General features: G+C 56.5%; 52 protein-coding genes (1 of these 52 only partly in view). 25 read left to right on the plus strand and 27 right to left on the minus strand.

Going from position 1 to position 56,169, the window contains the following annotated elements:
* Positions 1–837 precede the first annotated feature (837 nt).
* Positions 838–1,830, minus strand: a complete 993-nt coding sequence (locus JAO77_RS23250; RefSeq protein WP_198992943.1) for a tryptophan 2,3-dioxygenase family protein — start codon at positions 1,828–1,830, stop codon at positions 838–840.
* 213 nt (positions 1,831–2,043) lie between these two features.
* On the opposite strand from JAO77_RS23250, the gene sdaAB reads away from it, so the two are divergent.
* The 4 genes from sdaAB (at position 2,044) to JAO77_RS23270 (ending at position 6,873) form a co-directional block, all read left to right on the plus strand.
* A complete protein-coding gene (sdaAB, locus tag JAO77_RS23255; protein WP_198992944.1) occupies positions 2,044–2,721 on the plus strand; it encodes an L-serine ammonia-lyase, iron-sulfur-dependent subunit beta in 678 nt (225 codons plus the stop codon).
* Positions 2,722–2,857: 136 nt separating this feature from the next.
* Positions 2,858–4,408, plus strand: a complete 1,551-nt coding sequence (locus tag JAO77_RS23260; protein WP_198992945.1) for a TolC family protein — start codon at positions 2,858–2,860, stop codon at positions 4,406–4,408.
* An 87-nt stretch (positions 4,409–4,495) separates the two neighbouring features.
* The gene (locus JAO77_RS23265; protein ID WP_198992946.1) at positions 4,496–5,890 is read left to right on the plus strand and encodes an efflux RND transporter periplasmic adaptor subunit; all 1,395 of its coding nucleotides are present in this window, start codon (positions 4,496–4,498) and stop codon (positions 5,888–5,890) included.
* An 80-nt stretch (positions 5,891–5,970) separates the two neighbouring features.
* Positions 5,971–6,873: a phosphatase PAP2 family protein gene (locus tag JAO77_RS23270; RefSeq protein WP_198992947.1), complete on the plus strand. Its 903-nt coding sequence runs from the start codon at positions 5,971–5,973 to the stop codon at positions 6,871–6,873.
* Between the two features lie 157 nt (positions 6,874–7,030).
* Here the strand turns inward: JAO77_RS23270 and JAO77_RS24650 are convergent, their stop codons facing one another.
* The 3 genes from JAO77_RS24650 to JAO77_RS23285 form a co-directional block, all read right to left on the minus strand.
* The gene (locus tag JAO77_RS24650; protein WP_370550333.1) at positions 7,031–8,560 is read right to left on the minus strand and encodes a family 43 glycosylhydrolase; all 1,530 of its coding nucleotides are present in this window, start codon (positions 8,558–8,560) and stop codon (positions 7,031–7,033) included.
* Between the two features lie 613 nt (positions 8,561–9,173).
* Positions 9,174–9,872 carry a S24 family peptidase gene (locus JAO77_RS23280; RefSeq protein ID WP_235998579.1) on the minus strand — a complete coding sequence of 233 codons (699 nt, stop codon included), beginning with the start codon at positions 9,870–9,872 and terminating at the stop codon, positions 9,174–9,176.
* 639 nt (positions 9,873–10,511) lie between these two features.
* Entirely contained in the window at positions 10,512–10,790 is a 279-nt protein-coding gene (locus JAO77_RS23285) for a hypothetical protein (RefSeq protein ID WP_198992949.1), read from the minus strand.
* 396 nt (positions 10,791–11,186) lie between these two features.
* Here JAO77_RS23285 and chrA point away from each other — a divergent pair, with 396 nt between their 5' ends.
* Complete coding sequence (gene chrA, locus JAO77_RS23290) at positions 11,187–12,398, plus strand: chromate efflux transporter (RefSeq protein ID WP_198992950.1); 1,212 nt, start codon at positions 11,187–11,189, stop codon at positions 12,396–12,398.
* Between the two features lie 313 nt (positions 12,399–12,711).
* A complete protein-coding gene (locus JAO77_RS23295; protein ID WP_198992951.1) occupies positions 12,712–13,164 on the plus strand; it encodes a thioredoxin family protein in 453 nt (150 codons plus the stop codon).
* A gap of 338 nt (positions 13,165–13,502) precedes the next feature.
* Here JAO77_RS23295 and JAO77_RS23300 read toward each other — a convergent pair whose 3' ends face one another.
* Positions 13,503–14,375: an SDR family oxidoreductase gene (locus tag JAO77_RS23300; protein WP_198992952.1), complete on the minus strand. Its 873-nt coding sequence runs from the start codon at positions 14,373–14,375 to the stop codon at positions 13,503–13,505.
* Between the two features lie 203 nt (positions 14,376–14,578).
* Between JAO77_RS23300 and JAO77_RS23305 the strand changes: the two genes are divergently transcribed.
* The gene (locus JAO77_RS23305; protein ID WP_198992953.1) at positions 14,579–14,995 is read left to right on the plus strand and encodes a winged helix-turn-helix transcriptional regulator; all 417 of its coding nucleotides are present in this window, start codon (positions 14,579–14,581) and stop codon (positions 14,993–14,995) included.
* A 24-nt stretch (positions 14,996–15,019) separates the two neighbouring features.
* On the opposite strand, the gene JAO77_RS23310 is transcribed toward JAO77_RS23305, so the two are convergent.
* From JAO77_RS23310 to JAO77_RS23320, 3 genes are all read right to left on the minus strand, one after another.
* Entirely contained in the window at positions 15,020–15,550 is a 531-nt protein-coding gene (locus JAO77_RS23310) for a TlpA family protein disulfide reductase (RefSeq protein WP_198992954.1), read from the minus strand.
* Positions 15,551–15,626: 76 nt separating this feature from the next.
* Positions 15,627–16,307: a response regulator transcription factor gene (locus JAO77_RS23315; RefSeq protein WP_198992955.1), complete on the minus strand. Its 681-nt coding sequence runs from the start codon at positions 16,305–16,307 to the stop codon at positions 15,627–15,629.
* Positions 16,308–16,372: 65 nt separating this feature from the next.
* Complete coding sequence (locus JAO77_RS23320; protein ID WP_198992956.1) at positions 16,373–17,755, minus strand: sensor histidine kinase; 1,383 nt, start codon at positions 17,753–17,755, stop codon at positions 16,373–16,375.
* Between the two features lie 134 nt (positions 17,756–17,889).
* On the opposite strand from JAO77_RS23320, the gene JAO77_RS23325 reads away from it, so the two are divergent.
* Both JAO77_RS23325 and JAO77_RS23330 read left to right on the plus strand, forming a co-directional pair.
* Entirely contained in the window at positions 17,890–19,014 is a 1,125-nt protein-coding gene (locus JAO77_RS23325) for a TlpA disulfide reductase family protein (RefSeq protein WP_198992957.1), read from the plus strand.
* A gap of 116 nt (positions 19,015–19,130) precedes the next feature.
* Positions 19,131–19,664 carry a cupin domain-containing protein gene (locus JAO77_RS23330; RefSeq protein WP_198992958.1) on the plus strand — a complete coding sequence of 178 codons (534 nt, stop codon included), beginning with the start codon at positions 19,131–19,133 and terminating at the stop codon, positions 19,662–19,664.
* A 143-nt stretch (positions 19,665–19,807) separates the two neighbouring features.
* Here JAO77_RS23330 and JAO77_RS23335 read toward each other — a convergent pair whose 3' ends face one another.
* The 14 genes from JAO77_RS23335 to JAO77_RS23400 form a co-directional block, all read right to left on the minus strand.
* Positions 19,808–20,287 carry a hypothetical protein gene (locus JAO77_RS23335; RefSeq protein WP_198992959.1) on the minus strand — a complete coding sequence of 160 codons (480 nt, stop codon included), beginning with the start codon at positions 20,285–20,287 and terminating at the stop codon, positions 19,808–19,810.
* A gap of 4 nt (positions 20,288–20,291) precedes the next feature.
* Positions 20,292–21,248, minus strand: coding sequence for a heme-binding domain-containing protein (locus tag JAO77_RS23340; RefSeq protein WP_198992960.1), 957 nt, complete (start codon positions 21,246–21,248; stop codon positions 20,292–20,294).
* A gap of 172 nt (positions 21,249–21,420) precedes the next feature.
* Complete coding sequence (locus tag JAO77_RS23345) at positions 21,421–22,227, minus strand: LytR/AlgR family response regulator transcription factor (RefSeq protein WP_198992961.1); 807 nt, start codon at positions 22,225–22,227, stop codon at positions 21,421–21,423.
* A complete protein-coding gene (locus tag JAO77_RS23350; RefSeq protein WP_198992962.1) occupies positions 22,224–23,330 on the minus strand; it encodes a sensor histidine kinase in 1,107 nt (368 codons plus the stop codon). Before JAO77_RS23350 ends, JAO77_RS23345 begins: the two co-directional genes overlap by 4 nt.
* A 280-nt stretch (positions 23,331–23,610) precedes the next feature.
* On the minus strand, positions 23,611–23,742 hold the full coding sequence (locus JAO77_RS23355; RefSeq protein ID WP_235998580.1) for a PDDEXK nuclease domain-containing protein: 132 nt from the start codon (positions 23,740–23,742) through the stop codon (positions 23,611–23,613).
* Positions 23,743–23,755: 13 nt separating this feature from the next.
* A complete protein-coding gene (locus JAO77_RS23360; protein ID WP_198992964.1) occupies positions 23,756–24,064 on the minus strand; it encodes a hypothetical protein in 309 nt (102 codons plus the stop codon).
* 189 nt (positions 24,065–24,253) lie between these two features.
* Positions 24,254–24,757: a hypothetical protein gene (locus tag JAO77_RS23365; RefSeq protein WP_198992965.1), complete on the minus strand. Its 504-nt coding sequence runs from the start codon at positions 24,755–24,757 to the stop codon at positions 24,254–24,256.
* A gap of 377 nt (positions 24,758–25,134) precedes the next feature.
* On the minus strand, positions 25,135–25,332 hold the full coding sequence (locus JAO77_RS23370; protein ID WP_198993017.1) for an ATP-binding protein: 198 nt from the start codon (positions 25,330–25,332) through the stop codon (positions 25,135–25,137).
* A gap of 119 nt (positions 25,333–25,451) precedes the next feature.
* The gene (locus tag JAO77_RS23375) at positions 25,452–25,607 is read right to left on the minus strand and encodes a PAS domain-containing protein (RefSeq protein WP_198992966.1); all 156 of its coding nucleotides are present in this window, start codon (positions 25,605–25,607) and stop codon (positions 25,452–25,454) included.
* Between the two features lie 15 nt (positions 25,608–25,622).
* Complete coding sequence (locus JAO77_RS23380; RefSeq protein ID WP_198992967.1) at positions 25,623–25,871, minus strand: hypothetical protein; 249 nt, start codon at positions 25,869–25,871, stop codon at positions 25,623–25,625.
* A 207-nt stretch (positions 25,872–26,078) separates the two neighbouring features.
* Positions 26,079–26,492 carry a response regulator gene (locus JAO77_RS23385; RefSeq protein ID WP_198992968.1) on the minus strand — a complete coding sequence of 138 codons (414 nt, stop codon included), beginning with the start codon at positions 26,490–26,492 and terminating at the stop codon, positions 26,079–26,081.
* A 20-nt stretch (positions 26,493–26,512) separates the two neighbouring features.
* Positions 26,513–27,265 carry a sensor histidine kinase gene (locus JAO77_RS24655; RefSeq protein WP_198992969.1) on the minus strand — a complete coding sequence of 251 codons (753 nt, stop codon included), beginning with the start codon at positions 27,263–27,265 and terminating at the stop codon, positions 26,513–26,515.
* Between the two features lie 13 nt (positions 27,266–27,278).
* Positions 27,279–28,988, minus strand: a complete 1,710-nt coding sequence (locus JAO77_RS23395; RefSeq protein ID WP_198992970.1) for a PAS domain-containing protein — start codon at positions 28,986–28,988, stop codon at positions 27,279–27,281.
* A gap of 2,028 nt (positions 28,989–31,016) precedes the next feature.
* Positions 31,017–31,883 (minus strand): S24 family peptidase, encoded by an 867-nt coding sequence (locus JAO77_RS23400; RefSeq protein ID WP_198992971.1) that lies wholly within the window; start codon positions 31,881–31,883, stop codon positions 31,017–31,019.
* Positions 31,884–31,986: 103 nt separating this feature from the next.
* Between JAO77_RS23400 and JAO77_RS23405 the strand changes: the two genes are divergently transcribed.
* Genes JAO77_RS23405 through JAO77_RS23430 form a run of 6 tightly spaced genes read left to right on the plus strand, consistent with a single transcriptional unit; the run spans position 31,987 to position 35,239 of the window.
* Positions 31,987–32,253 (plus strand): hypothetical protein, encoded by a 267-nt coding sequence (locus tag JAO77_RS23405; RefSeq protein ID WP_198992972.1) that lies wholly within the window; start codon positions 31,987–31,989, stop codon positions 32,251–32,253.
* A gap of 2 nt (positions 32,254–32,255) precedes the next feature.
* Entirely contained in the window at positions 32,256–32,546 is a 291-nt protein-coding gene (locus JAO77_RS23410; RefSeq protein WP_198992973.1) for a helix-turn-helix domain-containing protein, read from the plus strand.
* Between the two features lie 11 nt (positions 32,547–32,557).
* A complete protein-coding gene (locus JAO77_RS23415) occupies positions 32,558–33,214 on the plus strand; it encodes a hypothetical protein (RefSeq protein WP_198992974.1) in 657 nt (218 codons plus the stop codon).
* Positions 33,215–33,226: 12 nt separating this feature from the next.
* Positions 33,227–34,207, plus strand: coding sequence for a hypothetical protein (locus JAO77_RS23420; RefSeq protein ID WP_198992975.1), 981 nt, complete (start codon positions 33,227–33,229; stop codon positions 34,205–34,207).
* Between the two features lie 49 nt (positions 34,208–34,256).
* Positions 34,257–34,886: a hypothetical protein gene (locus JAO77_RS23425; RefSeq protein ID WP_198992976.1), complete on the plus strand. Its 630-nt coding sequence runs from the start codon at positions 34,257–34,259 to the stop codon at positions 34,884–34,886.
* Complete coding sequence (locus JAO77_RS23430; RefSeq protein ID WP_198992977.1) at positions 34,883–35,239, plus strand: hypothetical protein; 357 nt, start codon at positions 34,883–34,885, stop codon at positions 35,237–35,239. Before JAO77_RS23425 ends, JAO77_RS23430 begins: the two co-directional genes overlap by 4 nt.
* A gap of 4 nt (positions 35,240–35,243) precedes the next feature.
* On the opposite strand, the gene JAO77_RS23435 is transcribed toward JAO77_RS23430, so the two are convergent.
* A complete protein-coding gene (locus JAO77_RS23435; protein ID WP_198992978.1) occupies positions 35,244–36,404 on the minus strand; it encodes a PD-(D/E)XK nuclease family protein in 1,161 nt (386 codons plus the stop codon).
* Positions 36,405–36,518: 114 nt separating this feature from the next.
* On the opposite strand from JAO77_RS23435, the gene JAO77_RS23440 reads away from it, so the two are divergent.
* The 7 genes from JAO77_RS23440 (at position 36,519) to JAO77_RS23470 (ending at position 44,016) form a co-directional block, all read left to right on the plus strand.
* Positions 36,519–36,833: a hypothetical protein gene (locus JAO77_RS23440; protein WP_198992979.1), complete on the plus strand. Its 315-nt coding sequence runs from the start codon at positions 36,519–36,521 to the stop codon at positions 36,831–36,833.
* Between the two features lie 134 nt (positions 36,834–36,967).
* Complete coding sequence (locus JAO77_RS23445) at positions 36,968–38,212, plus strand: AAA family ATPase (RefSeq protein ID WP_198992980.1); 1,245 nt, start codon at positions 36,968–36,970, stop codon at positions 38,210–38,212.
* Positions 38,213–38,221: 9 nt separating this feature from the next.
* A complete protein-coding gene (locus JAO77_RS23450) occupies positions 38,222–38,962 on the plus strand; it encodes an HNH endonuclease family protein (protein WP_198992981.1) in 741 nt (246 codons plus the stop codon).
* Positions 38,963–39,123: 161 nt separating this feature from the next.
* On the plus strand, positions 39,124–40,098 hold the full coding sequence (locus JAO77_RS23455) for a DUF4062 domain-containing protein (protein ID WP_198992982.1): 975 nt from the start codon (positions 39,124–39,126) through the stop codon (positions 40,096–40,098).
* 12 nt (positions 40,099–40,110) lie between these two features.
* Complete coding sequence (locus tag JAO77_RS23460; RefSeq protein ID WP_198992983.1) at positions 40,111–43,314, plus strand: Eco57I restriction-modification methylase domain-containing protein; 3,204 nt, start codon at positions 40,111–40,113, stop codon at positions 43,312–43,314.
* A 37-nt stretch (positions 43,315–43,351) separates the two neighbouring features.
* Positions 43,352–43,699 (plus strand): hypothetical protein, encoded by a 348-nt coding sequence (locus tag JAO77_RS23465; RefSeq protein WP_198992984.1) that lies wholly within the window; start codon positions 43,352–43,354, stop codon positions 43,697–43,699.
* Positions 43,696–44,016: a hypothetical protein gene (locus tag JAO77_RS23470; RefSeq protein WP_198992985.1), complete on the plus strand. Its 321-nt coding sequence runs from the start codon at positions 43,696–43,698 to the stop codon at positions 44,014–44,016. The genes JAO77_RS23465 and JAO77_RS23470 overlap by 4 nt, the downstream gene beginning before the upstream one ends.
* 54 nt (positions 44,017–44,070) lie before the next feature.
* On the opposite strand, the gene JAO77_RS23475 is transcribed toward JAO77_RS23470, so the two are convergent.
* Positions 44,071–45,747, minus strand: a complete 1,677-nt coding sequence (locus tag JAO77_RS23475) for a hypothetical protein (RefSeq protein ID WP_198992986.1) — start codon at positions 45,745–45,747, stop codon at positions 44,071–44,073.
* A 989-nt stretch (positions 45,748–46,736) separates the two neighbouring features.
* Here JAO77_RS23475 and JAO77_RS23480 point away from each other — a divergent pair.
* The 3 genes from JAO77_RS23480 to JAO77_RS23490 are packed head-to-tail and all read left to right on the plus strand — an operon-like array spanning position 46,737 to position 54,251.
* Positions 46,737–47,306 (plus strand): hypothetical protein, encoded by a 570-nt coding sequence (locus tag JAO77_RS23480; protein ID WP_198992987.1) that lies wholly within the window; start codon positions 46,737–46,739, stop codon positions 47,304–47,306.
* A gap of 7 nt (positions 47,307–47,313) precedes the next feature.
* The gene (locus tag JAO77_RS23485) at positions 47,314–49,515 is read left to right on the plus strand and encodes an AAA family ATPase (protein WP_286192494.1); all 2,202 of its coding nucleotides are present in this window, start codon (positions 47,314–47,316) and stop codon (positions 49,513–49,515) included.
* A gap of 59 nt (positions 49,516–49,574) precedes the next feature.
* Entirely contained in the window at positions 49,575–54,251 is a 4,677-nt protein-coding gene (locus JAO77_RS23490) for an NACHT domain-containing protein (protein ID WP_198992989.1), read from the plus strand.
* 73 nt (positions 54,252–54,324) lie between these two features.
* Here the strand turns inward: JAO77_RS23490 and JAO77_RS23495 are convergent, their stop codons facing one another.
* The 3 genes from JAO77_RS23495 to JAO77_RS23505 all read right to left on the minus strand — a co-directional run.
* Positions 54,325–54,864 (minus strand): M15 family metallopeptidase, encoded by a 540-nt coding sequence (locus JAO77_RS23495; protein WP_198992990.1) that lies wholly within the window; start codon positions 54,862–54,864, stop codon positions 54,325–54,327.
* Positions 54,821–55,129, minus strand: a complete 309-nt coding sequence (locus JAO77_RS23500; RefSeq protein ID WP_198992991.1) for a hypothetical protein — start codon at positions 55,127–55,129, stop codon at positions 54,821–54,823. Before JAO77_RS23500 ends, JAO77_RS23495 begins: the two co-directional genes overlap by 44 nt.
* Positions 55,130–55,788: 659 nt before the next feature.
* Positions 55,789–56,169 carry the 3' portion of an SLOG family protein gene (locus JAO77_RS23505; protein ID WP_198992992.1) on the minus strand. It continues 24 nt past the right edge of the window, so only the last 381 of its 405 coding nucleotides appear in the window; the start codon falls outside the window, past its right edge; it ends in the stop codon at positions 55,789–55,791.

A 56,169-nucleotide genomic window follows, 5' to 3' on the forward strand; every position in this document is an offset into this window, starting at 1 on the left:
GTCGGTCGCCGCCAACTTTACAACGAGAGAGCCCCCTGCCCTTGCGCTTTGACCAGCGCCCGGCAGGGGGCTCTCCGTATTTTAGCTCAAGTAGAGTTTATATTAAGACTAGCAATTGGCTTATTCTGAATTCAAAGACATCCTTTAATAGTGATATTTTAAGTTCTGCAATAGTAATTACGCTTTATTAAGGTATACCATTATCTAGCTAGCAGGTATACATTGGGTAATCTTTGCAGCAGGTAGCTGACATCTACTTTAGTATAAGTTTTATGCTAATATAAACTGTCTATTATATTGTCGATTTACCAGTTCAGATTGATAGACAAGTAACAGTAAGTCTGTCAGTTGGAGGTTACTCATTACTTGACATGCCAAGGTGGGCAGCAAATCGGCCTCAATCAACAGGCTTTAGAAAGCGGCTAGTAATCTACATCCGCAAAACGACTATTCGTTTTCTTAAATTGCGCCTTATACCATCCCAATAGCGTACCGACGCTAGACTAGAAGGCTGCTCAGTATCTGCTAGTAGCTTTCGTCTTTTTGATTCTTATCATAGCTTAAATAGCTATTGCTAAAAAGGACGAAGCTCCAGGAAGATGGCTAGATGAGCGCGCTATTGTTAGGCAAGATGGCTACTGATGTTTTTTAGATTTAGGTTATAGTAGTTTCGTAATCAATAATTTAGTCTAAAAAATGCTAATCCTTATTGCATGCGTGGGCCTACCACATAGATAAAATTCGAGTTCGGCGCGCAGATGTTTAATCGCTTCTTCCGCACTACTCGGCACAGCTTCGGCCAACGCCAGGCGTGGCCAGCGGCCAAGTTCAACACTTCTATTCTGCCTCGCCCAGCACTTTCTCCACCCAGCCTTTGCCCCAGTCCTCTAACTCTTGCGCACTCCAAAGCTGGGGGTAGAAGATGCGCCGCTGAAACTTGGGCGGCAGGTAGCTGCGCCAGTTGGTGCCGCCAGTCGCGGGCACATCGCTGGGGTCGCGCTGTAGGTAGCGCACGGCCGACTTGTAGTGCATGAGCGGCCAGTTCACGTTCACGTTCACATCGAGCTGCTTAAGGGCACGCAGCAGGCGCGGGTGCTGGCGCTCGGCCTCGGGCAGGCGCTGCACCACGGCCCAGGCATTGCGGTGCTGAAAGTGGCGGGCGTGGGCCAGTAGGTCGCCCGCGTATTTACGCTCAAATTCGGTAAGGGTCAGGGCCTTGGCGCCGGTTTCCTCCACCGTAGCACCTGCCTGCCAGTAGATGCAGCCCATAAACTGCTCATGGGTGGGGGCATCGCCGAGTAGGCGGCGCTTTTCTTCGGGCACTAGGTTGGCGAGGTCGGTGCTGGCAATTTCAATATAGCGATACTGCACACTCTGGAAGCCCGAGGCCGGCATGAGACTCAGCCGGAACTGCAAAAACTGCTGCTTGTCCATACCATCCACCATCACGTCGAACGAGTCAATTAGATTCTCGAAGTAGCGGTTTACACGACCTAGGCGCAGCACCACCTCACCCAGAGTGGGTGCTTGCAGCTCGCCGAGCTGCTCGTACTCACGCAGGCAGAGCTTAAAATACAACTCGGTGATTTGGTGGTAGATGATGAATATTTCTTCGTCGGGAAACTTCGTGAGCGGGCGCTGCAGGCTCAGTAGCGTGTCCAGCTCGATGTAGTCCCAGTAGTTGATGTAATCGGCGTGGTAGAGGCCTTCGAGGTAGGCCCCTAGGTCCTGGCCGTCGGCGGCGTAGCGCTGCTGCAAGCGGCGCAATTGGGCCAGCACGGCGGGCGAAAATTCGTCGGCAAACGGGGGCGAAGTGGGCTGGTCAGACATAAGCAAACGGGCAAGAGCCGCCGCAAATATCGGCCTGCTCGCGCGCGCAGTGTCCAAGGTTGGGCCGCGCGCCCTAATTTTAGCCCCGCATGAAGAGGGTATGAGGTAAAGAGGGTAGGAGGCGAGAAGAGCAGGAAATGGCCCAATATCCTTTACGCTTAGCTTCTTACCTGCGCTGCACTCCACCTTATTATTTCCGCATTCCTTTCCCACGTGGCCGAGAAATCCAGCATTTTCGATATGATAGGGCCTGTGATGATAGGGCCCAGCTCGTCGCACACGGCGGGGGTTGTGCGCATTGCGCGGGCTGCCATTCGCATCTTGGGCGCGCTGCCCACCGAGGCCATTATCACGTTCTACAACTCGTTTGCCCGTACCTACGAGGGCCACGGCTCGGACCGCGCCATTGTGGCTGGCCTCCTAGGGTATGCTACTGACGATGAGCGCATCCGCACGGCCTTCGACCACGCCGCTGCGGCGGGCTTACGCTACACCTTTCAGAGCGTAGGCAACGCCTCCACGCTGCACCCCAATACCATCAAGCTCAACCTCACCGGGCCCGATGGCCACCAGGTAGAGGTGGTAGGCCAGAGCCGGGGCGGCGGCGTCATTCGCATTGTGGAGGTCGATGGCTTTGGCTGCGACTTCTCGGGGGCACTGCACACGCTCATCGTCGATGCCAACGACGTGCCGGGTTCCATTGCCTTCATTGCCTCGGTTATCGCGCACGACGACTGCAACATCGCCACCATGTTTGTGTCGCGCAAAGGCAAAAACGAGGCCGCCCGGCAGTTTATCGAAATGGACAGCCCCATCAACGACATTACGCTGGCTTACCTGCGGCAGCTGCGCTGGGTGCACCGCATCACCTACATTCCCACCCTCGAATGACGCCTCCCTGTAATGCCCACGCCTGGGGCGGCGATGCAGCTGGCAGTGCCACCTAGGTGCCCTGCCGCTACCGCCCTGCTTGCCACGTCTGTGCCGCGGGCTGACTCTTTAGTATACACCCGTTTCTTTTCCGCTTATGACTGCAAAAACTACCTGCCCACCCGCTGCCCGTGCGGCGCTGGCCCTGGCGGGCCTGCTGGCCGCCGGGCCGGTAGCGGCCCAGGCTCAAACGCAGCCTGCCCGCCCAGCCACGGCCCCCGCAGCAGCACTGGCTACGCCGGCCGTGGCGGCTACTGGCCCTTGGGGCCTGCAGCGCACTATAGACTACGCGCTCGAGCACAACATTGGGTTGCGCATCAACCAGCTGACGGTGCAGAGCAATGCCCAGGTGCTGCGCCAAAGCAAAGCAGCGCTGCTGCCCACGGCCAACCTCAGCGCCAGCCAGGCCTGGCAGTACGGCACCAGCGTTAACCCGCTTACGTATGAGTTTCAGAGCCAGACAGTGCGCTCGAACAACGTGTCGGGCAACTCACAGCTGGTGCTGTTTCAGGGGTTTCAGCTGCGCAATACCATCCGGCGCAATTCCCTCGACCTGCAAGCCAGTCAGGCCGATGTGCAAAAGGCGCGCAACGACTTGAGCCTGAACGTGGCCTCGTACTTCTTACAGCTGGTGCTGGCGCAAGAGCTGGTGCGCGCCAATCAGTTTTACGTGACGCGCGACCAGGAGCAGATTGCCCGAACCAAGCTGCTGCTGCAAGCCGGCAGCATTCCGGAAAGCACCCTGCTTGACAGCCAAAGCCAACTGGCCACCGACGAGCTGAACGTAACCACCGCCCAGAACCAGGCCAACGTGGCGCGCCTCAACCTGCTGCAGTTGCTCAACCTAGACCCGGCTGCCAACCCCGACTTTCAGATTGAAGTGCCCGAGTTGCCTGACCCCGACGCCGAGGCGCCCCTGGCCCTGAATACCAACGAGCTATTTCAGGGGGCGGCTACCCGGCAGCCCGAAATCAAGGCTGCCGACCTGCGCGTGCTCAGTGCCGGCCGCAGCGTCGAGCTGGCGCGGGGTGCCTACTACCCGCGACTGATTTTGGCCGGTAGCGTATTCAGCGGCTTCTCGTCGGCCCGCACGGTGACGCAGATTGGCGGCGACTCGACGGCGCGGCGCACCACCTTCTTCGTGCAAAACCCCACGACGCCCGGCGGGCCGCTCACGCCGCTGAGCGTCGTCACTTACCAGCGCAACCTCAGTGTGCTGCCCCAGAACTATTGGGACCAGTTGAGCCAGAACCTAGGCCAGCAGGTTCAGTTCGCACTCAGTATTCCGATTCTCAATGGCTTACAGGTGCGCACCAACGTGCAGCGCACGCTCATCAACGCCCAGCAGGTGCAGCTGCAAGCCGAGCAAGCGCGCCTCACGCTGCGCCAAACCATTGAGCAGGCCTACGCCGATGCCCGCGCCGCTCAGCTGCAGTATGCCGCCGCCCGCCGCCAGGTAGAGGCCCTGACCGTGACGCAGCGCAACGCCGAGATTCGCTTCAACAACGGCCTGCTCAGCGGCACCGAGTTCAACGTCACCAAGAACAACCTCAACTTCGCCATTTCCAACCAGCTGCAGGCCAAGTATACCTTCATCTTCCGGCGCAAGGTGCTGGACTTTTACCAGGGCAAGCCACTGGCACTTTAATTCAGTTAAAAGGTAGGAGCTAGGGGTTAGGAGTGGCTGAATCAGCGTCTCAATAACTCTTAGCTCTTGGCTCTCAACTCTTAACTTATGAAGAACAACCGACTCCTTTTTATTCTCCTAGGTCTCATTGTGGTGCTGATTGGCGGCTATGCGGTGGCCAAGAAACAAGGCTGGATAGGCACGCCCACTGGCACCGAAGTCACCGCCGCCAAGGCTGGTCCGACCACCATTGTGGAGAAAGTCAGTGCCTCAGGCAAGGTGCAGCCCGAAACCGAAGTAAAAATCTCGCCCGACGTATCGGGCGAAATCACCGAACTCTACGTGCAGGAGGGCGACTCAGTGAAGAAGGGCCAGCTGCTGCTGCGCATTCGGCCGGACAACTACGAGGCTATGGTGAGCCAGCAAACCGCCGTGGTGGGCACCCAGCGCGCCAACGTGAGCCAGGCCCAGGCCCAGCTAGAGCAGCAAACCGCCAATGCCCGCCAAACCGAGCTGACTTATCGCCGCCAGGCTTCGCTGTTTAAGCAAAAAGTAATTTCGCAGGCCGACTACGAGGCCGCCCAAGCGGCCTACAACGCCTCGCAAGAACAGTTGCGGGCCATTCGGGCGCAGATTGCGGCGGCCCAGAGCAGCGTGCGCAGCGCCCAGGCCGGCCTGAGCGAAGCCCAGAAAAACCTGAACAAGACCACTATTTACGCGCCCGTAAGCGGTACGGTCAGTAAGCTCAACGTGAAAAAAGGCGAGCGCGTAGTGGGCACCACCCAAATGGCGGGTACCGAAATCATGCGCATTGCCAACCTCAACAACATGGAGGTGCGGGTAAGCGTGAACGAGAACGACATCATTCGGGTGCAACTCGGCGATTCGGCCGACGTGGAAGTGGATTCTTATACCACCCAAAACGAGAAGTTTAAGGGCGTTGTCACGGCCATTGCCAACACGGCCAAGGACGCCCTCACCGCCGAAGCCGTGACCGAGTTTGAGGTGCGCGTGCGCCTGCTGCCCGAGAGCTACCGCCACCTCGTAAAAACGGGTCCCGCGGGCCGCACTACGGTGCCCTTTCGGCCGGGCATGACGGCCTCGGTTGACATCATTGCCGAGCGCAAGGCCGGCGTGCTGAGCGTGCCGCTGGCCGCCGTAACTACCCGCTCCGACTCGGCTAAAGTGCAGGCCGAGAAGGGGGGCATCCGCGTCGGCCCCAATCGCGGTACGGCTACCAAAGCCGAAGGCCCCGCTGCCCCCAAGCCCAAGATTGAGGAAGTCGTATTCGTGATTAAAAATGGCAAAGCCGTGATGACACCGGTAAAAACCGGCATCAGCGACTTCCAAAACATAGAGATTATCAGCGGCCTCAGTGCTGGCACCGAAGTAGCCAGCGGGCCCTTCCGGGCCGTGGCCAAAACGCTGAAAGACGGGGCGCGCGTGCTCGTAAAAGACGCCGCCAGCCTGAGCAAAGCCAGTACCGAAGACGCGGGCAAATAACTTTGCACCGCGCCCGCCACTTTGGGTTGGGCCGCCCCGCGCCGTTTGGCACGGGGCGGCTCTTTTTTTGCCTACTACTTATGACCCACTTCTTCTCTGCTACGGCCCGGTCGGCGAGTGCCGCCCTACGCCGCTTGGCCCTAGGTATTGGCCTGGGAGCCAGCTTGCTCACTACCGCTGTGCTGCCCAGCCAGGCGCAGGTGCTGCCCGCGCCCGCCACTGCTGCGCCCACCGACACTACGCTGCGCAAGTACCAAACGCTGCCCGGCACCCCCCCTAGGCCCTGGTACCAGAGCAAGGTTTTTAAGGCGGCCGTAGTGCCGGCGGTGCTCATTGGCTACGGCATTAGCGTGGTCGACGACCGGGGCTTTTACTCGTCTTACGATGCCCGGCGCGACATTCAGCGCAACTTTCCCAATTTCAACAGCCGCCTCGACGACTACATGCAGTGGGCACCCTACCTGGAGCTGGGCGCCGTGCTGGCTTTTGGAGTAGAGAGCCGCAACGACCGCGTGAACTTGGCACTCATCCTGGCTAAGTCGGAGGCTATTATGATGGGCTCGGTCTTTATCGTGAAAACTTTGACTCGGCACGAGCGTCCCGATGGCTCCGACTTCCGCTCGTTTCCGTCGGGCCACACGGCGCAGGCTTTCCTGGCGGCCAGCATCGTGCACACCGAGCTGCGCGAGAAAAGCCAGTGGTACGGCATCGGGGCCTACACCATTGCCACTACGGTAGGGGCCTTTCGGATGCTCAACAACAAGCACTGGGAAGCTGACGTGTTTGCCGGGGCCGGCTTCGGCATCTTGTCGGCGCACTTGGCCTACCTCACGCACCGTCACCGCTGGGGTCGCCACCCCGCCGACCGCCAGGGCGTGGGCCTAGGAGCGCCCGTGGTGCCGCCACGCGGTTTCTGGCAGGCTACCCCCACCATGCTGCCGGGCGGCACGCCGGGCGTCACGTTTACCTGGGCAGCCAAGTAGCACCTAGGGTCATTAGCTTCTCAGACCTAAGTCAGTTATCCTTGAAAAACTGAAAGTGGTTGCACCCCAGCAACGGGAGATATAAGCACCTACATAAAAGGTCCGGCAGCCACTAGGGCTACTGGACCTTTTGTGTAGGTGCTACAGGTAAAAGCGTCTATCGCTGGTTGCGCAGGATGAAGTTGTGGAAGGTCGCTGTAGCTTCAGCTTCTCCCTGGGCCACCAGCGCCAGCCGCACGCCGCGGTCCCAGGGCGGCAGGTAGGTGCCGTTCACGGCAAAGCTCTCAGTGGGCAGGGGCTGCCAGGTGGCGCCGTCGGTGCTGTAGGCGAAGCGGTAGCGCTGGCCGCCCCATACCTCTAGGCGCAGCGTGAGCGTGGTGCAGGGCTCCACGAAGATGGAGGTAAGGCACTGCTGCTTGCCGCTCTTGAGGTGCCACACTTGTAGCTGGCCATTGCCAGCCATTAGGGCCAGGGCATTGTAGGGGTCGCCCACGGCGGCCAGGCCCGCAAAGGTGTCGGCAGGCAGGGCCGCAAAGTCGATAGTTGTGGCGGCCTTGTACGTGGCCGTGTGGGTACGCCGGGCCACTACGGCACCTAGGCGCGAAGGCTCTGCCGTGAGGCGCAGCTGGCCATCGGCCACGGCCACAGCAGGCTGCTGCCCAATGGGCCACTGCCACTCGAGCCCCAACTGGCTGCCCGCAAACTCGTCGGCTACGTGCAGGCGCCCTAGGTCGGTGAGGGGCGGCGCCTGGGGGCTGCGCCGCACAAACTCGGGCCAGCCTTCAGCATTCCAGGTAAACTCGCTGAGCAGGCCCTGGCGGCCCACAAACTCGTGGCTTTGCTTGAAATAAGCGTGGTGCAGCAAAAACCAGCGCCCGTCGAGCTCCGTCACGGTGCCGTGGCCGGGGCATTTCCACGTATCGTTGCTGTCCAAGATGGGGTTTTGGGCGTACTTCTCCCAGGGCCCCAGCAGCGCCCGCGAGCGGGCCACGCCAGTGGCGTACTGGCAGCCTTTGCCGCAGCAGCTGTTGCCGGCATAAAACATATAAAACCAGCCGTTGTGCCGCACCAGAGCCGAGCCTTCCACGAGCGGGCCTTCCCAGCGCACATCGTTGCTGAAGAGCTCAGTAGCCTCCCCAATGAGAGCCGTGCGCTCGTCGTTGAGGCGCTGGGCCCAGATGGGCGTGTCTTGGTAGCACGAGTTGCCGTCTTCTTTCCACACCAAATACAAGTCGCCGTGCTCATCGGGGATGGCAAAGCCGTCGATAGAGCCCGCCTCCTGGCCCACCAGCGGGCCGTGGTCGTGGTAGGGGCCGGCGGGGTGGTCGGCGCTGGCTACCGCTACGCACAGCATACCGCCCTTTTTGCGGGCAGTGTAATATACGTAGGTGCGGCCGTTCTCTTGGTAAAACTCAGGCGCCCAGAAATTGGAGCCCGCCCAGTCGGGCAGCTTGTCCGGGAACACGTGCCCCACGAGCTCCCAGTCGAGCAGGTTCTTAGAGGAAAACAGTGGAAACACCGCGCCCCACTCGGCTGAGGTAGCGCTGGCCCAATAGGTATCGCCAATCTTAATAACCGTCGGGTCCGGGTGGTCGCCCGGCAGTACTACCTGATCGTAGGAAGGGCGGGGGAGGGTCGGAGCCCCCTGGGGCGCCTGGGCGGGAGTTAAGAGTAGTTCGACTGACACGGGAATAAGTTTGCGTAAAGAGTAAGGAATAGCAAAAAAGAAAGATTAATAATATTCGCTCTTTGGGTGGTAAAGGTACATTAAGCAATCGAATAACAAGCGGGCAATATAATTTTTTAGCGAAAACAGCTGGCTGTATTATTGAGCGTTATTATTGAGTTACCCACTTGATAAGATTCTATTAGCAAGAATACAGCCATTTTTATGCTTTTGAGCGCCCTTACACCGGTGTGTCTTGCGCTAGTGCAAATTGCTATGGGTGATGTTCTATTTTGTGTAAAAATTTAATTATTATAAGAGTAATCACTGTTTAGATAATCTCGACTATTGCCTGGGCTTTCGCCTGATGGTGCTATAGATTTAGGGCTTATCCTAGGTAGGTGTTTCATCGATGCCGCCCTTTAAGTCTCGATTTTAGAAACTATTTTTTTCTAGGCTGAAGCATCATATACCCTAGGCTTAGCCACGCGCAGGCTACGTTTACTTTATGGCTTATCTAGAAGCATACCGTTCTTAAACAACAAGGGCACCTTCCGCTCGTAGCCGAAGGTGCCCTTATACTAGATAGGCATTGCCAAGCCCCAGGCAGGCACAGCAACTAGCTACTAATTAATCACCGAATGGTTTCGGTCGATGCGTTTTCTTCTAAGTGTCGCCGCACTTCTCCTTTGTCAAAGCCCAGTACCTCTATCACTTCCCACAGCCGCTCCACCGTGACGTCAGGGGCGCTGGGTAGGTAGGTTGAGATATAGCCGCGTACGCGCCACAGCTGCGCAATATCGGCGCAGTCCATGGGGTAGGGTTTGCGGTGGTGGTTGTCGGAGTACAGCATCACCGTTATGTCGTGAGCCGTAATGCGCTCCCGAATGCGCTTGAGCATGACGCTCTCCGCCGTCACTACCACGTACACGTCGCCGGGCTCCAGCAGGCGCCAGTTGTCTACGTAGGAGGCCACCACCACATCGCGGTGGTTGAGGGTAGGCTCCATACTGTCGCCAGCCACCTCAAAGGCCCGGTAAGTGCCATGCTCGAAGCCCGGAATGCGGTAGCGGGGCAGGTCTTGCAGGTACACTGCTTCATTGTGCTGCACCGAGTAGCCCGCCTGAGCTTGCACCGGCACGAGCTCCGTGTTCTCGTTGCCCGCGCTATCCACTGTGATAGTTAGCACCTGTCCGCTGTTTATCACCGGTGGCCGGCGCCCCCCGGCTAGTGCTGTCTGGTTCGTGGCCGCATCGTTAGTCGGCGCCCGTAGCATGCTACCCTCACCTAGTACCAACCAGTTTGGTGATACTTCCGGAAAGGAGCGTAGCATATCCACAAGTGTAGGAAAGCTCGGTTCCGTTCCCGAAAGAATTTTATACATTTTACTATTGGTACTGTAGCCTAGCCTTACGGTTAAACTATTGGCATTTAAGCCGTAATGAGCTATCATTTCGGCAATGCGTGTAGTTACGTTATTTGTCTTACTCATAGTTATAAGTTAGATAGTAGCCCTGTTAGGTGCAGCTTATACGTAAGGATTACAGCAAATATAAGTTGCTTACCTATAACTATAGATAGCTCGCTGTGGTTTTGCCTACTTAGCTACTAGGCGTCTGATATACCGAACATTAGCTGTGAGGCTTGGCATTGCAAGAGGCTTGGTTAATTAGCTTAGGTACACTTTAACCATAAGAATAGCGTCAGAAGGGCAAGTCTTCGGGTTGGACATCTTACGCCTCATTCGTATTGGCGGTGATAGCGCTTAACCTAAGCAGCTGCCAAAGCGCAGGCCCCTAAAAAGAGCTTTCCCGTTTGATAGAGAAAGCTCCTTTCAGGGGCCTGCGCTTTGTGCTACCCCCATCAGCCTTGCCTAGATAATTACTGTACAGACTGATTACCTAAGTGCGTAACCACGCCGTCTTTCTATACTTGCTATAGAAAAACAGTTAGCTAGGAGCCGAGCCTTGCTTTACTTGGGTAGTGCCTCGGGGGCTGCGGATGCTACTGTTGCTCCCGCGGCAGTTGGAATCTGTAGTACTGCATCTGGCTTTTGTAAGGCCTTCCGAATAGTGGCCCAGATGGTCACGGCTGCCACTAGAAACTGAATAATCATCGACCCCCACTGCTGAATGACGGCTGGGTCAGGCGGGGTAAGCTGATTGACCATTACATCGCCAACTAGGCCACTGGCTAGAATTTGGGCAAAATGCCCATTTTTACTGCTGCACAACATTTCAGTGATTTGCATAAAATTATGGGAAAAGGAAAGTGAGTTGGGTACTTGCAAAAGTGTGTAGCTAGGCTGATTCCTGTTAAGGGCGCTACTAAGCTTAAGTAAGCCTAATGAGTTGCTTACGATACGCTTCTTAACCTAAGAGGTGTGGTGTGTTGCCATGCTGCTCGTGCGATTTGCATATGCAAGTTATATAGTTTTTGCATATAAATGTACGATTAATACATATTTTTTTAAGTAAAAGGTGTATAGTTCTGCGTCTTCGCAGAGTGGGGTTGCTCTCATGCAGGGTAGTGCTCTTGTGTAGGGTACAGGCTGTTGAGCGTGGCTTTCATGCCCCCTGCTTTGCTTAGAGGTGTCAGTCCGTCGGCGGGGGTCACTATGCGCAGGCCTGCCGACCTTGTTCGTTATTTGCCTTTCGCATTCAAGAATGAACACCCCGCCGACTACCTCACTGGCCGAACTGGCCTTGCTGTTTCTACGTCTAGGCACCACATCTTTCGGCGGGCCGCCCACATTGCTCTCATGGAGGAGGAAGTGGTGCGCCGCCGCGGCTGGCTTACGCAGCAGCAATTGCTGGATTTGCTGAGCGCAGCTAACCTCATTCCGGGTCCCAACTCGACAGAGCTGGCCATTCACATCGGCTATGAGCGCCGGGGCTGGGCCGGGCTGCTGGTGGCCGGTACCTGCTTTATCCTGCCGGCTATGCCCATCGTGATGGTTCTTGCCTGGGTCTACGTGCGCTTTGGTACGCTGCCGGCGCTATCGGGCGTGCTCTACGGCGTAAAGCCAGTGATAGTGGCCGTGGTAGCGCAGGCCCTCTGGAGCCTAGGAAAGTCGGCCCTAAAGACTTGGGCCTTGCGTTTGGTGGCAGGGGCGGCCCTGGTGCTGGGGCTGCTAGGTGCTAATGAGCTACTACTGCTCTTAGCAGCGGGCTTGACCACCAGCGCCCTCCGCTGGCCAGCACTGCCCCACAAAACCGTGCAGCCGGCCCTGCTCAAGCTGGTGGGGGCTGTGGCCGCGCTGGCGCTGCTACCCACGTTAGTGGGCCGGGGGCCGGGCGGTTCCCCCGCCGGGGGCACTACGCCGCTAGGACTGCTACCGCTAGGGTTAGCCTTTATCAAAATTGGCTCGGTGCTCTACGGCAGTGGCTACGTGCTACTCGCCTTCCTAGATGCCGACCTAGTGCAGCGCTTCCATTGGCTCACCCAGGGGCAGTTGCTTGACGCCGTTGTGATAGGGCAGGTAACGCCGGGGCCAGTATTTACGACTGCCACATTCGTAGGCTATGTGCTACTGGGCTGGCGCGGAGCGTTAGTAGCCACGGTAGGCATTTTTCTGCCGGCCTTCATTTTTGTGGGGCTTAGTACCCGGCTAGTAACGCAACTGCGGCAGTCGCCGCTGTCCGAAGGCTTCCTAGATGGGCTAAATGCAGCTTCTTGGGCATTAATGGCGGCCGTTTCGCTCGCGCTGGCCCGCACGGCGCTACTGGATGGGCCGACCGTGCTACTGGCAGCAGTCAGCGCCTGGCTGCTCCTACGCTACCGCCTCAATTCTGCCTGGCTGGTGCTGGGCGGGGCCGCCCTGGGCTATGGTCTGCAAGCCCTAGGCTGGACTGCCTGAGTGCGCCCGCTGGCCCAGGGCTTGCAGGCGCCACTCAGGGGGGCCTAGGTCTGGGCCCTTTGCGTGTACACGCCAATCAGCAGCACGCCTCTCTAGTATGAATTGCGGGCAGTGATTCTTCAAACTGCTAGCTTAATTCATAAAGTCATAAAGACGTAAGCTGTTGGTAATCTCTGGTTTCTCGATTTAGTCAGTCATACACTAAACTTCACAGCCGCCTAGGTTAAGTGCTAGCCCTCATCTGTCTATTCGTCACCGCCAAAGTCCGTTGCCTAGGTATTATAAATAGCAGCACCACTATACCTTCGCAGACATGAAACACTATCTATTTGCGACGTTACTGCTGACTTCTTGCGGCGTGGCAACACACCCGACGAAAGCAGTTGTTGCCGAATATACGCAAGCAGACGACCCACAAGCTTTTGCGCAATTCCTGCGCCAAGTAACACCAGCTAACCGGGTGCCGATAATTTACTTCTATGCTGACTGGTGTGGGCCATGTAAACGCTTTCGGGCTGCACTGCCTAGTGAGCAAGTCGACGAAGCGCTACGGCAAGCGGCACTCATCAAGGTCAACGTTGATAGCTGCCAAGAGCTAGCAGCCTACTATGGTATTTCGGCGGTGCCTACTTTTATAAAAGTGGATGCTCAAGGCAAGCCTGTAGCTACGATTACTGGGGGAGAGTGGGGCGAAGATGTACCAGATGAAATTGCGCCAGTGATGGTGAAGCTGGCGAACAGTGCTACCTATGATTTAAAGCAATAGCCCCCGCAAGCTCTCCTTCACCGGCACTGAGTGTGCCAGGCTAGCTCCACTCACCAAGACGGCTCACCTCGGCCGTTCTGCTTAGAGCATCGACTACCTGGAGCTGGAAAATCGATGTTACACCAGTATGGGCTGCTTAGATGCTACCGTTCTCTTCTCTGCCACACCGGCCACAACACTTACGCTCCTGGTTGCCCTACGCGACTATGTATGTGAGCCTGTCACTTGTGATGAGCAGATAGGGCAGGCGTCCTGCGAACCAACTGGCTAAACACAACACCAAGCAAGAGACCTACTACGGTAGGTCCCTTGCTTGGTGTGATAACTGGTGGCCGCCGCTACGAGCGGTCAGTAGTAGAGAAATACGTTGCTTTCAGGTACTCGCGTAGCGACGTGGGCTTGTGGCCCAGTAGGCGCTCAACGGTGTCGTGCGTGCCAGCTAGCATCCCATGCCGGGCGGCGTCGGCCCACTGGGCGAAGAAGGTGGCGACGAAATCGGGGAAGCCGGCGGCTACTTTCTGCGCGATGTAGGGCGCGGGCTCGCTGCTTTGGTAGGTGATGGGGTGGCCCGCCAACTCCGATAATTCGCGGGCGACATCGTGAAAGGAGTAGGCTTCGCTGCCGGTCAAGGTATATTCTTGGTTGTCGTGGCCTGCGCTGGTGAGCAGAGCGGCCGTAGCGACGGCCAGGTCAGTTCGCTTCACGAACGCAATTTTGCCTTCGCCCGCCGGAACGCGTATTTCTGATTCCGGCACCTCACTGCCAATCAGGTACCCTAGGCCCTCGAAGTAGTAGCCGTTGCGCAGAATAGTGTACATCAGCCCTGAGGCCTTGAGGTAGGCTTCGGTGGCCAGGTCGCTTTCCGTGACCTGGGGCATTACAAAATCGGAACTGCGCTGGATGCTGGTGTAAAAGAGGTGCTTGACCCCGGCTTCCTTGGCAGCGTCGATGACGTTACGGTGCTGGCTCAGCCGGTCAGTAAAGGCTACGGCCGAAACCAGCAGCACCTTCTCGATGCCCTGAAAGGCTTGCACCAGGGCGGGGTAGTCGAAGTAGTCGGCTTGGCGCACCTCCACGCCCCGCTGCGCGAGGTCAGCGGCTTTGCCGGCGTCGCGCACGAGGGCGGCGATTTCCGTGGCCGGGGTGGTTTTGAGTAAGGCGTCGATGGTTTCGTGGCCTAGGCCGCCGGTAGCTCCAGTTACTAAAATCATGGTAGTAAAGAAAGTAAGACCACTGCTGCGTGGTCGGCAAATGGCTGCTAGTGTTGACGTTGGTTAGGTCCTGCAAGGGCTTCGCAAGCAAATTGGCCACCTCTATCGGCTGCCGCCAGGCCGTGCGTATATTTGCTTGCAATTTGCAAGTGCAAAGATGAAGCATAATACTTGCAAATTGCAAGTAAAAACAAAATCTTTTTATGAAAGAGCTGAAACATCGCTCCACTTGCCCCGTGAGCACGTCGCTCGATGTGCTGGGGGACAGGTGGACCCTGCTTATTCTGCGGGATATGGTCTTCGCGGGCAAGTCGACCTATGGGCAATTCCTGCAGTCGGCGGAAAAAATGGCGACCAACATTCTGGCCGACCGCCTGGCGGTCCTCGAGGCGCAGGGCCTGCTAACCAAGGCAGTGGCCGCCGACAAGAAATCGAAGTTCACCTACCGCCTGACAGAAAAAGGAGTGGACACCGTGCCCATCCTCGTCGAGTTTATCTTGTGGGGTGCCAAGCATTGCCCTACCATCATTGACCCCGGCTTACTGGCCGAACTCCAGACGGAGAAAGACGCGACTGTGGCCAAATACCAGCAGCGCGCCCGCGAGCAGGCCCTGGCGTAACCAGGCCAAGTCCAGTGCTTGGCGCTAGCTGCCAAGCAGTTGTGCGAGGCGTTGCTCCAAAGCCGCGCCACGTAGGTTTTGACCCACTACGTGGCCGGTTGGGTCTAGTAGGTAGTTCTGGGGGAGGGCTTCGATATGGTAGCGCACGGCAGCGGCATTGTCCCAGCCTTTGAGGTCCGATACCTGGGGCCAGGTAAGGCCGTCGGCTTGCACGGCTTTCAGCCAGGCGGCGCGGTTGTGGTCGAGCGACACGCTTAGGATGGTGAACTTCTTGCCCTTGTAGCGCTGGTAGGCTTGGACGAGGACTGGGTTTTCGGCCCGGCAAGGCGGGCACCAGGAGGCCCAAAAATCTAGCAGCACGTACTGCCCTCGCAAGGCCGAAAGCTGCACGAGTTTGCCCTGCGGGTTGGCCTGGCGGAAGTCGGGCGCGAGGGATTGCCCGGCCCGGCTAGGTGTCGGCGCGCTGGGCAAGCGGCTGGCGCTGGGGGCTGGCTGGGTAGGTGCGCTCACTGCCAGTAGTAAAGAAGTGGCGCAAGCTAGGACAGAAGTCGTCATACGCTGTTGAGATAAGTTTAATGAACTGACTATTAAAATAATAGATAGCAAAAACGTGCGCCTGTCCCTAGGACCCTCAAAGCATCAACTTGTAGCCGAGGCCCCGGATGTTCACGATTTGCACGTCGGCGTCGGCGCGTAGGTAGCGGCGCAGGCGCGTAATGTACACGTCGAGGCTGCGGCCGTTGAAGAAGGTGTCATCGCCCCACAGGGCCTGGAGCACCTCGGCGCGCCCGAGTACCTGGTTGCGCTGCCGGTAGAGGTGCTGGAGCACCTCGGCCTCGCGGTTAGTGAGGGCCTGCGTGTGGCCTTGGCGGTGCAGGCGCTGGTGGGGGTAGTCGAACTCGTACTGGCCGATGGCTACAATGGCCGGTGGGGTGGGGGTGGGGGCGCTGGCCCGTGGCAAAAGCCGGGCGTTAATGCGCGCCACTAACTCCTCGATGCTGAAGGGCTTTTTCACGTAGTCGCTGCCACCCAGCTCGAAGCCGTGCACTACGTCGGCGGGCTGGCTGCGGGCGGTGAGGAAGATGAGGGGCACCGTGGCATCCTCGCGGCGCACCTGCCGGGCCAGCGAAAAGCCGTCGAGCACGGGCATCATGACATCCACTACCAGCAGGTCGGGGCGGTGCCGGCGAAATAGGTCCAGGCCGGCCTGGCCGTCGGCCGCGTGCAGTACCGTGAACCCGCGCGAGACGAGATTATCTTGCACGATAAGGGCGAGCGAAAGCTCATCTTCCACTAACAGGATAGTCGGCATAGGTGATTCGGGATTTGGCTAGGGTATAGGCTTGGCCAGCTGGGTAATAGCGACCGCGCTACTCCCTAGGGTAGTGGCAGCCACACCGTGAAGATGCTACCCCGGCCCGGCTCGCTGCGCACCGCGATGCGCCCGCCGTGGCGCTCCACCACTTGGCGCACATAGTAGAGCCCCAGCCCGAACCCCTTGACGGGGTGCAGGTTGCCGGTCGGCACCCGAAAAAAACGGTCGAATACCGCCGCCTGATAACCGCTGGCAATGCCCACGCCGTCGTCTTGCACCGTGAGCTGCCAGCCGCCGGCTGTGCGGCGGCTGCGCACGCCGATGGTTACGCGCTCCTTTGAGTATTTTATGGCATTGTCAATCAAATTATTGATGACGCCAGCCAGGTGCAGGCGGTCGGCCTGCACCACGTCGGTCGGGGCCATTTCTACCTCGAAGTGCACGGGTTTGCTGGCGTGCACCTGGTGGCGGTGCACGGCCGCCTGCACCAGTTCGGCGGGGTGCACAGGCTCGGGGTGTAGCACCAAGGCCTGCTGCTCCTTGGCGGCGATGGTCAGCACTTTATCCACGAGGTCGGAGAGACGGCGCAGCTCGGTGTGCGCGATGTGGAAGTAGATCTGCACCTTCGCGGGGTCGGCCTGCAAGCCAAAGCGCTCCAGCGTTTCCACCGCCGCCGACACCGTGGTAAGGGGCGTTTTCAGCTCGTGCGTCATGTTATTGATGAAGTCATTTTTGGCTTCGGCCAGCTTGCGCTGGGCCGCCAGGGTGTGCCACACCAGTACAAAGCAGCCGCTTGTAAGCACCAGCAGCAACACCGAGCCCGCCAGCAGCCCGCCTAGATGCTGCCACAGGTAGGGCCCGGGCGGCGGCAGGTGTGCCCGCACGTACAGCTCTTTTTTGGGGCTAAGCAACACGGGCAGTGTAGACTGCGAGAAATGCGCTAGCTGATGCCCGAGCGCTGGCAGCTGCCTAGGTAGCGCCCCCGCCCGGCGAATGGAAAAGGTATCGAGCACGGCCACCGAGTCGAGCCCGTACTGGTGCAGCTGCCGGCGGTAGGCGTGGGTGAGTACGCTCAACTTGAGGCGCTCGCCCCGACTCCAGTCGTCGATGACGATATGAATCGGCTGGCGGCCTACCGGTGCGGCCCCTTCTGGCGAAGCCCGGTTGGGAACCACCGTTACTTTGGAAGCCGTCATTTGGCGCCGCACGCCTACGCGGGAGCTGTGGCTGTCCGAAAAGACCAGCTTCACGCCCTGCTGCTTCAACGCTTCCACCCCGACAATCAGCTGCTGCTGCACCGTCGCCACGAGCGCCTGGTGCACGGTGCGGCCCCATTGCGTGCGGGTGAGCTGGTAGGTGCTGTAGAGCCAATACGCCTGAAAGCCATTTATGCCCAGCACGCAAGCGGCCAGCAGCCAGGTAATAATGCGGGTACGGTGTTGCATACGGGGTAGCCCAAAGCCAGGGCAAAAATACAAGCTAGGCCGAGTGCACTAGGGCTTTTAACACTATTTAACGTTAGTTAACAGGGGTTTACAAAGCGCGCTAGTTGCTTTGTGCTTCGTAATCGACCCCTCGTATGGTAAAGCTGCTGAACGCCTGTGCGGCGCTACTATCTCTGTCTGCCACCGTTGCGCCGGCGCCTATCCCTTTTGTGGTGAAGGGTTATTTGCCGGCCACTAATGCCCACAAGGCCTACCTGTTGTATCGCCGCGGCGGGGCTTTGGTGGTCGATTCAGTAGTTGTCATCAAGGGGCGCTTCCAGCTGAAAGGGCTGGTTGACACTCCCCAACAAGCCAGCCTTCGGCTTCCCCGGCCCGGCACTTCCTATACTCACATGCTGGGCGAGGACATAGCCACCATCTACCTTGAAAAGGGTACTATCACCCTCACGGGCACCGGCCAGCCCCTAGGTGCCGTCGCCACCGGCACGCCCCTCAACCACGAAAACGCTACCCTGGCCGCCCAAACCGCGCCCATCCGGGCGCAACTAACCGCATTATCCGGGGCGCGGCGGCAAGCCGCAGACACCGCCCGCGCGCACCAGGTCGATGCTCAGGCCGCCCAGTTTACTAAGCAGCTGGGGGCACTGTACGAGGCATACCTAAGGGCGCATCCTACCAATCCATTCAGCCTCTACGCCCTAGCCGACTACGAAGCTTACCAGCCCGATGCCAGCGTCTGCGCTACCTTCTTCCAGACACTGGCCCCTAGCCTGCGTGCCTCGCCTTACGGGCAAGAGGTGCAGCAGCACTTGGCGCGTTTGCAGCGCACCGCCATCGGGGCTATAGCGCCCGGCTTTAGCCTGCCTGACCCTAGCGGTAAGCCGATGAAGCTCGCCGACCTGCGCGGCCAGTACGTGCTGGTCGATTTCTGGGCCTCGTGGTGCCGGCCGTGCCGGGCCGAAAACCCCAACGTAGCCAAGGCCTACGCCGCGTACCGCGGCCAGCACTTCACGGTCGTTGGCATCTCGCTCGATAGCCAGTCGGGGCGGGCCGCGTGGCTAAAAGCCATCCAGGACGACCACCTTATCTGGCCCCAGGTATCGGACCTGCGCGGCTTTAACACGGCCGTGGCGCAGCAGTACGCCATTAGTTCCATTCCCCAGAATTTCCTGCTCGACCCGCAGGGCCGCATCGTGGCCAAAAACCTGCGCGGTGACGCCCTATTGCAAAAGCTGGCGCAAGTGCTCGCGGCTGAATAGGGCGTTGATAATTACGCTTCCAGCTGCGGCCCTAGGGTAGGTGCGCGGCCCTGTAAAAGCTCAAGCCGTGCACGGTAAGAGTGAATTTCCATCTTTTCATTTTTATTAGTTTATTCATGCATCCACTTGCATTGCAAATTCCGCCTACCGAAGGCGTTCGGAAAGTAGGCCCCGGCGAAGGCGAGCACTTCGACATCGCCGATTCGCGCTTCACCTGGAAGGCCAAGGCCGCCGACACTGGCTACGCTTTCGCCATCTACGAGCTGCCGCTTGACCCCGGCAAGGGGGTGCCTCTGCACGCCCATCCCTACGCCGAAGTCTTCTACATCCTCGAGGGCCACGTCGATTTCATGCGCCTCACCGCCGGCCAGCAAGAATGGGTGAGCTGCGGGCGAGGCGACACGCTCATCGTGCCGCCCAACGCGTTCCACGGCTTTGCCAACCGCAGCGCCCAGCCTGCCCGGCTACTCAGCACTGCCAACCAACTGCACCAAGCCTTCTTCGACGAAGCTGCGCGCCCGGCAGAGGCCACCGACCCGCTGCCCGCTAGCCCGCCTGATATGGCCGAGCTGCAGCGCGCCCTAGGTCTGGCGCCCAAGTACAATATGTTTTTTGCCCCGCCGCCAACTGGCGAGAGCTCTGTTGAATAGACCTTGAGAAAGTGGGTTTGAGGCCCACTTTCATACGTCAACAAAGCGGCTCCTATTCATCGAATAGGAGCCGCTTTTGTGTATCTGCCTTAGTTGAAGGTGTAAAGCTGCCTTCATAAAAGTTTAGCCGCGAGGCGCACGGCTCACGGCAATACCGCTGGCTTCTGCGCCAGCAGGTAGGCAATGCGTGCGTGCTGGTGCAGGGTGTCGGCCTTGAGCACCAAATTCTTGCCTACGAAGCACTGGTAGCTCACCACGGGTTGGCCAGCGCTCGCCGGGCGGGTGCGAAGCAACTCCAGCGACTGCAGCGCACCAGGAATGCGGGCCCCGAACCAGTTGGGGTCGGGCTGCTGCTGCCAGGTGAGTAGGGCCAGCACTTCGCCTGGCTGAGTGGCGCCGGGGCTACCTAGGGCCGCCTGGCGGGCCAGGTCGTTGCCATACAGCGTGGCCGTGGTAGCCTGCCGGCGGTTGACAAAGGTGGATAGTACCCGCAAACCCAACTTGCTGAAATTAAAGGAAGGCGGTAGCGAAGCGGCCTCGTTGAGTTGGCCGGCGGGTACCTGGTTTTGGGTACAGGCACTCAGGGCCAGTAGGGCGCCTAGGGCGATGGTCGGGGCTTTCATCGGGCTAGTGGCTCAGGGGCTGGGTGAAAACGAAGTCGTTGTTTTTCTGAGGCTGGTGGCAGCGGATGCACTCGGTGGTGAAGAGCGCGTCTTTGCCGTAGGGCACTAGCTTGGGCGTTTTGAAGCGGGCCCAGCCCCAGCCCTTGGTGGCGGCGTACTGGTGGTCGTCCTTCAGCATGTACTCCACCTGCTTGAAGGCGCCGGGGCGCACGTTGCCCTCGGCATCGGCGAGCTGGTCCCAGGCCACTTTGGCGAAGGCCGTGCCGTTGGGCCAGGGGTTGATGTGCTTCTCGCGGATGGCCTTGATGGCTACATCATTGCCAAAAATCACGCGCATCGTGCCATTGTCGAAGCGCTCGGTGGTGCTGATGGCCTGCCAGTTTTTGTAGTCGGGCAGGTAGGCGATGCCGTTGGGTGCCACGGGCACGGCGGCGGGCTTGGCCGCGCCTGGCTGCCAGTGCCGGTACTGCCGGTCGGCGTCATTGAGCTTAGCTGTGTCGGCGGCTGGGTTTTTGGCCAGGCTTGCCACGTACTGCTTGAGCACGGCCACCTCCTGGGCTGATATCTTGGCTTCGGGGTGCGCGAGGGTATACTCACTGAGCGGCATGGCGCCCGCCAGTATTTGGTTGACTGATTCCCACAGCTTCGCCTTTTGGTCGGCGGGGGGGAGGCTCTGCCAGGTAGAGAAGTTTAGCCCCACCCGGCCCTGCTTCACGTGGTCAGTTACCTGCCAGTACACGGGCGCAACTTGGTCGAACCAGCGCAACTTGGTTTGGTTGGAGTGGCAATCGTAGCAGGCGCGCTGCACGATGCTTTTTACGGCTACCGGTGCCTGAAAATCGCCGGTTACGGGCGGGTTTTCCAGCGGTGGATGAATGAACTGAATGCCCACCAACGCGGCCCCGAGCAGGGCCCCGGTAGGCAGCAGAAGGCGGCGGATAGGCTTGGCGTTTGGGCTCATAAACACGGCGTTTGTCAGCTGCTTCGGCCGGTTGCCCGCCTCTGTGTAGAGCGGGTATGGCTTTGCAAATCATTGATAGCCAAACTTACGGGTCGCGTATAGCCGCTGCTAGCCTCCTGCGGCCAGCTGGCCTAATCCAAGCTTGAGTTGGCTTTTTTGGCCGGTAGTGGGCCTAAGCAAAGCGCTTCAAAAACTGCTGAATGGCCGCGTTGTAGCTGCGCGACGAGCTAACGTGCTGCCCATTAGCCATCCGAAACAGGTACTCGCCGTGCGCCCACGACTTAAATTCCACAATGTGCGCGGTATTGATGACAAACGAGCGGTGGATGCGCAGGAAGTACGCCGGGTCGAGGCGCTCGGCCAGCTGCCCTAGGGAGACCCGCACTGCGTGGGCCGCGCGTGCGGTATGCAGCAGCACGCCACTGCCCGTGGCTTCGAGGTAGCAGACCTCGGCGGCGGGCACAAAAAACTGCCGCTCGGGCTGCTTCACTACAAACCGGTCCTGGTACTCCTTAGTCGGAGGGCTGATGGCGGTGCTAGGCGGCGCAGGCCAGGCGCGCAGCAAGGCCGCCAAATCGGCACCTAGGGTAAGAGTTTGGTGCTGAGTGGCCTGCTGCTGCACGCGGCGCACGCACTCGGCAAACCGGTCGGGGTCGAGCGGTTTCAGTAGATAATCGACCGCGTGCAGCGCGAAGGCGGCCACGGCGTATTGGTCGTAGGCCGTTACAAACACCACCAGTGGCAACGGCTGGCCCGCGGCTTGGAGGCGTTGGAGCACCTGCACCCCGTCGAGGTCGGGCATTTGCACATCCAGAAATACTACGTCGTAGGCGCCCGTTTGCAGGGCGGCGAGGGCCTCGGTGCCGTTCGGGCATTCACCTGTAATGGTCAGGTCAGGAAAGTCGGCGAGCAGCTCGCGCACTAGGCTGCGGGCCAGGGGCTCGTCATCTACGAGTAGAGTGCATAGGCGCGGGCTCATGCGGCAAGGGGAGCTGGGCTAGCGGCTTGAAAGGGCAGCGACAAATGCAGGCAGTAACCCTGGCCGGGCGCGGTTTCGACGCGCACGGCGTAGTCGCTGCCGTAGCGGGTGGCCAGACGGCTTTCGAGGTTGCGGAGGCCGATGCCCCGCACAGCCGTGTCGGCGGTGCCGCGGCCATTGTCCTGCACCTGCACAAGCAGGCGGTCGGCCTGCCGCCGGGCACTGATGGCCAGCTCGCCCACCCCCGCCTGCGGGGCCAGGCCGTGGCGCACCGCATTCTCCACCACTGGCTGCAAGAGCAGGGCGGGCAAGATGGCGGCCTCCGTGCCGGGCGCGATGTGGTAGGCCACGGCCAAGCGGTCGGGAAAGCGCGTTTGCTCGATTTCGAGGTAAAGGCGCGTGAGGTGCAGTTCCTGGGCCAGGGTCACTTCTTGGGTATCGCTGCCGTCGAGTACCAGGCGCAAAAACTGGCTGAGCTGGGCCAGCATGCGCCGGGCGGCCTTCACGTCGGTGCCCATGAGGGCCGATACGGCGTTGAGGGAATTGAACAGAAAGTGCGGCTGAAGCTGCATTTTCAGGGCTTGCAACTGTGCCTGTACCAGTTGCGTTTCCAGCCGCGCAGCCTGCACTTGGCCCTGCCGGAACCGCTCGCGGTACTGCACGGCGTAGGCCATGCACAGTAGCATCCAGTAAATGGGCACCCAACTATTAGCGTTTTCCACTACCGCGGTCAGCGAGAAGCCGCCGGGTAGTACTCCCCAAGCACTCATCAGCCCAGCGTAGGCCAGGCGGTACACCAGCGTAAGACTGTAGCTGGCGGCGGCGTGCACCAGCAGGTTGGTGAGCCGGCGCCGCGGCTCTGTGAGGTCGAAGCGTGTAGCTAGGGCAAAGACCACCGGTGTGAGCAGCCCCCACAGCAGGCCGTGAAGCAGCCGCCCCCCTAGGGTTTCGCCCCAATGGGTAGGCGTACCCGCCGAGAGGTTTTGTGCAAACATCAGCAGCACCATAAACCCGCTGAACAGCAGCCAGGCCAGCGCAATAACCGGCCCCGGCACCAGCGGCCGCGGCGGCGCCGAAGCGGCAAAAGGTTGCTCGTTGTGCATAGTGCCAAAGGTAGCGTGTGGGCCCCCGCTGCCGGGCGGTCGCCTGCTGGGTTGGCCTATAAGGGTGTCCAAACGGCCTTTTGGGCTAGCCACGCGCCCCAGCCGGATTGCTGAGTATGCCCTAGCGAGCAGCAAAGAATTGATAGGTTTGAGGTCTTCTACAGATTAGTCTGCTACGCCACAAACTTCTGCGGAGATACCCCTGAATTAGTTGCCGCTCTAACTCAGCCAAATTGGATAGGGCCTCTGGTGGCGCCGCAGGAAGCGATTCTCTGAGCTGCTACTCGGCCACCCCGATAGTCTTGTGGACATCACGCACCGCGTGTTCGGCAACTACGCGGTTCTTGTTTTTACAAAGTAGCAAGCCAATGCTGGGCTGGTCTTCGAGATGGCGCAACTCGTCAACGGCCATAACGGCTAGTATACTAGGAGCGGCGTCGCAATAAATAGCCAATATGGCCCGTCTGGTCATTGGGCAGGGTCGCAGCTTGTACGAGTTCCCAGCCTTGGCTGTCTAGGTAGCTTAGCGCCGCTGGTACAGACGTAAACTCCTCGATAGTAGTGGCCAGGGTGGCCAGTGAGCTATCCTCCACGACCCGCTTCTTGCGCTGGTTCTGCCCGTAGTCAAGCCGCATGCTGGAAGCGTAGAAGTTGGAGCCCAATGTGTAAAGCAGACAATACTTGACCGGCGGTGCGGTGGGCACCACGGGTGACCTTTGCGCGTGAACGGTCAAACTCAGTAGACTAAAAGCGACGAGCAAATATTTCATCCGGCCGAAGGTAACCTGATAGGTGTATTGGCGAAGCGGCGGCCACTACCACATAGTAGGCGGCGGAGCGGCCCCTGAGAGGGTGGAACAGTACTGGGCTTCGTATATGCAAGCCTTCTCGCTATTGTTGCCTGCAACTGACAAGCTAGCGGGCTAGAAAGTAGAGTTGAACTGCCCACCAATAATCTGCTTGGTGTGCGACGTATTAAACAGCTCGGCCCCAGTGAAGGCGAACGTGCCCGCCACAGAGTTGCTCGTCAGGGACGAGATAGTGATGGACCCACCAGTAGCCGCGTACAGGTTACTCCCCGAACCAGGGCTCAGGTAGTCGGCGTAGCTGGCACTCGCTTTCGTGGTTGTGCCCGTGCCCCCTAGGCTATAGGTGCCTACTCTGTTGGGAACAAATAAGGTAAGGACCACCGCTGAGCTGTTGGCGCTAGCGGTGCTGCTATTTTGCCAAATGCTGACCGTCAGCATATTGGGATTGAGTGCCGGGGTGCCCATCTCTACGACCACTTTATCGGACTGCTGCGCTTGCCCCTCTACTTGCCAGCTACTGGCGGGAGCCGGCGTTGCCTTGTCTTTCGAACAAGCAGTTGCTAGTAGCAAAGTACCGAGCGTGGCGGCTGCACGGCCCCAGGGAAGTATACGAAGCATCAGAAAGCGGGGAGTGGGGAAAAGGAGGGGCTTGGCAACGATTGAGGAAGCGCGGCGCTTGAACAGCAGATGCTAGGTAAGAGCAGAGACGAAACTGTAAAGCTTCCGCAGAACGCGATTCGTCCGCACGCTTTCTAAACGCTGTAATAGTAAAAGTAGGAGGCAGGACCTGACTAAGTGGCTTTCAGAGCAGCTGCTATAGCTTGGTTACAAGCTGCGTTTCCCAATGTGCTGGCGTTAATCTGAGTAGCATAAGTACGGATAGGAGACCCTAGGTACGTACCTAGCAGCAACTGTGCTGGCAGCGCTAGTTGGGCGGTGCCTTATAAACCAAGGTAGGTGGGCTTGCCGTGGTTGCTAGCCGGCCAGTGCCTGCACTACCCGCGCTCGTGGCTGGGCACGTAGACCCAGAAGGTGGAGCCCACACCGGGCATGCTCTGCACCTCAACCCGGCCGCCTAGGTTCTCGGCAATCTTCTTGACCGTGTACAGCCCCAAATCTGTGCCCTCGACGTGGTCGTGAAAGCGGCGGAACATGGCAAATAGTGCGGCCTGTTGGGCGTTTGTCAGACCCAGGCCGTTGTCTTGTTGAAGTAGCTTTCTGCCAGTTCACCTGCCTCCGTGCGTTTCCATCTCACGGGCACTTCCTGGTCGTGGTAAGGCTGGCCGGTGTGGTATACCTGTTGCAAGTGGTCCTAGAGGGTGCTGCCCTCAAACTCGGGCACCGCTGCCAACAGCGGCCGGCCCAGCAGCTGGCGGCCCGCAAACAGCCGCTGGTAGCTAGGATTTACCAGTTCATACACAAAATCAGGGCCCTGGAGCAGGCAAATGGCTGCCGGCGCCTGCAACACGAGCTGGCTGAGCCGCTAGCGCTCCTGCTCGACTTCGACCAGCGCCCGGCACTCCCGTTCCTGGGCCTGCGTCATGGCTTGGCGCGTCTGTACCTCCGCAGTCACGTTGATGGAGCTGTGGATGATGTAGCACAACTTTCCCTCTGCATCGAATACGGGCGTGGTGCGCGGCAGCCAGTGGCGCTCCACAAAGTGCCCCGGCCGCTCAAGATCGAGCACGTCGTAGGGCTGCAGGGCCATCACGGCGATATAGGAATCGGGCACCGTTTCGAGGGCTCGCAGCTGCTCGGTAAGCAGCGGGGTAGGGACAGTGGCAGGTATTAGGGTGGGTAGCTACAAGGTGTATACCGCGGAAAAGAAGCGGAATATAGAACCAAGTAGTTGCTGCTGCGAAAGGAGCCAAGTTAGTAACCTAGGGCGCTGCTGAGACGGGCGCGCGCAAATCGCATATTGTGAATGAGCCAGTTACAGTTATTGTGGAGCGAAATGCTGCTGCCACAAGTCGGTCACTTTTTGCTGCGTCAGGGGTTTATTGAGAAAGCCGTCAATGGGTAGCTGCTGGGCGCGGGCCAGGTCTACGGGATGCATGGAGGTAGTGAGCATCACGATGACAATAGGCTGCTGCTGGGCCAGGGGCAGCTGTAGGTAGGCTTCCAGAAAGCCCAGGCCATTGAGCACGGGCATGTTCATGTCGAGTAGGATGAGCCGCGGGCAGGCCGGGTCGGCAGCGGCGCGGCAAGACTGGTCGAGGGTGCGCAGGGCCTGCTCGCCGTTTTCGGCTACCAGCACCTGTTGGGCTACGCCCATGCGCGTAAGGAGTAGCTTGTTGAGGTAATTAGTAGTGGGGTCGTCATCAACCAGCAGCACATTGGGTAAGGGGAGCATAATAACTGTAAAACGGATACCTAGGTTGGAAACGTAACGGTAAAGGTGGTACCCTCGTTCAGTTGGCTCTGCACCCTGATGGTGCCCCCGGCATTCTCGATAAGGCGCTTGCTGATGTATAGCCCCACGCCTGTGCCCTCAACGTGGGTGTGCAGGCGCTGAAACAAGCCAAAGAGCTGACGTTGCTGAAGCTCGCTCATGCCTAGGCCATTGTCCTGCACTGCGAGCATCACGCCTGCCTCCGTAAGCGTGGCGCTCACGTGCACCCGCGCGGGCCGGTCGAGGGCGCGGTACTTGATGGCGTTGCTGAGCAGGTTGTAAACGATGCTGCGTAGGTTGGAAGGCGAGAAGGATACCACCAGCTCGTCCGGCACCGCGACGGTGAGCTGCGCGCCGGCCGCCGCGATGGCGGGCATCAGGTCGAGGTGCACGGCTTGCACCACCGGGGCCAGTACGACGGGCTCGGTCGGGCCGTCGTGGGCCAGCTGCAGCCGCGCAATGTCGGTAAGTTGGCCAATGGTCACCTGGAAGCGAGCCACGGTGTTGTCGAGCAGATTGAGTAGGTGACTTACCAGCCCCTCCTGCTGCATGTCGGAAGGCAGCGTTTCGCGCAGGGCCAGCACGATGCTTTCAATGTTAGTAATTGGGGCTTTGAGGTCGTGTGAGGCCGTGTACACAAACGTATCTAGGTCCACGTTGGTGCGCGTGAGCTGGGCGTTGCTCGCATTCAGGTCCTCGTTGGTGGCGGTCAGTTTCTGATTGAGGCGCTCCACCTGCTGGCGCGCCTCAATCAGAAACTGTTACCTCGAAGCCGAAGACGAGCACGCCTACTACGCGGCCCTGCTCATCGTAGCGCGGCTGCTGGATATAATTGAAGTAGCGGTCCTCCAAGACCCCGTCCTCAGTGCGCGCCACGGGCACGTGTAGGGCCTGTTGCCAGACGGTTTCGCCCGAGTCGAGTACGTGCCGCATCGTGTAGTAGGCGGCATGGTCAGCCAGTTCCGGTAGGGCCTCGCGTAAGGGTTTACCTAATAACTGGCGTTCGGGGAAAAATTGTTGGTAGTTGGGGTTGACGAACTCGTAGACCAGCTCCGGGCCGCTGAGCATGCAAATAGCGGCTGGGGCTTCCAGGAAGAGCCGTTGCAGTTGCTGCCGGTGGTTTTCGCGCTCGCGCCGGGCCAGCACCTGCGCTGTCACGTCATACGCGTAGGTAACAAAGCCGTCAATCTGCCCGACCTCGTTATAGCGAGCCTGGTAGGTGAGGTCAAAGTAGATGTCCTCCACGGGGCCGCCGTCGGTGCGAGCCAGCGGTACTAGCACCTCGCTGGCCTCGAAGGGCTCGCCCGTGTCGTAGACGCGGTGCAGAATTTCCATCAGCGGCTGGTCAGCCACCTCGGGCAGGGCGTCGACCAGACGTTTGCCCAGCAGCGCCCGGCCCGGAAACATCGCCTGGTAGCCGGGATTCACAAACTCATATACCCACTCGGGCCCATCGAAGACGCAGATGCTAGCCGGGGCCCGCCGAAATAGCTCGTACCACTGCCGCCGCTGGCGCTCGGTGGCCGCCCGCGCGGCCTCGAGCTGGCGGGTGCGCTCCTGCACGCGGACTTCTAGGTCCTGATTGAGCTGCTCGACCTGCTGGCGGGCGCGTACCTGCGCCGTTACGTCCGTGCCGACGGTAAAAATGCCGCTTACGTGGCCCGCCGCATCGCGCTGAGGCTCAAACACCGTGTTCCAGTACACTACCTCCTGCCGGCCGTGGCGGTAGATGGTAGTGGGCTGTTCATAAGACATCTGAGCGACACCAGTGTTGAACACGCGTTCAAATAGCGCTATAATTTCGGGCGAGGCCGCTTCGGGCAGCACCTCGAACACGGACCGCTGAAGCACATCCTCCAGCGGGCGGCCCCAGATAGCGAGCGTAGCCGCATTGGCCATGGTGATGCGAAACTCGGGCCCGTGGTACACGGCCACGGCTACCGGCGCCTGCTCTAGGAAGTACTGAAAGTCGTTACGCTGCTGCGCGGCATCGGCGCGGGCCACCTGCTCGCTGGCACGGCTTTCGTGTAGCTGCCGCTGAGCCGCGCGGCTAGCCGTAATATCCTGAACGGATTGGATGATGAACTGCACCTGCCCCTGCGCGTCGAGCACGGGCAAATGGCGCGGCAGCCAGTGGCGCTCTACAAACCGGCCGGGCTGGGTACGGTCGGGCACATCGTAGTGCTGTGGGGCCATCTCGTGCGGCTGGCGGGTGGCCAGCACTTGCAGTAGGGAAGCGCGCACGTTGGGCACAGCCTGGGCTTGCGGGGCCTTCGGGTTGTCAGGAAACGCGTCGAAGATGTGCTGCCCCACGATGATGGCCCGCTCAGTAAGCGTGGCGGCTAGGTAATCGTCGCTGGCGGCCACGATACGCAGGTCTGGTGCTAGTAAGAGGTTAGCGCCGGGCAAGGCGTTAAAAACGAGCAATAAGTCAGGAAGAGGAGGGGCCTCGGGCATTATGCTAGCAGTGGGATAGAAGATAGCCGTATGAAGGACAGTAGATAGTAGTAGGACAGCGCAAACTAACGAGCCAGCGAACCCACTTGTTTCTTGCCATGGCCGCGGCACAATAGAAGGGACTAGGAGGTATAAACAACTTCAGCCCTCTTAGCTGCTTCTTAAATATGCTGTTGGACCAAAGACTGCTGACCTATGGCCTACAGGACCAGTTCCTGCTGCAGCTGCACTGTAAAACATAATCTACTTCCAGCTCGGGCCCGCTGTGCATTGAGGTAGTACTGCTGGTATTCTCCACTAGCTTATGAATGGCATAAAATCCCTATGCCGGCGCCTTCCACCTGGTTATGCAGACGAACGAATGTTACCATTATAAACACATGATAGACAAATATTTGCACGGGTTAAGGTGCGAACGTTTTCGTGATATGCAGAGCCAAATGCTGGCTGCGAGGAGTTTGATTGGCTCGTAGTCGTGCGGTAGCTGGCGCAGAGTGGCGCCTAAGCCAATTAGCAAGTTGAAAACTGCCGCGCTGCAGTTTTCAACTTGCCCACAGACGAAGCGCACAATATTGTGCGCTTCGCCATCTACGGGTAACAGTAAGAGGACCCCAGTAAGCAGCGAATTTTGATGGTGGCTAACGTCGCTTTTGTGGCGCGTCATACGGTTTCATACGCCGTGCTACTTTTATCGGTCGCATGCGAGGAGCAGTTCTATCTGCTATAGCCTCACCTGTAAAAAATACTGTCAAGTAGCAGAATTTCTTTACTATATCTGCGTCAATTCCATGGCTATTGGAGGCTTAGGGACCTAGCTCCTCTAGTAGAAGAAGCAAGCTATCCTATAGGGATTTATACAAAAGCCATCCATAACTATAAGCTTAGTGGGTATTTCTTTCACCCTACTGTGTAAAGGCACTAGACCTTATGAACACCATGCAGTGTTTCATAAGGTTAGTTCTCGACATGACCCTCAAGCCACGTTCGGCAGGGCTTTGCTGCTTAAAGCAAACGTCGACAAGCTAAATAATGCTCGCGTAAAAAAGCTTGACCCTGCTCGTCTTGCGCATAGTAATACGACGCTTCATCAATCACCGAGCTAGGGCAGTTATCTGCCTTACGTGCCATTTTGACTAATGTCCAGCAACCTGCGTAAACCACGGCTATTACGAGTAAGGAAGTCATAGGGTCTGCTCACGTATGAAATAATCAAGGGCTAATATAACTGTTATAATTATTGTTGCTAGCAAATCAAATTATTATTCCCTCCTAAAACTCAGTTACGATTTTGGTATTTTGTATCTGCCAACGCTTAAGCTGAGCAGGAAATTTGAGTGTGCATTTAAGAAACGCCTTATTTTTCTATTATAATCCGTTCAAGACGGCGCCTTCATGCGCTGGTTCAGCTCGCGTGGCACCTGGGCCGTGTGCCGCCCAATTCTCGCTCATCGTGCATGTTGGCGACTTAAGCGAGGCCCAGGCCCTGAGCACCATCCCTGGCAGCCCCTAGGTGCTTGGTAGCCTGCACCCATGAAGACGAACAGCCTGCCTCGCTCAGTGCTGGCTACTGGTCTACAACCTACGCCCGTGCTGTATGAAAAGCCATCTATTGGTTTGGGCGTTGTGTTAGTCTAGGCTGTCGAGTGCCAGCGCAGCCCAGTCAAATACATTTTGAATATCGGCAGAGCTTTTGTGCCGGCTACGAAGCAGGGAGCCAGTATGGCACATAGGGTATAGTAGTCGATGGACGGGGCGCCAGCCTATACCATACCACCTGTGTGCACCTAGGACAGGGACGTAGCTGATAAACTGACCTCTAATTTGGGAAGAGATAAGCGTGCACCAGAGGGTAGGCGAGAGCTAAAAGCATACTGAGAGGCACACCAGCAAAAAGGCCACTGCAAATACATAATTTACAGTGGCCTTTACCAATTAAGAGCCCCCAGTCGGGGCCCAACCTGCAAAGCGCAAGGCTCGGTATATTATATATTATCAGCTGCTTACGTTATGCGTAGCGGCTTTTTTATTTCAACGGGGGGCGTCAGCGGGAGCGTTTTCCTCCAAGTGCCGCCGTACTTCTCCTTTATCAAAACCTAGGGCCTCGATTACTTCCCATAGCCGCTCCACCGTCACATCTGGGGCGCTCGGAATGTAGCTCGATACATACCCTCGCACCCGCCATAGCTCCAGAATGTCGCGGGTTTCCAAGCCATAGGGCACCCGGTGCGGGTTATCCGAATGGAGCATGACCTCCGTATCAGCTGCGCGCACCCGCGACTTGATGCGCTTCAGCATCACCGATTCGGACGTAACCACTACGTAGACTTCCCCCGGCTCCAGCAGCCGCAGCTCCTCCACGCGCGAGGTCACCACTATATCTCGGTGATTGATAGTAGGCGCCATACTGTCGCCAGCCACCTCAAACGCCCGATACTCGCCCCGCTCAAAGCCGGGCACCCGGTAGTTATTGAGCTGCTGTAGATATACTGCCTCGTTGTGCTGCACCGAGTAGCCGGCCTGTGCCGGGATGGGTACCAGCACCGTGTTTTCGGTGCCCTTATCATCCACAGTTACTACTACCACCTTATCGCCGCGTACCTCCTGCCGCAGCGTATGCGCCGGCGATGGGGCATCGTCTACATTACCTCGCAGCATTGCACCCCGGCCCATCATCAGCCACTCGGCCGATACATCTGGCCACTTCGCTAGCATATCGGTCAGAGTCGCATAGTTGGGCGCGGCAGTGCCTTGCAGAATGCCATATAGCTTGCTCGGTACCGAGTACCCCAGCTCTTTCGCGGCACTACTAGCATTGAGCTGCTTAGCATCGAATAGTTGCTTAATTCTGTAAGCTATGCCTGGCGCTTTCCCCCCCTCACTTTCAGTGATTTTCATAATTTATTACTCTTTTTAGTAATTTTTACAGAAAAATGTATGTAGGTTTACTAAAGAAAGCAGCGCCCTTTAGCGTAAACCTACAACATAAATTATAAAAACCGTGGAAAATACGGAAAAAGAGAAGGGAAAGCTAGCGCCCCTGCAGCAGCTTAGCCGCAAGCTCGGCCGCAATACACTGGTAGCTGATACGCTAGTCCGCCTGCGTGACAATGGCGTGAAGGCCAGTCCGTCAATGGTATACAAGGTGGTTGCCGGCTATGTATACCGCGAAGACATTGCCACCACTTTTATGCAGGTAGCCCAGGAGGAGATTGCCCGCCGCAAGCTGCTAGACGACCGCGCCCGCCAACTCATTGCCGAAGCCTAGTTATGCAGCCCGCTTTCATCGTGCCGGCGGCCGAGTGGGAAAGTCTCACTGCCCGCCTTGCCCGCCTCGAAGCCGCCGAACTGGCCCGCCAGGCCCCGCCACCCCCGCTCGACGAGGTGCTGAGCACCAAGGACGCCGCCATTCACCTCGGCCTTTCCGTCGACGCCCTACTACGCGCCCGCCGGGCTGGCCGCCTCCAGGGCGTGCGCCTCAATGAGAAGGACTGGGGCTTCCGCCGCTCCGTGCTCGACAAATACCCCCGCCGCTACTACCGCGCCGCCCAGGCGGCCTAATTCCCCACGCTATGAGCATCCAACTCGCCCCCATTGTCGGCCCCGAAGCCACGTCCATTCTCATTGTCCTCAAAGCCAAACTAAAAAATCAGCTTCTTTACGCCGAGTTCACCGAGCAGCACGACGAGGAAGCCAGCCCCCGCGCCTTCACCATGCAGGGCACCGAGCTAGTTCACTCCGACCTGCACCACCGTTTTTCTTACCTCGTCCCGCACCTGTGCCTGCTTACCGAGCAGTTGCCCGAGACTGACGACTTCTGGCCCGAGGATGAAGCAACTGAGCTGCCCGAGCACTTCGCCTGCTTCAGCGTAACCGGCTTTTCAATGGGGCGCGGCCAAGCCGGCGTAACGCTCATCGGCCAGCGCCAGCTAGCCGGCGGCAAGGTGCTTAATCTCACCAGCCCCTACCTGGCTTTGGAGGATGAGAATACCACCTACCCCTACGCCGGTCGCCTCGAAACGGCGGTGCTCGATGCCATCAGCGAGGTAGAGCAGGCGCTGCGCGGCAAGTGTAGCGAAGCCGGCCGCCAGCTCGATTTATTCGACGCCGCTGACCCCGACCAAGAACCGCGGCTACTCCAGCAAGACGAGGCCCGCGAGTATGTGCCTGAGGTGCTGGCCGAGCCGCAGCCCGTCAAGAAGCGCAAGGCCAACCGGATAGCGAAGTAGTGAGCCGTCACCTTGAACTACATCAAGCATACCGTAGCCGCTCACGAGCGCCTACGCGCCCAACCCGAGGCCAGCCCGCACCACGTGGCCCTATACTGGGCCCTGTTTTTCGCGTGGAACGCCGAGTACTTCGGCAACGGATTCGACCTCGACCATACCGCCATTAGGCAGGCTGCCCACATCGGTAACGAGCGCACCTACCGCGCCACTCTGCGCGACCTCGATGCCTGGGGCCTGCTCACCTACCAGCCTAGCCAGTCGCGCCACCAGCCTAGCCGCTGCTACCTCACCAATTTATCGGGGGCAAAAGTGCCCCCGGTAAAGTCATCTACCCAGGGCAAAAGTGCTCCCGATGAACATAGCTTATCGGGGGCAGAAGTGCCCCCGGTAGAAGGTTTATCGGGGGCAAAAGTGCCCGAAGACTCCTTAGTAGTACAAACTTCTTTTCAAACAGTAGTACCAAACGTCAGCGACGACCCGCCAAAAAAAATAGGGGAGAGGTTCGCAGGCGAAGGGCTGTCAGAAGCGCAGGTGCTCGACAACACCGCCGATTACGCCGAGCCAGTGGCAGCCCTAGGCGTAGCCACAAAAAAGAAAGTTGCGCCAAAGCAAAAAGGGGTAGGGCAGGGGGCGCAGGCTGAAATCAGTCCCGCCGAGCCCCGCCCACCGCGCCGCATCCCGCTCCCCGAGCTGCCCTTCAGCCAGTCGGCCATCGCCAGTCCCGAAGCCTTCGCGGCTGCCTTCCAGGGTAGCGATTACGAACTGGCCGACCTGCGTCACTACCACCAGTTGGTTGCCACGTGGCGCGACAAGAAAACCGGCCAGGAGCCCTTGCGCCGCGACTGGGTAGCCACCGCCAAACGATTCATGCTCAACGATGCCGCCGACAACCGCCTCAAACTCGCCCCAAACGTCCAGCACCACCCAGCTAACCCAGCCCCGGCCACTACCGGAATCCCAGCTTCTGGCTACCGTTCAAGTCGCTGGGACTAGGGACCTGGCCCGCGCCACCACCGACGAGTTGCGCGAGGTGCTGGCCGATATGAGCGTGGGTCTCACCCGCCACGCTGCCAGCGCTGCCCCCAAAATCTTCCGCCTAAACCACACCCTCGGTCCCGGCGTGGTCGTCAAGCTGCTGGTAGTGGTGCTGCGCGCCTTCGTCGACTCGGTGCGCGTGCCCGACAAAATGGGCACCGCCGACATCATCGAGTGCGCCGAGGCCCTGGCCCAAACCTATACCCACGACAGCATCAAAGACATCATCCTGGCCCTCAAAGAAGCCCGTCTCGGCGGCTACAAGTTCTACCAGGCCCTCGACCCTGCCCAGGTATTCGAGATAGTGGCGGCCTACTTCGACCGCAAAGCCACCTGGCTAGAACACCAGCACCGCGACCAGAAAGCCCAGGGCAGCAGCGCTGAGGCCCTCACCGTTGCCCAGCTAGGTACTGCTGCCCCCATCATGCTGGCCAGCGTAGCGCTGCGCATTCCCGAGCAGCACCCCGCCCGCGATACCCTCCGCCGCAAGCTCTCCCTTACCAGCGCCCGCGAAAAGCGCCGCCTCATTACCCCCGCGCAGGCCGAGCAGCAGCGCGCCGAAGTGCGCCGGGTGCTCGCCAACGGCCGCCGCAAGTACCGTCCCACCACCCCCAACGAGTCACCCCCGCAGCTATGAGCACCCTCAGCTCCACCGACAAAGACCACCTCAGCAGCATCTCCCAAACGATGAATTGGGCGATGATTGCCCGCGTCATGCAAGCGCTGGGTTGGCGCTGGTATCATATCCACGGCCGCAGCCCCAACCCCGGCGAAATACGCGACGAGGCCATGAACCACCTCACCCAGTGCATCCACGAGGCCCGCGAAAGCGATTGTCTCACCGCTACCATGCACACCGGCGGCCTAGAATACACCGCCGACGTGTGCCCCATCTCTGGTAACGTTGAACACCTATACTGCGCCTTCATCCTCGAAAGTCAGGCAAGCACTGACCCCGATACGTACGGCCATCGCCAGCACTGTGCATAAGCTACTACGCGCCTTCAGCTGCTTGGCTCTCCCCAGCTGGCGGCCCATCTACCCTTATCCACGCATCTTCCAGTGGCTTCCAATGCTTCAGTATTGCCTCTTCAATCTGGGCCTGTAGTTCCGTAAGTTTGGTGCCAGTGAAGGGATAGCTACGGCCGATAAGCAGTGAGCTGCGCCCAAACCACGGCAACGGAGCTAACCTGGCCGCATCAGCCGCTGATTGGGCTTGCAGATAAGTCTGCCACCTTACTACCTGTTCTTTGGTTGCATCCGGTGCGTAGAGTGTGATAGCAAACCCTGGGTCTTTTGATAGATTAAGAATGTTGCCATAATATACCACGTACCGTAGTGGTGCCGACTGCGTCAGGCGCACGTCCACGCGGTCAGGAAAGCATACTTGCTCTGCGTAGCCCTCTCCAAACGCTGCCACTACTACCTTGCCCAGCGCTTGGCCAGTCAGCTCTCCTATCACGCGCTGTGCCTGGGCCAGCTGTGCCCGGTGCCGCTGCGCAAAATCAAAGGCCTTCATGAAATCTTCCTGCTGCTCGCTCATGCTAGTTAAGTAGTCCAAAAAGTGTAGTAATACCGGTAGGTAGCGGGCATTTATCCGGCTTAGCTGGGGCCCCAGCCGCTGCTGCACTGCCCGCACCAGCTCCGCGTGCGATACAAAAACCCATGGTGCGGCCGGCCATTCCCGCCGCACCCCCAGCACCACGCCTAGCTTTCGCGCCGGCTCCGGTATGCTGTCCCAGTAATTGGTCAGGTCATTAGCCAGCCAATGATTTACCTTGTTCTCAACCAATACTGCGTAGCTGCCTCCCTTCGGTATAGTCGCGCTTGGCCCGTCGTGCACCAGCAGGTCTATCCGTTGCTGATTCTTTACCCCGTACTCCCGCGCTACCCGCACCGGCCCATCCAGTGCCGGCCACTCCGCCACCCGCCCCGGCGCTTTAGTCGCCACCACATTCAGCAGCGCCTGCAAAAACAGGGGGCCGAGCCCATGTACTTCTTCCGAATCAAAAAAGAAGGCATACACGTTGCTCAACGGCACTTCCTTCTCCTCAATCCCCGCGATACTGAAAAAGGTTGGCTGCCATTCATGCAAAGTCGGCCAGCGAGCCGTTTGCAGAAACTGTTCCAACGTAGGGGTAACCAATTCGTCCATAAATGTATAGAGCAAAAATATCAGAGAGTGTGCGTCGTGTCGGCGTAAAGCGACAGCTCACTATGGCCACCAAGATAGATTGCCTAAGCTAGCTTAGCCGCCTCTTTTAGCCTCATGCGTAAGCTGTCCTTACATCCTTCCCCCGATGCCACCAGCCAACTGCAGGTAGGTTTCGCGTATTGGGCCACCCTCACTGCCGCCCCGCTCCCCAATCCTGCCCATCAGCAGGTAGCCCTGCTCAACGCCCGTTTCGTGGTGGCCCTGGCTCAGCAGTACCAGCAGCAGGGCTGTAGCCAGCAGGAGCTGCTCGATGCTGCCTACCGTGCATTGGTTCACCAAATGCAAACAGCCTCGCCTGCCCAAGTAGAGCGCTTCTTAGCTCACGACGTGCGCCAGGCTATGCTGCTAGCGTTGGAGGCCAAGCCCTAGTGCCCAGCCCCGCCACCAAGGCGCTCGAGCTGGCAGTTGCCCGAAAGACCCCGCCACCAGCCTCGGCTACTCTAGGTAGTGGTGCGTAGTTTCGCAGTCAACCCGCCTGCCCTCGTTTTTTGCCTTGCTGCCGCATGATAAGCCGCCACGAATTTCCCTACCTGCAATCCCTCGTCATCAACGATGCCTACGCCGTCAAGAACCTGACCGTGCCGGTGTTTCAGGAAGGCGAGGAGTTCAAGCATTTGATTCTGACGGGACGAAATGGTTCGGGGAAAACGACGGTATTACAAAGTTTATTTAAACACTTGCAGCATGATACTAAAAACGCTCAAACGACAAGTGAGTTTATTATTCATCGGCAACAATGGATATCAAATCCGAATCACACAAAAGACCAAATTGATTATTGGCAACGTGAGATAGAACAAGTTGGCAACAGAATTAGACCTATTTTCAGGACTACTAAAGGATTATCAAACTTGGGTTTATTTAAGGTAGCTTCTGAAACTATTTTAGCCTATTTCAAAGCTAACCGCCATGTTCAAGTCAGAAATGTAGCGACCGTTACTCGAGAAGATGAGCTAGAGAAACAACTTTTAGAACCCCAATCCAACCAAACCCCCGCCGAATTCTTTAAGCAATACCTCGTCAATAAAAAGGTTTTCCAAGTCTTCGATGCTATGGACGGCAAAGCCGAAGGCGCGAAACAGCAGGAGTTATTCTTTAACAAGCTGGAAGAAACCCTTGCCAAAATCTTCGAAGACCCCGACACCAAACTCGAATTCGTACGCGAAAACTTCGAGTTCTATATCAAGCTCTCCGACGGCCGTCGCTTCACATTCAATCAGCTTTCCGCTGGCTTTTCGGCCTTCCTCAGCATCCTCACCGAGTTGCTGATGCGTACCGACCTGCTGCGCAAGCAGGCCAACGACTACACCTACGACCCTTGCGGCTTCGTGCTGATTGACGAGCCCGAAACCCATCTGCACCTGGAAATGCAGTACCAGATATTGCCGCTGCTAACCAGTCTGTTTCCCAATCTGCAATTCATTGTGGCTACCCACTCGCCAGCGGTCGCGTCCAGCATCAAAAATGCCACGGTATTCGACTTGAGTACGGGTAAGGTCATGGGCGACCAGGCAGCAGGTAGTAGCTATTCGGAGTTGATGCAAACCCATTTTGGAGTAGAAAATGAATACTCCAACGTGGCTGATGCCATCATTAAGCGCATCAACGAGCTGGCCCATCTAGCTGACAAAGCCGAGGCCCGCCGGCAGCTACAAGCCTTACTAATAAGTGAAGGCCGGTATATGTCGCCGGCACTACGCCTGGAAGTAGAAGCGCAACTCATCGGCCTAGAAGAAGTCGAAGAATAAGCTGCTCTGATGATACGCCTCACCCGTCCTGCCGCAGCGCCGGCCGCCCTGTCCGTGCCCGCCGTACAGCGCTACCTTACTGCTTACGCCAACTACCAGGCCGACTCAACTGCTACTATCGCCCCAGACCGCCCCAGCGGATATCGGAGCTCCGACCTACTCACGGCGTTTGATGACCATTTCCATGCGAAATGCTACCTCACGGAGCAGAAGTTTGCCAGCTCGTGGGAAATGGATGTAGACCATTTTGTGCCGTTCGCCGACGACCCCAGCCGGGTTTTCGATTGGAATAACCTACTGCCTATCGCGCACAAAGCCAACCTGCTGCGCGACAAGCGCCTTCCTGCTGGCGGCCTGCTTGACCCCTGTAATGCCACCGATGATGTAGAAGGCGAGATTATCTACACACTGGCGGACTTAGGCCGGGAGCCGGGCTTCAAAGCCAAGGACCCCGCCAATCAAAAAGCCGTCAATACGGCCGCTCTGCTCGATAAAGTGCACAATGGTACCGGTAGCGCCACCGGGGAAGCTAGTACCCGCGAGGTCCGCTTCCTTATCGAGAAGCGCTACAAGGAGCTACTGCTGGCCTGGGGCACCTATAAGAACGCCTTGCTTGAGAACGACCCGCAAGATATTGCCCAAGCCGAAGCTGAATTACGGGTGCTGCTGTCGCGCAAGGCTTCCTTCACTATGCTCATGCGCTCATTGCCCTTCGTGCGCAAAACCATCCCGGCACACCTGCTCGATTAATAGATTTTTCATGCTCCGCCACTCGGGCTACCCCCGCCACTAAGGCGCTAGGTAAGCCAGCAGTTGCCCACAAGGCCACAACCCGACCCAAAAAGCAATCATAACCTGATTCGCATCTTAGTCCGGCAAGTCAGCTTTACTACTGAATCATAACTCAACGCATGGCCAAAAAATATCAGGTTTTCATTAGCTCTACCTTCGACGACCTCAAAGAGCACCGCGACGCAGTAGTTAAGGCCGTGTTGCAGCTCGGCCACCTGCCGGTAGGCATGGAGATGTTTAACGCCGGCGACCAGACCCAGTGGGAAACCATCAAAAGCTATATCGACAGCTCCGACTACTACCTCGTAATCTTGGCGCATCGCTACGGCTCGAAAGACCCCGCTAGCGGCCTCAGCTACACCGAAAAGGAGTATGATTACGCTGGGGAGAAGGGCGTACCACGCCTAGGGTTTGTAATTGATAAAACTGCGACGTGGCCGGCGGATAAGGTAGAAGCTAAGGCTAAAAAGAAGCTGGATGACTTTAAGCGAAAAGTTGGTAGTGCCCGTGTCATCAAGTTTTGGGATACAGTTGACAAGCTAGCTTACCATGTATCCCTTTCGCTAGGCAATGAAATCACAATTAATCCACGTGTTGGTTGGGTGCGAGCTACGGAGGCAGCTAGCCCACAGGTGGCGGAAGAACTAGCACGGTTGAGTAAGGAGAATATGCAGTTGCAAATTCAACTTACTAAAGTTGGACACGATAATCCTATTCGGAGTTTAGAAGCTCTTATTAATATTAACGCTATTAGAGTGAGTTTTGATATTGAGGATGAGTTGACTTTAAGAGATATATTCGAAATGTCCTGCGATTTATCCCCTGATACAACGGCTTTTGGAATAGCTAATAAAGTGCAACTCGAATACAGCCTCAATGATGACCAATGGTATGAATTTCTTGATGATGCAAATGAGGCACTTGAGGAATTGCAACGATTAGGGCTTGTGAAAAACTTAGATTATGTTTTAAAGCAGAAGTTTTCTAAAGAAGGTAATTCAATGCATCAAGTGAAACAATGGGAGATAACTGAAAAGGGAACTCAGCTTTATGCGTTAATAAAATATACCAAACGAGTAAATAAAGAGAATTAAAGATTGTCTTCCATGCTCCCCCTTTTCCCCACCGACGCCCCCCTTCCTGCCCCGCTCACCGCCTACGACCCCGCCCTTGCCCTGCCCGACTTTGCCGACCGCGTGGCCCGGCTGCGCAGCTGGCAGCAGCGCATTGCCTCGGGTTACGTAGGTAGCACCAAAGAGGAAGTACTGAAATCAGAATTTTTGACGCTAATATTTGGCCAAGTGCTAGGCTACGAAGACCAGCGGCATGATTACCGTCAATTGGTGTTGGAAAAGAAAACCAACGTCGACGGTACCAAGCCCGATGGCGCCCTTGGCGACTTTGCGGCCGATGGCAAAGGAGCCTTATCAGGCCCCGTACGCGTGGTAGTAGAGCTAAAAAATGCCCGCACGCTGCTAGATGCCAAGCAGAAGCTTGGGGCCAAAGGCCGCGCCGAAACCCCCGTCGAGCAAGCATTCAGCTATCCATCCAAGATGGGCGCTAGCTGCCGCTGGGTGGTAGTCAGCAACTTCATCGAACTGCGCCTCTACGCTGCCAATGACCAGACCCGCGCCGAAGTATTTCTCCTCGATACCCTGCCCGACCAGCCCTCGCTGCTCCAACGCTTCTTTACTCTACTGGCCGCGGGGCAAGTTCTACCACTGCCTACCCAGGCCGACGCGCCTCTCGACTTGGCTCTACGCCATCGCCAAGAACAAGAAGCTCGTATCAGCAAGGATTTTTATAAGGACTACCGTAAGGCTCGCCGCAATTTACTTGACCACCTAATCGAGCAAAATCCCGCCGTACCCCCGCTTGCCCTGCTGCAGTATACTCAAAAGCTGCTCGACCGCGTCATCTTCATTTGCTTCTGTGAAGACAAACGCATTATACCTGAACAAACTTTTAAACATCTTCTTGAAGTTGTCGAAGCAAACGTTTTTGACCGGGCCGACGATAGCATATACCGGAGTGTACGTGGCCTTTTCAACTTTATTGACAAAGGCAATGAAAAAGCTAAAATCAACCGTTTCAACGGGGGGCTTTTTGCAGCGGACTCGGCTCTTGACCTTCTTGTTATAAAAGATGGAGCCATGAAGCCGATAGTTGAACTTGGAGGCTATGATTTTGCCTCTGAACTCAACGTCAATATTCTCGGGCACATTTTCGAGCAGAGCCTTGCCGACTTAGAAGCTGAGCGCGCCCGCCTGTTAGGTGAGGCTCCACCTGATACCAAGAAGGGTAAGCAAAAGCAAGACGGTATTTTCTACACCCCCGACTACATCACCCGTTACATTGTGAGCCAAGCAGTAGGCGGCTGGCTGCGCGAGCGTCGTGAGGAGTCAGGGCTTGACACTCTGCCTGAACTTACCGAGGCTGACCTCGCTAGTGTTAGAGTTCGGCAAATAGGTTCGGGTTTGCTCACGCCTACTACCCGAGTACAGCAGCATATTACAGCATGGGAAACCTATGGCCACCGCCTGCGCAACATCCGGGTGCTCGACCCTGCTTGTGGGTCAGGTGCGTTTCTCAATGAAGCTTTTGGATACTTGCTACGCGAGGGCCAAGTAGTAAATGACACCCTAGCAAAGTTAAAAGCAAACCAACGTGACGCATTCTTAGACCTCGACCGCCACATCCTAAGCCACAACCTTTACGGAGTCGACCTCAATCACGAATCTGTTCAGATTACTCGTCTCAGCCTCTGGCTCCAGACTGCTAATCCCGGCCGTCCGCTCACGTCTCTCGACCACAGCATCCGTGTGGGCAATTCCCTCATCGCTGACCCCGCTGTAGCTGGTGACCTTGCATTTGACTGGCAAGCTGCCTTTCCCGAAGTTTTTACTAATGGTGGCTTTGATGTGGTGATAGGTAATCCGCCATATGTTCAGTCACATTCATTAGATGAGCTGACAAAAGAATATATTTATAAAAATTATACAACTGCAGAATATCAGATTAATACCTATGCAATTTTCCTGGAGCTTAGTAAGAACCTAGCTAATACCCAATCTCATTATGGGTTTATCATTCCTAACTACTGGATTTCTACTAAGTTTGACAGTAGACTGAGAAAGCTTCTAATGATTGAAAATAACCTAAACGAAATAATTAATACATATCAGGTGTTTAATTCTGCAAAGGTAGATACAGTTGTAATATCAGGTACTTATACTGAAAGCTCTATTTTCCCGAAGAAAACAACTGTAAAATCTATCAGTGACAAAATTAGGTCTATCAAAAGTAGGCTTTTAGCAATTGAACATAAAAATTGGCAATCAGTCACTGACTTTTATTTTTTGAATTCTGATGATGACCCTACGGTAAATCTAAAGCCTAAATTTGTTTTAAGTGGAGTTAATAGTGTGGGAGATTTATTTACCCTAAAAAAGGGAATGCAACCATATGAATTAGGGAAAGGCACGCCTCCTCAAAATAAAGAGATGATGATTAGGCAAGTGTATGATGCACCATGTAAGATTGATGAAACATACAAGCCATTATTGAGAGCGAGAAATATTAAGAGGTATTTATTGGATTGGACTGGAGATTGGATTAAGTATGGTATAAACTTAGCTGCTCCTAGGTCTGAATCTATATTTAAAGGTGAGCGAATATTATTTAGAAGAATAATATCAACCCCAAAAATTGAAGGTTTATTTTTGGATGGTGATTACATTAATAATACCGATGTAATTGTTATGATACCCAAAAATGAATCAGTGCAGACGAAGGCTATTTCAGCAATTATAATGTCAAGTCTATGTGCGTCAATCCTAAAAAAAGAGAATATTAATCTTAGCCGGACTGCATTTCCTAAAATAAATGTGGGAACTATTGAAAAATTTCCCTTACCATCACTAAGTGCAACAAATGTTGTTGAACTTGAGCAAGGAGTAGATGCTCTTTTGGCCGGGTACCGCGCCATACATGCCGCCGATGTAGACTTTGCCGCCCTGCTCCGCGCCGAGTTGGGTTTGACCAGCCCTCTCAGCGGCAAGCTGGCGCTTACCAAGGAGTGGAGGCCTTGGAGTACAGCCCTTCAAAAGAGCATCGGCCGCGACCTCAACCTGAAAGAGAAAGGGGAGTGGCTCAAGCACCACACGGCCCATCAGCAGGCGCAGGCCGCTGCCCGCCAGCACTTGGCCCAACTCGATAAAGACTTGGACAAACTGGTGTATGACCTCTACCAGCTTACCCCGGCCGAGATTGCCCTGGTAGAAGGCACTTCTGCCGAGCTAGTAAGCTAGATTGCTTCAACCTATAGCTGCCTGTTGCGCTGCTTTCATGTATCAAAACAAACGCATCCGCTACGAGGGCCACGAATATGAGATATTCTGGACCAGTCAGCACGCCCTCCACGTCTGCGCTAATTTCAACCGCAACAAGCTGCACGACATCCACCACGAAGACATCGCGCAGCTACTAGAATACTACGATGCCGTAGTGCCCAACTTCAACGACCGCTACACCTTTCTGAACTGGCAAAACCAACGCGGCTGTGTCTATGAGATTCACGTATATTTGGTAAAGGGCGGCCGGAACCGCCCCGGCCGTTGCGTAGTTCTTACCGGGTACCGTAGCAACAAGCAGCAGTATCTAGCCCTCGCCGCCCAAGCCCAGCAAAAGCCATGAATAAGCCCGATATTCCTCCGATGCTGCCCGGCTCACTTTCCACGCAGCCGCAGCCGGCTACTTCCCCCAGCGCCTTGGTCCGGCAGGTTGGACCGGTAGATAGCGTAGGGGGGCAGCCGGTTATTCTACCCACACGCCCGGCCCCACTCACCAAGGCCGCCGAATACGTAGACCCTTACCTATTCGATACCGGCTATTACGCCAGCCGCGCCGAATACGAAGAGCTTTCCCGCACGGCCGCCCCCCGCATCCAGCTCCGGGCCGACGTAGAAAATGCCCCAGCTAATAAAAGGGGGCGCCGCCCCGCTCAACAATAAATACCAAAGCCCCCGTTGCCTGCGCAACGGGGGCTTTGTCGTTATGAGTGTATTCTAGCGCAAGGCAAAGTTCTTAGCCACTGTAGCCCGGATGGTAGTAATGGTAAAGTCGTCGTTGGGTACAAATGTCTTTACGTTGTCGCCTTTGAGCACAAAGCCCAGGTCAAATAGAAAGCTCACGCCGCTCTTCTCGCCGCCTGGCTTGAGAATAGCCCGCACCCCAGCATTGGCAAAGCCATACACGTCTTTAGGGCGGGTGGTAGTAAAATGATTCGTTACCCGGTCACGTTCGGTGAGAAAAGACAAGCTGTTGAAACCGCCATATACCATTAAGACATCGGCAATTACATAGTATTCAAGGCTGATGCGGGCAGTAAAGACCCCCGTAGTAAATGAAGTCAGCGTGTCAGGCGTCATTAGCTTATCTAGGTAGGACGCTCCCAACACAACGCCCAAAACAGGTGTTTTGCGAGCGGCATGTGTAAAGGCAAGGGCCGCATCAGCACTAAAGCCGAATGTACTGGCATCCGCAATAAAAAGCCGCTCAGTGCCACGTTTGCTGCGCACATCGTTAGCAGTGCTTCCCAAGGCCGTGAAAAGCTTGATTGAGGTGATGGTGGGGCTCGCATCAGTACCGCCGCGGTGACTGCCAATTACCGATACAGCTGGAATATAAAGACTGCTTCCCTTAATACTAGTCAGCGCGGGCAGCGCGGTCAGGTTGTTATCACTGGCAGTCTTTTTATCCTGAGCAGCTTTAAAAGTAGCTTTCCATTTAGTCACGTTCAGGTTGTAACTGGTTAGGTTCCGCTGTAGCGTATCCAGCTTAACTATCAAGTCGGGTTCGCTATCCTGAATGTACTGAATATGTTGGTCATATCTCCGGAGGCTGGTAGCGGAAGTATCCATTACATTCATGGTATAGGCCGTCAGGCTGTCGCGGGCGCGCTCAAACACGTCGTAGGCCACAGTAGCATCAGTAAGCTGGGTTTCCAGTTTGGTCAGCTTTCGATAGAATTGCCAATGGGCCTTGTCAGCCTCCCGCATGTCCTTGCTCACCAACTCTGGCTGCGGAATACTATCCCAGTATTTGTTCTCATAGGCCCGGATTTGGTTTACGGCCGCTGTGTGCGACTTGAGGGCCTGCTCGTAATTCATGTCACGCTTCGTGATATCAACTCGAAGCCGGGTTAGATAAGCGTCATTGATAACATTAAGCTGGCGTTGTAAAGCGGCTTTTGTTTCGGTACGATTACGCTGACTAGTAGATTCTTCTACTGCTTTTCGCTCAATGGCTTTATCTAAGGCATCCCTTTTAGCAACTGCCTCAGATGCTATCTTCTGGGCGGCAATGTACTCAGGTTGTGATAAGTAGTCTTTTGATTCGAGGTTCCTTGTTTCTAAAATCAGTTTGTTCTTTACCGCGTCCCGAGCCGCGGCTTTTGCATCAACCTCATTTTGCGCCTGCTGACGTTCTGCTTGTAATCGCGGTATTTCAGATGGGGCCGGTTTAGGCGCCACCTCTGCCAATCGCAGTTTAAGCGAGCGCTCTTGCAAGAAGCTGTTCGCATAGACAGGCACTTCCGGTGGGGCAGGCACCATCTTTTCAGTTAGTTTACTATCTGCTCGCGTCAGCGTAAACAACTCTAAACCCTGGGCTCGGGCAGCTAGCTGCCCGAGCAGTGCCCCTACTAACAACAGCCAGCTTACACTGAAGTACAAATGTTTCATGATGGTGGAGAGGAAAGATGGAACAGGCGCTTGAATATATTCTTAGCCCCTCTGCATCAGTAGGTGCAGAGGGGCTAAGGAGTAGGGTATTTAGGGTTGCTGCTCAGGTGGCACAATTAATAGATAAAGATTTGATGAGCAAGCACTAGTGAGGTGGCAAATATTTGATTGTTATTATGTTTAGGCAATACCTAATTGTAGGTATTTTTCTGGAATACTAGGTGTGTCTGCTTATTGAGAAAAGCACCCAAACGCAACTCAGAATTCGGACTATCTAATCGGCCTAAAGCATATTTCGGCAACTCAGTCAGCGATTCTCCTCTATCCAGCGGCCCTCCCAGTGATGCCATAGCTGCGTGGGTCCGAATTCGCTAAATAGGCACGACTAATGATTAAAGAATTATAAATGCTAAAATGCTGTGGCTAGCTCATTCGTTAAGTTAGAAATCAAGTTAGTCGCGCAGATTTACTTCTGATTTATAATGGGTTAGCTTTGGCGTTCCCTAAGGCATTCCGCGTCAGTGTTCGCGTCACTTCCGCATTTATCGCGGATTCGCTCGTCGCAGGCTCAAAGTCTATTTCGCCGTAATACGTAAACCTTTCTGTAGCTTAAAAGCGGGTAAATTTCTGCATAACAGCACGCCAAAACAGCTATCACCGCTTACCTTGCGCCCCCAAAAAACACAATTAAGGCGCATGAAGATTATTCATCCGAACAAAGTCACCGGCCAACTATTAGACATCATCCAAGAAGCCGAGAAAGAGCTAGTCATCGTTTCTCCCTATGTCACTTCAGCTACTGGTAAAAGCCTGTTACCGCCATCAAGCAGGCCATCGCACGCGGTGTCAAAGTAGATTTTTATATCCGCAACGACCCGGGTCGTGACACCGGCCAGGCCCACGTTGAAAAGCTAGGTATTGCTCCCATCCTTGTTGAGAACCTGCACGCGAAAATTTACTATAACGACACCGATGGTATTATAACCTCGATGAACCTGCTACACTCCTCCGATAGCAACTCCATTGAGATAGGTTCTCAAGTCGAAACCCCCGCCGAGCTAGCCGAGCTGCGCCGTATCGTGCATCAGTTCCTAGCCCACTATAAAGCTCCCGCCCCAGTCATTCCTGCTCCTGCGCCCCCTAGTACCCCCAACGAGCCTTTCGAGATGCAGTTAGGGATGCATTTGTTTCATACCATCGATAAAGATTCCTATGTCGAATGGGAATCAGAAACTGAATTAAGCATCTCAGCCCTCCGTAATAGCTTCACACTCAGCCTGAGCCCACCTAGTAATAAAATCGTGTTTGAAGGTGTCATCAGCCAGCGCGAAGGCAATCGCTACGCTAGCCACGGCCCCCGCCACTTCAAAGCCGCTAACATGCTTTATAAGCTTATTCCCGGCGACCAAAACAGTTATACTCGCATTCGAGGTACCTATACTCGTATTCCAACCACTTCCAACCTCGACCAACTTCCCGAGTCTGAGCTAGAATCCCTGCTTACCGCTACTACCAATTTTATCCAAGCCGTCCGCGCCTTCAAAGACGATTATAAATAATAAAAATATGCTACGATATCTTATATTTTCTGAAGAGCAAAGATTGTATAATGGTAGTACACTAAAAGATTATAGTATCTCAGGCTTTAAGTTGTTGCCTTATAATTTTGGTAATATCTCTTCTGTAAATATCTTATTAGGAGAAAATAATTCGGGTAAAAGTAGATTCATGCGTGAAATAATGCGCAGTGAGAAATCTACAACGATAGAAATTTGGAATGATGTAAATTTTCTTACTTCAAATGTTAAATCGTGTATTGGAGCATTAGCTTTGACTAAGGGCTTAATTGATTTTGAGGCTGATATTAAAGTGACAGGAGGTTCTATTAATATCAGCAACACAGCCATTAAAGAGATTCTGGATTTATTATGGAGAAAAACTAATTTCAATTACTCTGTAGAGGATACTAAATTTAATCCGCGGGAGATGGTTTATGATTTGCAAGAGTCATTAACTAATTTGGCAAAAGCAACACTTAGTATATCTGCTATTGTGAAGTTGTTTTCACTTGAAGAAGCAAATCAGTATATTTCGCGTTTGGCTAATCATCGCACTCAGTTTTCTTATATAAGAAGAGTGATAAAAGCTATGGGCCGCAACGAGATATTAGGTAGGCATTATCGTTCTGATTATCATGAAACGGGATTTCGGTTTTCATTTGCAAAAATGACGCTTGATAAATTTCCATGGGATAAAACTCAAAATCTAAATATTAAAAATGTGCTCGATGAATATGTTGAGAAAGCTATAAGCGTGATAGATAATGTGGTGGATAATTTGGATGATTTGTCTGAGCTAATGCAGGTTCGTCTAAACAGTAAAACAAGCGTGGGCCATCGCACATACATCCCCACTCTTCGTACTGCTCGAACACTAATAACCCAAGAAGGTGGCCGCTTAGAAAGTACCAATGACATCTTCCTGCATACTACCATTCATGACTACGATTTGAAAGAAACTGGTGTAGCAGTGGATACCGGTTTCGGCCTCTATGATGCCATTGACACCACTCGCAATGCTCGCCATAAAGGCCGCACCAGCTTCAAAGATTTCGAGCGATTCCTATCTGCTAGTTTCTTTAATGGTAAGGACATTGAAGTGGTGGCTGAACGCGTCCGCAACCAGCGCGGCGGTAACATCATTGTGGCAGTTGAGGGCATAGAACGCGACATTCACGACCTCGGCGATGGCATACAAGCTATCATCATGCTACTCTATCCCTTGTTCATTGCTCCCGAAAAGGCGTGGTTTTTCATCGAGGAACCCGAAGTACATCTACACCCCGGCTTTCAAAGGCTCTTTATCGAAACTATCACTTCTAATCCTACCCTAAAAGCCAAGCAACTTACTATTTTCCTTACTACTCACTCCAACCACATTCTCGATTTTGCGCTCGACGACCCCAGCCACGTCAGCATTTTCACCTTTCGTCGCCGTGAGGGCGCCAGCAACAAGTCCACCTACCAAATTCAGCTCAGCAGCCAGCGCGACATCGAAAACCTAAACGTCTTAGGAGTCCGCAACTCCTCCGTTTTCCTCGCCAATTGCAGCATCTGGGTCGAAGGTATTTCCGACCGCCTCTACTTCCGAGCCTACCTTCAGGCCTACCTGACCTATCTAGCTGATACCAAGCAAAAAACGGTGTCGCTGCTCGAAGGGCTCCACTACACCTTTCTCGAATATGCTGGTGGCAATATTTCCCATTTCGACTTCACTACCCAACGGGGTGCTTTCACCACGCAAACTATCGAGAACATCAAGGCTTTGTCCATCTCTAATCGCATAATGCTTGTGGCCGACCTTGATGATGGCAAAAACACTCGCCACGAGGCACGCGCTAGTCAGGAGCACGCTGGGTTCAAGTATGTGGTCCTCACAGTCAAAGAAGTCGAAAACATGCTGTCACCCGCACTACTAGCCAAGGGCCTCAAAAAGCTATTCCGCAGCCGCGATTTCGACCCTCAAGCATTAACCCAGGCCGAGTATCGTGTGCGTTATCTAGGCAGTTACCTGCAAGAAAAATACAGCGGTTTTCCCGCCAGTTTCATTGCCGATAGTGGCACCATCGGCAGCAGCTATAAGCGCTCACTAGCCGAGGCCGTTGCCCCCAATCTGAAATGGGAGGAGATGAGTCCCGCCGCTCAGAAATTTACCGAAACCCTTTATCGGTTCATTATGGACCATAACCCCCGCCTAGGGTCGAATTAATAGTGGGTTATCCGTGCATACGAAATGTCGGTTGATATATAAGTTCCTTTCCTTACAGTATGGCACGTAAAGGTGGCCCCGCGAACCTAGCGGGGGTGGATTACCAGATTCTCTATACTGCCTGCCGGTTTGCCGAGGCCATCACCCAAGGCAATATCGTTGCCTTGCGGCCTGAAGCTCACCTGACCGACCTGCAGCCTGACCCTACTGGGCCGGTGTTGCCAACGGTCCCTGGGGCCCCTGCCATCGACGACCTCACCATAACCCATGAGGGCGGCGCTGCTACCGAGTACGTCAGCCTCAAGCAGCTAGCGGGGCAGGCCTACTGGAATGCTACCCAATTCATTAGCCGGGGGCTACTGGATAAGTTCTTTCAGCAGTATCAGAAAGACCCCGAAGCTTGGCTGATTCTGGTGAGCCAGTCCCCGCCCGACCCCGACTTGCGTGATTGCGTTGAGCGGGCGGGTCGCGCTAAGCCCGGCCAGCTTGCTACGCTCGAAAGCGGCCCGCTAGCCGTATACCAGAAGCTGGCTACCCACCTAAAGGAAAACTACCTGCCGGCGGCCACGACCGAAGCAGTGCTGCTTCATTTTTTCAGCCGGATAGTACTAGATATCTGGTCAGCTGAGCAAGGGCGGGAAATAATGCACCTGCGGCTTCAGCCCCACACCCAAGACGCCCCCGCGGCGGGCAGAATACTCTACGAGTACGCTATGCGGGCCGGCCGGGAGCAGCGGCGTATCACGCCCGACGATATTCGTCGTGAGCTAACTAGCAAAGGCCAGCCCCTGATTCTGCCACCCGCCGTTACCGATATCCAGCAGCAATTGGAGGATGTCAGCAAAGCCCTAGCTGCCGTGCCGGCCACTGTAGGGCATCTGCCCGGTCACCATCTTACCCGGCCTGAAGTCACCAGCCTAGTTGAGTGGGTGCTTGCGCCGCTGCCCCCGGCCAGGTCTGAGGAGGAGAAGGATGCCGCGAGGTGCCGAGTAGTTACCGGTGGGGCTGGCGCTGGCAAGACTGTCGTGTTGCGCGACGTGTACCAAGCCCTGCGGCAGCTGCAATTACCTGTGCTGGCACTGAAAGCTGACCGTATAAAAGGCATTTCACTCGGGGCCCTGCGGCGCGAAATAAAAGAAAACGGCCTCACCCATCCCATCAACCCGGCGCTTGCCGTGGCCGCTACCCCCGAGCGGCCGGCCGTGGTGCTCATCGACCAGCTCGATGCCCTGTCCATGTGCCTGGGTGCCGACCGGGGCATGCTCACCAGCTATACCGAGCTGCTTGGTGAGTTGCAGCGGGTAAGTCACATCCGGTTTATAATTTCCTGCCGCACCTTCGACCTGCAGCACGACCCGGAGCTGGCCCCTTTTCGAAAAGCAGAAAGAATAGAGGTTGGGGAGCTTAGCAAAGAGCAGGTAGATGAGGCGCTACAGGCCGCTGGCGTCGGCACGGCCGCCGGGCTATCTCCCGCCGTTATTAGGCTGCTCCAAACGCCGCTTCATCTGGCCATTTATTGCGCCCTCGACCCAGAAACCCGAACGGGCGAAGCTGCCACCAGTCTGCAGGGTCTGTACCATCAGCTGCTACACGACCACTTGCTCAGTCCACGGCGGCTGCCGACCAATATAGAAACTAACCGGGTCAAGTCCCTACTCTACGACCTGGCCGAGGCGATGAACAAAAAGCAGCAGCTCACGCTGCCCAGTATAAAGTGGAAGGAGCGAGACATAGAGGTCTGCCGGTTTCTGGAAACGCAAGGCATTCTCAGTAGCGTCGGTCCTGGCCAGCAACAGCTGACGTTCTTTCACCAAACCTTCTACGAATACTTATTTGCGCGGCAGTTCGTAACCCGAGAGCAGTCGCTGTCCAGCTTCGTGCTGGCTTCCGGGCAGGGGCTATTTCTCCGCCCCCTCATTCAGCAGGTGCTAATGTTTCAACGGGGCAATGACTTCGATGCCTATCTGCGCGATGTGCAAACATTGCTGACAGCCCCGGCCTGCCGCTTTCATATAAAGCTGCTCCTGGTACAGTACCTGGCTACCCAGCCCCGTCCCGAGCCAGCCGAGGTGCAGCTTGTCCAATCGCTGATACTGCCGCATGCTCGGTTAGCCTGGCCCTTTGTTGAATCAGTTAGCAGCCGCCCCTGGTTGGAACTGCTGGCCGCACCGGCTGTCTTCCCGCAGCTGAGTAGCGAAATGGAAGCCGCGCCCCCCGGTATGGTACCATCTTTACCCAATACGCTGATTTGGGTGATGGCCCGATTTGCTCCCGACCTACTGCTGCCAAAGCTCATCGAGTTTCCGACCGGCCCCCATCGCACCAGCTGGCTCATTAAGGCACTCGATGATGCCGGTGCAACTCCTGCTGCTGGCTTCACCGAATTATTCACGGAGGCCTACCAGGCAGAGCCCGACCAGCGCGGGCAGTTTATCTACTGGCGCATCCTCGCCGACCAGGCTGAAGCCCGGCCTTCGTGGGTAGCGCAGCTGCTGCTCGAAAAGCTGGCTGACCCACCAGTGGAAGACAGACAAGAGCAGCACCATGAGTACGCGCGTGCTCAAATAATCAAGCGCCTCTGGAAGAAAGACCCACAGCTTACCTTCTCAGTATGCAGTACGCTGCTACGAACTTGGATTCGCCGAGGCCACGGCTACCGCAACCCAGAACTGGCAGCCCATGTCTGGAACCGAGAGCGCTACCCTCTATTTCCGGCACCTTATGCCGTTGACCGGCTAGATATCGCCGACCGCCATACTGACCCAGGTACTACGCGCAAAGCGGTACTGCACTACTGCTGGAAGTATCTCGAAAATCCAGACAGTCTTACCCAACCAGGGTTTCAGCAACTGGTGGCCAAGTGGCTGCACAGCCGCACCAACCTGCTGGTGACTATGGCGCTGGCTGCGGCGGCGGCTAATCCGGCTGCTTTCACTACCCCGTTGCTTCGCCTATTCCTGAAACCCCGCTGGCTAACGAGTGCTGTGCACCAGGGCTATCTCGGCCACATTGGCTACTACACCTGCCTGCTATTGCCCGCAGTTTGGGATGCGGCAGCCAGTAACCAGCGCCAGCAGCTAGCTGATATTCTGGCCTCACCGGATATGCTGTCTGATGTCTATGCGTATCAAGACCGCCATAGCGAAAAAAAGCGGTTTCACAGCCGCTTCGGCCTCGATGCGCTTCGCTACCTACAACTACTCGGTACCGCGCGGCTAACAGAGTATAAGGCCTTATTTAAATACTTCGAAGAACTCACGCGCCGATGGGGTACTTTGCCTGCCATTCAGGAGCCGGATAAGGAAGTGAGGATAAGGTCGGGGGGACCTAGGAGGCCGTCCCAAAAATGGAATATTGATAAGGTTAGTCCGGCTAACTGGCTGCGTGCCTTGCGTAAGTACCGCAATAGAAAGGAGCCTGATTTCTTCTCCGAAGAGGCTACTTACGAAGGGTTGTGTGACCATCTCAATGAGCTCATCAAGGCGCAGCCTGCCAAGTGGGTCAGCTTGCTGGAGCATCTACTCAATCAGCAGGACGAGAGCCTGGCTATGCTACTGCCTCAGCTGTGTGATTCAGATGCTCCAGCAGCAGCTCCCCTAGTAGAGCTGGCATATAAGCAAAAGTTGCTGAATGATGAGGCCTACCGCCGCTTGCGTCGTAAGGTGGGCGATGCTACCGCCGACCCAGAACAGCCCGTTACAGAAGAGTTTTTGCAGCATGATTTAGAAACCGTTCGCAGCAACCTAAAAGCTGAAAGCACCATTCGGGACAGCAGCCGCGATGCGCAAAGCGTGCTGATTACGGCCGTCCTGAATACCCCAGGTGCCCGCGAGTTGTACAAGCTACTTAGTGAAAAGCTATCCGACGACCAAGTAACCCCAATAGTTGAACTATTGCGCGAAGTGGCCGCTGGCGGCAGCCAGACCGTGCGGGCGGCAGCAGTCGGACGAGTGGCTATGTTGCTGCGTACCACGCTTGCTGCTGGCAAAATTATCGACCTATTCCAAGACCTGACTGGCTCAGATTACGCGCTGCTGGCGGCCGGCCAATGGTCGCTGCAATACCTGATATGGCGGGATGAAGCAGCTATTCTTAGGCTGTTACAGGCCGGTCTGGCCGAGCCGATGGCTCACGAAACCATTACGTGTCTAGCCACGGTGCAGTGGGGACACGGCACTGCTGGCGCATTGGAACTACTCAAACAAATATGGGCCATCAATCCGGCCATGCGGGCTGTTTCTATGGAGCAGCTCAGAAATGGATATGCAGTATGGCGCAATAAAACTGTGCTTCAAGATGCCGTAACGCTGTTCTGCGCGGGCCCACTGGATAAAGACCTTATTTCTAGTATAGATTATCTGTTCTTAGACTTGCCGCCCGAAGCCCTGTTTGACTCCCGGCCAATGATTGACAGATACATAACAGTCTGTGCCCCTCATTTGGAATACCAGCACTGCCTGATTGATTTTTTGGGCCGCTGCGTCAGCTTACATCCGGCCGAATGTGTAGAGACGCTAGCGCTGTTTCATCACGAAACAGAAAAAGCTCCCAGCCATTACCGTTCTAAAAGCGGCCTGCTCGAAGTGCTGATAGAAGCCTATACTCGGCTTCCGCACCAAGATACGCAACATACAGCCGTACAGGCCGCCCTAGATTTATTTGACGAAATGCTGCAAAGCTCCGAGATACGTAACGACGAGTTGAAGAAAATCATGAACGAGGTTACGTATAATTAGTCGCCTTGCTTAGTTGAAATAAAAACGGCCTTCCCTGTCATCGGGAAGGCCGTTTTTGTTGGCATTATCTACATCATCCTATCAATTCAAAATGCGGCCAGTCGTGAAATGTCTCGTCCGCCGTCTGCCCATCCCCGTCCCAGTCGCCGCCCCACGCAATCCGCTTGTCCGCCGCCCGCATAAGTCTGGAGAAAAGTAGCAGCGCTGCGTTGTCCCACCTCACGGAGCCATCCACCTGCAGATGAGCTACGTCCAGCGCCCAACTGGGCTCGTGGTTATGATTACTCTGCCCGCCTCGTTTGTAGGTCACGATGCGCCCGGCCTCCGCCGCCGAGATGTCGGGCAGGCCCGCCGCCTTGCGTAGCCGGTAAATCCGGCACGGCGTTTCCCGCCCCTGGGCATACAGTGCTGCTTGCTCCGCCGCGCTACGATAGCCCTGCGTAACGATGGGTAGCCCCAGCAGCAGCAGCTTTCGGTCACCCATCCAGCGCGCCAGCGCCACCGAGTAGGCCTTCGCCAACTCCGGCCGCACCTGAGCCAGCCGCGCCGCCTGCGTAGCCGCCTGGGCCTTACTGAGCGCCACCATCACCCGCAGCCGGAACAGCTGAACCATTCGGCACCACCGCCGCCGAGATAACGGGCACCACGTCAGCCGGCACCTTAACCACCGCTTCTGGCTTCTGCAGCGCCTTCCGAATGGTGGCCCAGATAGTCACCAGCGCTACCAGCACCTGAATTATCAAATGCCCATACAGCTCAATCTGCCCAGGGTCTGGCGGCGTGAGACTGTTGCTGAGTACTTGCCCAAAAAGGGCCGTACCAATAATTTGGCCGATATGCCCAGCTTTTGTGCTGCTAAATAACATAGTATGTTGCATAAAAAAGGGTTTTACTTTTTTATGTAAAGTTATACGCCCAATTCAGAAGTTTGTGTATAACATCTACGATATAAAATTTAGTTAGAAATATAATTTTTTATGTAGATGGGCGCTCCCTTTAGGCCGGGCTATCCAGGGCTCCGCTCCGCTACGGTGCTGCGCACAGCTCCCTTTGGTCGCTCCCTTCCTATCCCTAGCGCACTACAGCAGCAACTCGTGATTCGGAGGCAGTGCCGCCCGCCCCTCGGGACGCGCCGCCCGGCCCTCGCTTCGGTAGCTACCAGCCTTGGCGCAAGCCTGCCGCACCCGCCCGCCTCCCGTTGGTCGGCCAGCTCACCAGCCGCCCAAGTTGCAAACAGCCCTAACGGCGGGCCTGATGCGGCTTAGTGCGGCAACAGCGGCTAAGTGCTTCATCAGTAGCCGCGGCCCGAATCAGGCGCGCTTCGCGCAGTATCTAGCGGGGGCGGCCCCCCGCACCCCCTGTATCATGCTCAGCCTTCGGCCAGCATCTTCCTCGGCTAACGCCTCATAAGGTCCGCTTCGCGGAGAGTCTATTGGGGGCCTCAGCCCGTCCCCCAAACCCCTAGGGCGAGGCATGGAGAGGGGCAAGTCGGCCGCATCCGCCAGGGGCCACCACCGCCAGCCCCGGCGCGGCCGGCCTACAGCCCGAGCCCGCCCGGTACTGGCACCGCGCTGGGCGCTAGGTGGGCTAGCCACTCGCAGCGCCGGCCCAGTCTGGCAGCGGCGCGGGCAGCACTCAGCGTGCCCTTGCTCACCCCGTCCCATACCACCAGCACCAGGCCCGCCCGGTGCACTATCTCGGCGTTGCGCACATGGGGGGCGCCGGCCCCGTGGGCGGCATAGTCGGGCTGCAGTTCCACCAGCGGCACCCGGTTGCGCCTGGCCCAGCTGGCCGCCAGCGTGTCTACCCCAGCGGCGCCACCGCTCACCACTTGGCCTATCTCGCCAGCCACCAGCAGGGCATCCAGCCGGGCTAACAGGGCCGGGCAGCTCGTCATGCTTCGGCTCCCTACTACTCC

Source organism: Hymenobacter sp. BT559, assembly GCF_016427535.1.
In the GTDB taxonomy this organism is placed as follows: Bacteria; Bacteroidota; Bacteroidia; order Cytophagales; family Hymenobacteraceae; genus Hymenobacter.

What these genes read in the sequence shown, in the direction of transcription:
- JAO77_RS23250 (WP_198992943.1), bottom strand. Translation starts at nt 1,830, where the DNA reads ATGTCTGACCAGCCCACTTCGCCCCCGTTTGCCGACGAATTTTCGCCC.
- JAO77_RS23260 (WP_198992945.1), top strand. Translation starts at nt 2,858, where the DNA reads ATGACTGCAAAAACTACCTGCCCACCCGCTGCCCGTGCGGCGCTGGCC.
- JAO77_RS23265 (WP_198992946.1), top strand. Translation starts at nt 4,496, where the DNA reads ATGAAGAACAACCGACTCCTTTTTATTCTCCTAGGTCTCATTGTGGTG.
- JAO77_RS23270 (WP_198992947.1), top strand. Translation starts at nt 5,971, where the DNA reads ATGACCCACTTCTTCTCTGCTACGGCCCGGTCGGCGAGTGCCGCCCTA.
- JAO77_RS23280 (WP_235998579.1), bottom strand. Translation starts at nt 9,872, where the DNA reads ATGCTACGCTCCTTTCCGGAAGTATCACCAAACTGGTTGGTACTAGGT.
- JAO77_RS23285 (WP_198992949.1), bottom strand. Translation starts at nt 10,790, where the DNA reads ATGCAAATCACTGAAATGTTGTGCAGCAGTAAAAATGGGCATTTTGCC.
- JAO77_RS23295 (WP_198992951.1), top strand. Translation starts at nt 12,712, where the DNA reads ATGAAACACTATCTATTTGCGACGTTACTGCTGACTTCTTGCGGCGTG.
- JAO77_RS23300 (WP_198992952.1), bottom strand. Translation starts at nt 14,375, where the DNA reads ATGATTTTAGTAACTGGAGCTACCGGCGGCCTAGGCCACGAAACCATC.
- JAO77_RS23305 (WP_198992953.1), top strand. Translation starts at nt 14,579, where the DNA reads ATGAAAGAGCTGAAACATCGCTCCACTTGCCCCGTGAGCACGTCGCTC.
- JAO77_RS23310 (WP_198992954.1), bottom strand. Translation starts at nt 15,550, where the DNA reads ATGACGACTTCTGTCCTAGCTTGCGCCACTTCTTTACTACTGGCAGTG.
- JAO77_RS23315 (WP_198992955.1), bottom strand. Translation starts at nt 16,307, where the DNA reads ATGCCGACTATCCTGTTAGTGGAAGATGAGCTTTCGCTCGCCCTTATC.
- JAO77_RS23320 (WP_198992956.1), bottom strand. Translation starts at nt 17,755, where the DNA reads ATGCAACACCGTACCCGCATTATTACCTGGCTGCTGGCCGCTTGCGTG.
- JAO77_RS23325 (WP_198992957.1), top strand. Translation starts at nt 17,890, where the DNA reads ATGGTAAAGCTGCTGAACGCCTGTGCGGCGCTACTATCTCTGTCTGCC.
- JAO77_RS23330 (WP_198992958.1), top strand. Translation starts at nt 19,131, where the DNA reads ATGCATCCACTTGCATTGCAAATTCCGCCTACCGAAGGCGTTCGGAAA.
- JAO77_RS23335 (WP_198992959.1), bottom strand. Translation starts at nt 20,287, where the DNA reads ATGAAAGCCCCGACCATCGCCCTAGGCGCCCTACTGGCCCTGAGTGCC.
- JAO77_RS23340 (WP_198992960.1), bottom strand. Translation starts at nt 21,248, where the DNA reads ATGAGCCCAAACGCCAAGCCTATCCGCCGCCTTCTGCTGCCTACCGGG.
- JAO77_RS23345 (WP_198992961.1), bottom strand. Translation starts at nt 22,227, where the DNA reads ATGAGCCCGCGCCTATGCACTCTACTCGTAGATGACGAGCCCCTGGCC.
- JAO77_RS23350 (WP_198992962.1), bottom strand. Translation starts at nt 23,330, where the DNA reads ATGCACAACGAGCAACCTTTTGCCGCTTCGGCGCCGCCGCGGCCGCTG.
- JAO77_RS23355 (WP_235998580.1), bottom strand. Translation starts at nt 23,742, where the DNA reads ATGGCCGTTGACGAGTTGCGCCATCTCGAAGACCAGCCCAGCATTGGC.
- JAO77_RS23365 (WP_198992965.1), bottom strand. Translation starts at nt 24,757, where the DNA reads ATGCTTCGTATACTTCCCTGGGGCCGTGCAGCCGCCACGCTCGGTACT.
- JAO77_RS23385 (WP_198992968.1), bottom strand. Translation starts at nt 26,492, where the DNA reads ATGCTCCCCTTACCCAATGTGCTGCTGGTTGATGACGACCCCACTACT.
- JAO77_RS23395 (WP_198992970.1), bottom strand. Translation starts at nt 28,988, where the DNA reads ATGCCCGAGGCCCCTCCTCTTCCTGACTTATTGCTCGTTTTTAACGCC.
- JAO77_RS23400 (WP_198992971.1), bottom strand. Translation starts at nt 31,883, where the DNA reads ATGAAAATCACTGAAAGTGAGGGGGGGAAAGCGCCAGGCATAGCTTAC.
- JAO77_RS23410 (WP_198992973.1), top strand. Translation starts at nt 32,256, where the DNA reads ATGCAGCCCGCTTTCATCGTGCCGGCGGCCGAGTGGGAAAGTCTCACT.
- JAO77_RS23415 (WP_198992974.1), top strand. Translation starts at nt 32,558, where the DNA reads ATGAGCATCCAACTCGCCCCCATTGTCGGCCCCGAAGCCACGTCCATT.
- JAO77_RS23425 (WP_198992976.1), top strand. Translation starts at nt 34,257, where the DNA reads ATGAGCGTGGGTCTCACCCGCCACGCTGCCAGCGCTGCCCCCAAAATC.
- JAO77_RS23430 (WP_198992977.1), top strand. Translation starts at nt 34,883, where the DNA reads ATGAGCACCCTCAGCTCCACCGACAAAGACCACCTCAGCAGCATCTCC.
- JAO77_RS23435 (WP_198992978.1), bottom strand. Translation starts at nt 36,404, where the DNA reads ATGGACGAATTGGTTACCCCTACGTTGGAACAGTTTCTGCAAACGGCT.
- JAO77_RS23440 (WP_198992979.1), top strand. Translation starts at nt 36,519, where the DNA reads ATGCGTAAGCTGTCCTTACATCCTTCCCCCGATGCCACCAGCCAACTG.
- JAO77_RS23445 (WP_198992980.1), top strand. Translation starts at nt 36,968, where the DNA reads ATGATAAGCCGCCACGAATTTCCCTACCTGCAATCCCTCGTCATCAAC.
- JAO77_RS23450 (WP_198992981.1), top strand. Translation starts at nt 38,222, where the DNA reads ATGATACGCCTCACCCGTCCTGCCGCAGCGCCGGCCGCCCTGTCCGTG.
- JAO77_RS23455 (WP_198992982.1), top strand. Translation starts at nt 39,124, where the DNA reads ATGGCCAAAAAATATCAGGTTTTCATTAGCTCTACCTTCGACGACCTC.
- JAO77_RS23460 (WP_198992983.1), top strand. Translation starts at nt 40,111, where the DNA reads ATGCTCCCCCTTTTCCCCACCGACGCCCCCCTTCCTGCCCCGCTCACC.
- JAO77_RS23465 (WP_198992984.1), top strand. Translation starts at nt 43,352, where the DNA reads ATGTATCAAAACAAACGCATCCGCTACGAGGGCCACGAATATGAGATA.
- JAO77_RS23470 (WP_198992985.1), top strand. Translation starts at nt 43,696, where the DNA reads ATGAATAAGCCCGATATTCCTCCGATGCTGCCCGGCTCACTTTCCACG.
- JAO77_RS23475 (WP_198992986.1), bottom strand. Translation starts at nt 45,747, where the DNA reads ATGAAACATTTGTACTTCAGTGTAAGCTGGCTGTTGTTAGTAGGGGCA.
- JAO77_RS23480 (WP_198992987.1), top strand. Translation starts at nt 46,737, where the DNA reads ATGAACCTGCTACACTCCTCCGATAGCAACTCCATTGAGATAGGTTCT.
- JAO77_RS23485 (WP_286192494.1), top strand. Translation starts at nt 47,314, where the DNA reads ATGCTACGATATCTTATATTTTCTGAAGAGCAAAGATTGTATAATGGT.
- JAO77_RS23490 (WP_198992989.1), top strand. Translation starts at nt 49,575, where the DNA reads ATGGCACGTAAAGGTGGCCCCGCGAACCTAGCGGGGGTGGATTACCAG.
- JAO77_RS23495 (WP_198992990.1), bottom strand. Translation starts at nt 54,864, where the DNA reads ATGGTTCAGCTGTTCCGGCTGCGGGTGATGGTGGCGCTCAGTAAGGCC.
- JAO77_RS23500 (WP_198992991.1), bottom strand. Translation starts at nt 55,129, where the DNA reads ATGCAACATACTATGTTATTTAGCAGCACAAAAGCTGGGCATATCGGC.